Origin of the sequence: Muricauda sp. MAR_2010_75, from assembly GCF_000745185.1 — a bacterium.
GTDB lineage: Bacteria > Bacteroidota > Bacteroidia > Flavobacteriales > Flavobacteriaceae > Flagellimonas.
Genome location: NZ_JQNJ01000001.1, coordinates 3,692,058 through 3,749,728, shown reverse-complemented (window position 1 = coordinate 3,749,728; position 57,671 = coordinate 3,692,058). Strand labels below are relative to the sequence as shown.

Here is a 57,671-nt window from a genome sequence, read left to right as displayed (position 1 = left end):
TGAATCATCAACTGCAATTTTATAGTATTGGGTTACAGGAAGATTATCAAAAAACCGCCAAGTTTTGGTGTGATCATAAGATTCATACAAACCTCCATCAGTTCCAAAAAGCACATAGTCTGGGTCAGATTTTTTAAAGGCCATAGCATGACTGTCCACATGCTTTTTATCTTCATTCATTTGGATAAATGTTTTTCCATGGTCATTGGAAATCAATACAATATAACTCATCAAATAAAGTCTTCCTTCATGATGTGGAGAGGCGTATAATTCTTGATAGTAATGGGGTCCTGTTCCTCCTGAAACTGCATCGGATTGCTTGGTCCAAGAAGCACCACCATTTTCGGTAATGTACAATCCTCCTTTTTTTCGGTCCAATTCAATGGCCGCATAAACGGTTTCGTGGTCAAAAGGTGAAATGGCCAAACCAATCTTTCCCAAATTTGAAGTTGGAATGCCGTTTGTCAATTCGGTCCAAGTATCCCCTCCATCGGTACTTTTATGGATTCCAGACCCAGGTCCGCCTCCCATATAAGCAGCAACCGTTCTATGACGATCCCAAGTTGCAGCGTAAAGGACATCTGGATCAGTGGGATCCATTACAATATCGGTAACTCCTGTCCATTCGCTGTTACCGAGTGTTCTGTTCCAGGTTTTTCCGCCATCTGTGGTTTTATAAAAGCCTCGCTCTCCTCCTTTGGCCCAAAGTGGCCCTTGCGCGGCCACCCACACAATATTTGAATTCTCTGGATGGACAATAATCTTGGAAATATGCTCTGAGGTCTTTAGCCCAGTGTTTTCCCAAGTTTCGCCTTCATCATGGCTAACATAGACACCATCACCAAAACCAACATGCCTGCCTCCCACATTTTCACCTGTTCCTACCCAAATGGTACTGGGGTTGTTGGAATCAATGGTTACACATCCAATGGAATAGCTGGATTGTTCATCAAAAATAGGGGTCCAAGTGACTCCTGCGTTTGTAGTTTTCCAAACACCACCGGAACCTACGGCAACATACGAGATGTTTTCATTGGTTGGATGAATGGCAATATCGGCTATACGTCCCGAGGTCAATGCAGGCCCAACACTTCTGAATTCCAAACCAGCATAAGGGGATGGGTCAGGTTTTTGAGCGAATAATGAAAGAGAAAAAATAAGGGATAGAAGAAATGCAGAACAGAATTTGTAGTAGTGTCCCATATGTAACAGTTTAAGTTGAATTAGCATTGTAATATAACCAAAACTGCAAGCTTATTCGCAAAAGAAATGTGAAAAGATGCCAATACCTTTAAATTGGAATTCAGTTCCTGTCTTTTAGTCGATAAACAAATTTAAGCCCGCTCCAATCGCTGTCAATGGCAGCTACTTTGGTGTCCACCAATCCAATGGAAAGTAAATGTTCGCGCACGGGCTCCCGCTTTAAATCGGTTTGGATTTTGGACGTGCCCTTGGGCCAGCTTACCCAAAGGGCGCCGTTCACTTTTAGTGCTTCTTTACATGGGGCAGCAACCTTGACCAACTCCTCCAAAGTGGTACAGAAAATGTGGATGAAGTCCAGCTTGTCCTCCCCCAACCCTTTCTGAACATCCAAATTGTTTGGTAAATCTGTAAACAAATCCCAATAGTGTTTGGGTGCATTGTATACTAAAATGGAAAAACCATCTTTAATTCCCAGTTTTTTGGCCAAAGGTGTTCCTGAGTATCCTGATGAAGCTTTCAACATATTCCGATGAGTTGATTGAACTAAAAATAAATAATGTTATTGGATAAAATGCAACCAAAAAGTTGCTCGTTAAAAATATTTGCTTAATTTAGCAACCAAATAGTTGCGTAATTAATCAATAAATTAGACAATATGAAAGATGTAATCACAAAAGAACATGTATTTGAGCATCCAATCGGTAAGGTATGGGATGCAATTTCCAAGGCCGAAGAAATTTCTACTTGGTTCATTAAAGCTGACTTTAAGGCTGAAAAAGGCTACAGGTATACCTTTTCTGCAACTGAAGAGCAAGGCTGTACTCAGATAACAGGTGAGGTTAAGAGTGCAGACCCCTATACCTTGATTTATACTTGGATTGTTCAGAACACAGATACGGAAACCACCGTAAAATGGGATTTAAAAGAAGTTCCAGAAGGTACCAAACTGTACTTGGAACATTCAGGTATATCCAAATATCCTGGAGATTCGGCCGTATCATTTTTCACTAGTTTTGACAAAGGATGGGATAATTGTATTAAGGAGCTCCATTCATATATATCAAAAAAAGTTCATGCAGGATAATATTACCAAAATTTTAAAAGCAATCGCAGATCCCAAAAGGCGTGAAATTTTTCACGCCTTGATTATTGCTTCCTCTGCTCTGTCCATTACGCAGATTTCGGGTCAATTTGAGATTAGCCGGCAAGGGGTTACCAAACACATTAAAACTTTGGAACAGGCCGGTTTGGTGGAAATTTCATCAAAGGGAAGGGAAAGGTTCTGCATTGCAGACGCCAAGCCTTTAAAAAAAATAAAAGAATGGGTGAAATTTTATGAGCAGTTTTGGGATACCGCCTTAGATAATTTAGGCTCTTACTTGGATGAAAACGAACCTTAAACCTACTATTGTTTAAGTTCTAATTTTTCTAAAGCTTTTTTGAGACTGATTGCCACACCATTGGTCCATCCAAAACCATCCTGGGTAGGGTACTCCCCTCCCCCGGAAAGTAAGGAAAGGTCTTCCACATTATATTTTTCCATCATTTTTCCGGTGTTGGCATATACCCGCTCATTGAGTGTCAACCAGCGATGTGCTATTTCTTTGGCCTCTTGGTGATACCCGTAGTTTAATAACCCCTTAAACGCCAACCATTGCAATGGAGCCCATCCATTTGGTGCGTCCCATTGTTGTCCGGTGTGTTCCAAGGTGGTCATGAGCCCTCCTTCTTTTAAAAAGTTTTCCATGAGTACGTTTTTAACTTTCTCTGCTTGGTTTCGGTCCGCAATGCGAAAAAATAATGGGGTCACCCCAGCAAGCGTCATAGCGGGGGTAATGGAGTCTTTCTCAAAATTGTAGTCGTGGTAAAATCCTGATTCTTCATCCCAGAAGTACTGTTGAATGGCAATTTTCCTCAATTGAGACCTTTTGTCAAACTCACCCATGGCATCTCGATCTCCCCTTAGCTGGCATGCTCTGTACAAAGTACGCTCCATAAAATACAGAAGACAGTTAAGGTCTACGGGTAAGATGGAAGTGGTTTCGGTGGAGACCAATCCACCTTCTGCACCATACCATCTGGAGCTAAAATCCCACCCTGATTCCGCTGCCGACCTTAAATTTTTGTATAGTCGCTGTTTTAAGGAATCGGATTCCAGTGAGCTAGCCAGTTTAAAATCCTCCTTGTAAGCTTCGGGCCTGGGAGTATTTCCTTTGTCCCAATACCTATTTAGATATATGTTACCGTTCATGTCCACCACATGCTGAAAAGGTTTTCCTGGTAACGCTATGTCTTCTCCTTGCATCCAGAACTCGTACTCCCTGGACAATTCAGGTAGGTAATACAGAAGGAAGTTTTGATTCTTTCGGGCCAGTGCATCCACCATTAAAGCGTAATATGGGGGTTGTGATCGTGTTCTGTAATAATTTCGAGTACCGTTTGGTATAAAACCAATGGAATCAATCAAAAAGCTAAAATTATCCACCATACTTTTAGCAAGGGTATCATGCCCATCAGCCAAAAGTCCCTCTAAGGTAAAATAACTGTCCCAGTAATAGATTTCTTGGAATCTTCCTCCAGGAACCACATATTTGTGTGGTAATGCAATCCGGGATGAATTTGGAATTACACTATCCGGAGAGCGGGTAAGCCTATCCCACATCAAGGAAATGTGTTCGTACATGCTTTTGGTGGTGTCGGTTTCAAAAACCAAGGATTGCATGGACTTATCCTCAAAATTACGCTGCACAAAAGTCTTCAAATTAAACCCTTGCATTTCCTTCTGCTTCAGATATTCCTGTTCCAGTTTAGCAACCTCCTCCTTTGGGACCAAATCCACAAAAGTCTTGGAATCTTCAAAAATAGAGGACAACTGCACATCCTTGAACAGCTGGGTTTCATAAAAATTGACCTTTTGATCCGATTGACCCTCTTCTTTACAACCAATTACCCATAGCACAAGTAAGATGCCTAAAAACCACTTCTTCATTTCCTTGAATTTGAGCTTAAATATATGATAATAAGGCCAAAGGTTTATCGTTTTAAATCGTATACGATTTGTACATTTACATTATGAGCCAGATTACCATCCTGAGGGATAAAGTCAAAAACCATTTGTTGGGGCAGATAGAAAAAGGAGAGCTTGCCATTGGAAAAACAATTAACCTTGCGGCCCTATCGCGAACCATAGGTATCAGCGTTACCCCTATTCGTGAAGCTTTAAGCCAGTTAGAGCAGGCACGGGTCATAAACGCAGTTCCCAACCGTGGTTTTGTGGTAACGCATTTGACAAAAAAAGAGGCTTACAACCTTTATGAAACAGTGGCACAGTTGGAGGTTATGGCCTTGGAAGGCTCCCTATTTGGCGAGAAGGAGATTGAGGTGTTGAAATTACAGAAAAGGCGCCTACAAAATGAAAATAGCTTGAATGCCCGTTTTGAATTTCATCGTCTACTTGTTCAAAATTGCAATAATACCATTCTATTACAAACCTTGGAAAACCTAAAGGTTCGATTACGTTTTTATGAACAGAGTCTTGCAAGAGACGCTACTTTTTTTGATACGGCCAACCGTCAAAATGAGTCAATTATACAAGCCATAGAACAAGACAACATCCCCACAGCAGCTTTAATCTTGAAAATGAACTGGATGACAGTTTTGGAGTATGTTCAACGAGAAATAGAGAAAAACAAAGGGCAATCCATTGAAAATCAAAATAAATCAAACTAAAATTCGTTTCAATTTAAAAGATTTTCCCATGCAGTTTTTAAACAAAGAAATTGAAGCTAAGATTAAACGGAAAAAATCAGCCTCACTGATAAAAAAACAAATATCCTGCGGTATCTTTCAGGATTTGGAGCTTATGGAAATGGATTCCAAAAAGCCCCAATCCCAAAGTAAGCACTTGGATTAATCTTCAAATAGGGATTTATCCAACCCTGGAATTAGATTGAGCGCGTTTTTGTAATACACCTTCTTTAAAACTTCATCAGGGAGGTCCAACCCGTACATGGCCCAAAACGCATGGTATTTTTTGTAGTACGGAAAGTACTCGTCGGCAGTTTCCAATACCCTAAAATATGTGGGAAACTCTTCCGGTTTCCAGCTATCCTTTCCAAAGACAATACGATCTTGGTACTTAATGAAAAACTCCCGAGCGCGTCTCGGTTGACGTCCCAATTCCGCAATAACAGCCCCTATGCCAACACTCATATTGGGGATTTCATCCATCAACTCCCCTAGCCTGTCCAAATTATTGGCGTACCATCCCATATGCGCATTGATGAACTTGGTTTTAGGGTGTTTTTTGAACATGCGGTGTTGTTCGTCAATGATTTGCTGCCAAGGTTCTGGGTCTGTCGCGGTGCGTTTTCTTCTTGGATGTGTTTTAAGTTCCAGCCATCGTTCATTGTCACCGTCCATGGGATCCCAAAACGACTTTGGGTCGGCAGAATGAATAAGAACTGGAATGCCAAGTTCAGCACATTTGGCCCAAACGGGATCAAGCCTTGGGTCATCGACAGGAATTCGGTTTCCATTAACATCCGTGTTTCGTAACCCTAGACTTTTAAAAACTTTTAACCCTTTAGCACCATTTTTAACGTCTTCTTCCAATTGTTTTGCTGCCTGCTCGCCCCAATTGGGGTTTCCCACCCCGCTGTAATCCACATTGGCAAAAATGGCAAACCGATTGGGATAGTGCTCATTAACATTATTTAATTTGGCCACAAGATCATCCCCAGAACCACCACTTAAATTCACCATAATACCCTCGTTGATGTTATCCATGTCTGCAATCAACTCCGATAAATCTTGACCCGCCATGCGATACTGATGGCTATGCACATCAATAAAAGTGAATTTAGCCTTTTTCACAGGGTGTTCGGGAACCACTAAAGTAGATGTGGGATTGTATTCTTCAAAGCTCATCTCCTGTGAGTAGGTAAGTGAAAAGCTAAAAAACACTAGTAAAGTAATAGTATAGGTTTTCATATATAACTTATTTATTATCAATATATTGGTTGTATTCATTTTTTGTATCGATATCAATCTGTTTTCCATCTGGAAAAATAGGGATGGTATCTGATTTGTATTTTTCAATAATATGTCTGGCTCCAACATCCTGATTTAATTTTGAGAGTTCTAAAAATAAGGATGGATGGAACATTGCGGGCACTCCCAATTTTTTTCCATAGGAAGTGGCCACTATTTTGTATTTGTCCTTTTCAAATTCTGTTTTTATCTTTCTCAAATAGGAAAAATCTAGAAATGGCTGATCGACCAACATGATAAGAAGGCCAGATAAATTGCTATTTGATTTGAAAAGATGTTTTGTTCCCACTGAAATGGAGGTGCCCATTCCTTGTTCCCAACTTGGATTGTAAATGGTCTTCACATTATTTGGAATAATTTCCTTGATTTCATCAGCATGCGCCCCCAAAACCACAAATACTGATTTAGTGAGTAGCTTGGCTTGCTCAATGGCATGTCCTAAAAGCGTGGAGTCTTTCCATGGTAATAGCTGCTTGGGCCCGCCCTCCATTCTTGTGGAAGCACCGGCGGCCAATATGAGAACAGCAATGGACGTCATGGGCTAGCTATGTATTTTCCCCATTTTATCCTTTAATGATTGTGGCTCTTTGTTGTTGACCACGGAAAGAATTTCAGACAAAATGGAAATCGCAATTTCTTGTGGTGTTTCGGCACCTATATCAATACCCGCTGGACCATGGATTTGCTCCAAAAAGTCCTCGGAAATATCAGGAAAGCGCTCTAAAAGTTCATCAAAGAGCTTTTCCCGTCGCTGGAAAGGCCCCAACAACCCAATATAGGCACCCTTTTCCTCCCGTAGCGTCATTACAAATTGAAGGTCTTTCACAAAACTGTGGGTCATGATGACCACAGCTGTTTGTTCATCCAGGGGGTGTTGAAACATTTCAGGCTCCACCTGAATGAGTTTGTGAATGCCTGGAAAATCTTTTTTGGTCTTTTCTTCCCTGGGATTGGCCACCACGCTTACCTCCCACCCGGTCAATGCAGCATATTTGCACAATTGGACGGCATCATGCTCGGCTCCAATGATGACCAATTGAAAACAGGGATGCATTTCCTGTTCAAAAACGGAAAATTCTTGATTGGATTCACTGGTTTGGGAAACAGCATAACTGTTTTCGCCAAATTGAAATACCGAATGGTACCCCGTATTGTCACTTTGCTCTTTTTGAAAATAGGACCGGATAAGAAATGGCTTTCTGCTTTCAATGGTTTTCCAAAATTCAGTCAAAAAGGAATGTTCTGGATTAAACGGTTCCAATAAAATGTAAAGAACACCTTCGCACCCCAAGCGATAGCGACCATCATACACCATTACACGGGACACCCCTGTTGTGAAAACGGATTGTGCTTGGCGAAGCACCTCTTTTTCCACACAACCGCCACTTACGGCACCAATCATGTCGCCATTTTCAAAAATCAGCATACGTACACCGGGTCTGCGATAGGAAGATCCATCCAAGGCCACTACTGTGGCCAATATTGCCTTTTCTTGACGGGCTTCGTAATGCTGGACTATGGTCTTTAACTCATGTGTCATACTTACATCCTATTTCTGGTTGGGATAAAGGGAACAATTTTGCCTCTTGCTATTTCTTCCTTCGGAAGTACCTTTATGAAACCATCGGCTTTGGCCAACGCCAATAAATCCCCAGAACCAGTTGAGGAGATGGTATTGGCAACCAATTTCCCTTCCATCATTTTTACTTTAACCCCAACAAACAGTGTTAAATCAGTACTATTCCTATAGGGTTCATCTAAAAATACATCAAATTGCATTGTGTCCGTTCCCAAAGTTTTGTTAAGCCAGGGTTTAAAATACAGGTGATAGTTGACAAAAGTGGAAACTGGATTTCCTGGGAAGGAAAAAACAGTAGTTTCGTATTGTTTTTGCTTTCCGAACCAAAACGGTTTTCCGGGGCGCTGCAATACCCTGTGAAAAACCTTTTCAACCCCCAAACTATCAAAAGCCTCTGGAAGGAAGTCGTACTTTCCTTTGGAAACCCCTCCACTGAGCAAAAGTACATCGTAATCTTTCAGAAGGTTTTTCAGTGTTTGTTTAATGGCTGATGGTTCGTCCAATACATGATGGATATCCCCTTTAATTTTTTCATTTTCCAAAAGGGAAATCAAGGAGTACGAATTGGATTTCCGTATTTGAAACGGCAGTGGGGTTTTATCCACATTCACCAATTCATTTCCTGTGGAAATTACCGCAACTTTGGGAAGTTTTTTAACGGAAACTTTGGCTTTCCCCACCGTTGCCAGCACGCCAATCTCTGCTGCGGTGATTTTAATGCCAGACTGAAGTAAAACTTCACCTTTATGCACATCACTGGATTGATAATGAATGTTTTGCCCTTGTTTTACGAATTCATCAATGGTAAAAGTCTCCCCATTCTTTGTGGTATGCTCATACATGACCACCGTATCGGCGTTTTTGGGGACCATGGCCCCCGTCATCACCTCAATACAGGAATTCTCATCAGTTAAAACCAATTGGGGGCTGCCAGCTTGGGCTATGCCTGAAATGGTAAAACTTTGATTTTGGGAATTAAGGGCACCAAACCGAATGGCAATGCCATCTTTAGTGGATCTATCAAAAGGAGGGAAATCGCGGTCCGCTTCTATGGTTTCCGCTAATATTCTTCCATGGGAATCAACCAGTTCCACCATTTCATCCCCATAGTTTTGGGAATGTTCCAGAACGTTCTGTAAGGCTTCATCAAATGTAATCATGAAAAAAGTGCAATTTCCAGTCCGTTTTTCAACAATACTCGAATGCCCACAAACAATACCAAAATACCAGTCAACATTCGGATACGTTTGGCGGACAATTTACCAATACTGAGCCGAACACCTAATTGCCCACCGAGCAGCACGGCAAAAAGGAGTCCCAATATTTCGGGCCAAAATATTTCAAACGAATTGCTGGTCAACAATCCACCAATTCCCGAAACGGAGTTGACCAAAATAAAGAAGCTGGCCAAAGATGCTATTACGATGGGTTTGTCCCATTTCATGTGATTGAGCACGGGTGCCAAAAAAATACCGCCACCAATGCCTACCAGACCGGATAAAAAACCAATTCCGGCTCCTAACAGATAGGACATATACGGGGGATACTTTTTTACGGTAAAGTTTGAATTTAGCGCCATAGTCTGATAAATGAGCGCAATGGCCGAAACAATCAGAGCCAATGCCAAAAGGATAAAGAAAACCTGTTCCTTGAGCCGGAACGAGGCACCCAAAAATGCCAATGGAATACTGGTTATGACAAACGGCAGAAATTTCTTAAGCGATAAATGTCCGTTCTTATAATAAAGATAGCAGCTTCCAGTAACCACCGTTAAGTTGCAGAGCAAAGCCGTTGTTCGGATGGCAAAAAAGCTGGTTAGAACCAAGGTTAAAATGGCCAGATAACTGGACCCGCCGCCAAAACCTACTGCGGAATAGAGTGTAGCCACAACAAAGAATGCCAATGTCAATAAGACAAAATCGGTGGAACCTAGGGACATACGCTGGCAATTTTGTTCATCCCTCCTAGAATATTGAAGAATTGTTTGTTTGGATATTGCTTTTGAAATTGTTTTACGGCTATTTCACTCCTCTTTCCAGATTGACAGATGACATAAACTTTGTCAACGGAAGTAATATGCGTGGTTGCCAGATCCAAACTATCCAAAGGAATATTGATGGCTTCTTTTAAATTACGTTCTGTGAATTCTTCTTCGGTTCGGACATCAATTAGGGTGATGTTGGCTATGGACTCCAATAAGGATTGAAAATCTTCGGCGGTGATGGCAGGCACTACATCACAATCCAAAGGTTCATAAAAATCTTGTAGTTTTTTCAACTCCAAATTCTTAGGATTCAGTTTGAACCCGATTTTGGTGGATTGTTGGCTCAGACCATCAAATAACAAAAGCTTTCCAGAGAGCACCTCCCCTATTCCTGTCAACACTTTTATGGCTTCCAAGGCTTGAAAAGTTCCTATAATTCCTGGTATAACCCCCAATACCCCATTCTCATTGCAATTGGGCACCTCTTCGGCACTAGGCATATTGGGATAGAGGCAACGATAGGTTGGTCCGTTTTGGTAATTGAAAACACTCACATGTCCTTCAAAACTGTGCAAGGCTCCATACACAAAGGGCTTCTTTAGTAAAACACAGGTATCGTTAATCAAATAGCGTGTTGGGAAGTTATCGGTGGCATCAACCACTACATCATAGTCCTTGATTATTTCCAACGCATTGTCCTTGGTCAAAAAAGAGTCATGAAGGTTAAAATGGGTCTGTGAATTCTGCGCACTCAATTTTTCATGCACCACCTCCAACTTCAATCGGCCTATATCATGCTCTGTATACAGGACCTGCCGTTGCAGATTGTGTAGTTCAACCACATCTTGATCTAGCAATCCCAATGTCCCTACGCCCATGGCATTCAGATATTGGAGCGCAGGAAGCCCAAGTCCACCCAAACCCACGACCAAGACCTTGCCTTGGGACAGTTTTTTTTGTCCTTCGGGTCCAAAATCCTTTAGCTGGGTCTGTCTGGCGTACCTGTTCATCGGTCAAACTATTTTGGATTTGGCATACTTGTAATCCTCAATATAATTCGCATTATAAAGTGCTTCGTCACGTTCTGGAAAGACCAATTTTGTATCAGAATTGATCAAAAACTTGCGGGGGCATGAACTTTCTGCAGTTTGCATATGCTGAATTGCTTCCTGTAACCCACTGGGTTCCCAAATCGTGATTAATGGCTCGGGAAGTTTACTTTCTTTGGTGGCGAATGATGTTGCGCCTTGTTTTGGATTCCTGTTTTCCACCAAGTGTTTTAAAGTTTCCAAGTCAATTAGGGGTAAATCGCAGGCCAAAACCAACCAAGCTACGTCGGGATATGCCTTATGCGCACTTAATATACCATTGAACGGTCCACGGTATTCGTTTTGGTCAATGATAGTCTTGAACCCGGCAGGAATTGTATTGGTTTGCTCATCCCGAATACTGAGAAATACATCATCACAAAGTTCTCCCAACAATTGATAAAGGTATTCTTGTTGTGGAACATCATGGTAGGTAAGCAGCCCTTTGTCCGAACCCATTCGGGTACTTTTTCCACCTGCGAGGACCAATCCGTAAAGTTGTGGTGTGCTGGCCATAGTATTTCGTTTTATCCAAAAATTAACCTCCTATTGAGGTCATGGAACTATCAAATACGGTTTGGGCGTGTTTTTCCTGCGCCTCAAAACCAGTTTTTGCTCGGTTGCCAATGGCGCTGAGAATGGTTTCCTTTACTTTTTTTGTGTCCGATTCACCACGGACCAAATCCCGTAAATTGGCTACTGGTTTTCCATACAAACAGGTAATAACATCCCCTGTTGCGGTTATCCGAAGACGATTGCAGCTACCGCAGAAAGTTCGGCTAAAGGAGGGAATGATTCCAAAAGTCCCTGTATGCCCTTCAATCTTATAGTTGATGGAAGTTGATTCCTTCGGAGATTCCAGTTTTTTGTAATTGGGATAAGTTTCAGCGATATGCTCCAAAATGGCCTTGTAGTTCCATTTGATGGTGTTGAAATTTTTGGATCCGCCATTGAACGGCATTTCTTCCAAAAATCGAACGGAAACCTTATGGTGTTTCATCACATCCAAAATGGGAATGATGTCCTGTTCGTTCTGTCCATCCAACACAATAAAATTAATGCGCACGTTGAATCCCTCCGAAATCAAACGGATGAGATTGTTGTGAACCGTATCAAACTGTTTTCTGCGGGTGATGCGTTCAAAGGTCTCCCGGTTGATGGAATCCAAGCTCACATTAATATTGGTAATTCCCAATTCCTTGAGTTCATCAATGTAAGGACCAATCAATGTGGCATTTGTGGTTACGGAAATATCGTTAAGTCCTTCCAGTTTTGAAAGATGGCGCATCAACGACATCAAATTTTTCCGGACAAAAGGCTCGCCACCAGTTATTCGTATTTTATCAATCCCTTGGGAAACCAAAATTTCACTGACTTTCTTCAATTCCGACATGGATAACAACCTATCATTTTTCACAAAATTGATGCCCTCCGAAGGCATACAATAATTGCAACGCAGATTGCACCTATCGGTGACCGCCAGTCGTAAATAATTGATTTTTCTTCTGTGATTGTCTATCAGCATAAATCCGTTACTTCTTTTACAGTGGTAAGTTACCGATTTTGCATGGATTATCCCCCACTTACCGGAGGGATAAGTGCAATTTCGTCATAGGAATTGATGACTTGGTCATCCTCAGCATAGCTATTGTTGACGGCCACGGCTAAAGAGGACAGTTTGTTCAGTTCTGGATAGGTATTGCCCAGAAACGCTTTCAATTCCTTTACTGTTTTTGGTATTTTTTTTCCTGTTACGCTAGCTGTAGGAACGGACAAGGTGGGAGCTCCAACGATGTCCTTTGTAATTCCAAACAAGAGTATTGTCATATAATCAACCTATTATTTCTTTTTCGGGTACTTTTAAAAGTTCTGGTGTTTTGGTAAATGGTTGCTTATAAAGTCTATTGCCTGTGGCGGCTTTCAATGCGTTGGATACTGCACCTCCGGCTGGCGGCAATGTGGGCTCGCCCAATCCAGTTGGTGAAAGTCCATTGTCTATGAAATAGGTTTCCACGATGGGGGCTTCCTTCATTCGGATGAGTCGATAACCATCAAAATTAGTGGCGGTAGGTTTTCCATCTTTGAAGGTCAGTTCACTGTACATGGAATGTCCTACCCCATCCAACACACCACCTTCGACCAAATTTTTGGCCGCAAGCGGATTTACAACAATACCGCAATCCACTACACAGGTGATTTTTTTGATGACAGGTTCTCCATTTTCAATTTCCACATCAGCTACTTCAGCAACGTGGCTATTGTGACAGTAATAATTCACGAATCCTTGGTAGACGTTATCCGGTTTTTTGCCCCAACCCGATTTTTCAACCGCAGTCCGAATGACTTCTTTCATCCGCTCTGGGGAATATTGAATACTTTCATCCTCTTCGGGCTTAACATTGTCCAAAAGGTCCAAGCGTAATTGAATCTTATCAACTTCCATGAGTTCCGCCAATTCATCAAAGAAACTTTGTTCGGCAGAAGCCAAGAAATTGGTATAAGGTGCACGCCACGCCCCAGTGGTAATATTACTTTGGTACGAAGCGGTGTCAACTTGATAATTTGGAATGGCTCCTGCAGGGAAGAAATTGGGAACCAATCCGTACATATTGGAATTGACCGCCGCTTCCTTTAAATGATAGGCCGTAACCTTTCCGTCTTTCACTCCAGCTTTGATGCGGTATTTAATGGACATTCTATAGATGCCATCTTCCATATCGTCTTCGCGGGAATAGACCAGTTTTACCGGTTTCTTGGCTTTATCGGAAATTTCGGCAGCTTCAATGGCAAAGTCACCATAGAGTCTTCTTCCAAAACCACCTCCTATTCGGGTCATTTCCAAAAGAATTTCTTCCGGTGCCCTACCTAAGAGAGCGGATACAAAACCAGCGGTTCGCTCCGGAGTTTGAATGGGTCCCACCAAATGCACCTTTTCAGCAGTGATATCTGCAAAAAAGTTCATGGGCTCCATACAGCTATGCGGCAAAAAGGGCGATTCATAGGTGCGTTCCAAAACTTGGTCCGCTTCGGCAAAGGCTTTGGAGACGTTTCCGTCTGACCTTCGAGTGTCGAACTTATTACCATCCAAGAGGCCGGTCAAAATTTTATCGTGTTCTTCTGTACTTTCAGGTTTTGTGACTTCTTCCCACTCCGCTTTTATGGCATTTTTGGCTTTCATGGCCTCCCAGGTTGAATTGGCAAGGACCACCACTTTGTCGCTATCACTGATAATGTTCAGAACACTGGGTTCTTTTTCAGCCAGCTCCCGTACTTTTTCGCCAATAGTAAAAATATCGACTACGCCGGACATCGCTCTAGCCTCAGAATCATCATAAGAAACCAGTTTTTGTCCGAAAGTTGGACGCAAAACCGAAGCATACACCATGCCTTCTGCTTTATAGTCCATTCCATATAATGGTTTTCCGGTGATGATTTCATCGATATCCACATTGGGTGTGGGTTTACCCATGATTTTGTACTCACTGGGTTTTTTGAGCGGCACATTTTCAGGAACTTCCAATTGGGCCGCTTCTTTCACTACATCCCCATAACCCAGGGTTTCCCCAGCGGCATTGGTGATGATACCTTCGCTCACGGTACATTCGGATGGGTCCACACCCCAACGCGCAGCCGCGGCACTGACCAACATTTGCTTGGCCGCTGCTCCTGTTTGACGAAGGGCATCCCATCCAAATCGGATGGATTGGCTACCTCCGGCCACCTGCCGGGTGTAATTATTGGTGTCCAAAATACCTTGCTCTACGTAAACGTCCTTCCAGGCCACGTCCAGCTCTTCGGCTATGATCATGGGCATGGAGGTTTTTACGTTCTGGCCCACTTCTGGGTTGGGTGAAAAAATGGTGACCGCGCCGTTATCGGCTATTTTGATGAAGGCATTAAAGTCGTTATAATCTAAACTCGCCAAATCAATGGCGGGTTCTTGGATGACTTTGGGTTTGCACGCCTGGAAAAGGTTAAAGCCAATCAGCAAACCGCCTCCAGCGAGGGAAGAGTTCCGCAGAAATGACCTTCTACTAAGTGAATTATGTATAGGATTTGTTGACATTTTGTTGTTTTTTGGATGAAAAGGGAATTATTCCATGTTGTCCGCAGCAATTTGTACTGCTTTTCGGATTCTGGTATAGGTCGCACATCGGCAAATATTACCATGCATGGCGTTTTCTATATCCTCTTCTGAGGGATTCGGATTGCTCGCCAAAAAGGCGGAGGCGGTCATGATCTGACCTGCCTGACAGTAGCCGCATTGGGGCACATCAACTTCTTTCCAAGCTTCTTGAACAGGGTGTGTGCCATCTTCAGAAAGGCCTTCAATGGTGGTGATTGATTTTCCTTCCACTTGGGAAAGGGTTAAAGAACAGCTTCTCATGGCCGTGCCATCAACATGGATGGTACAGGCCCCACATTGTCCTATTCCACATCCATATTTGGTGCCCACAAGATCTAAATGATCCCGAAGCACCCATAAAACAGGGGTATCCTCAGCAACGTCAACCATTTTTGACGCGCCATTGACAGTGATTTGATACGTTGGCATAGTTTTTTGAATTGATTGTTTGTTGTTACTATTGTTGTTGAAGTTACCAAAAAATGAATGGAATGCTTCTTTTTTAACAGCACCCTCTTTTTTTTAACTTTTCTTTAAATCTATTGCGCTTTCCTAAGATAATTTTCGAGCAAATTGAGCGTTCTGCATGTTGAACCTTAACTTATATGAAAATGAAAAACGCTTTTCGCTATTGCTTTCTGTTATCCTTAACTCTTTTGATTTTCTCTTGTGGAAACGCCGATGATGATGTCAGCTTTGACATTAATGACGGGGAATTGGGCCAAGGACAGAACCCTGATGATTGCCTCGGTTTTGACGATAACGAGTTGTTGCTTTCCATACAGGACCAGTTTACCGCTGCACCCGCTAAAGTCTCCATCCTTTTTAAAGTGTCCGACCTTCAGGGTAATCCTGTTTCCGGTTTGAGTGCAGATCAATTCACCATATATGAACAAGGCCGAAATGACGATTGTTTCAATGTCATCTCTTCCTCCGAGTCGCAAGCGCGGATTTCACCCAACACCCAGGTTTTTAACAACAATGCTTTGTTGGTCCTCGATTTAAGTAACAGTGTGCTTCAAAGTAGTTTGGCGGAATTGAAATCAGCTTCCATCAGTTTTGTGAACAATGTGATACCCTCCCCAGAAACAGAATCCTTTAAAATGTCCATTTATTGGTTTGATGGTGAAGATGAATTGCATCTTTTGAACGAACCCTCATCTTCTGCGGCAGAATTGACCGCAGCCATAGATGGCATTACGGCAGATATCAGCGATGACCCATCAACAGATTTATATGGAGCGGTAATAAAATCTACGGATATTGCTGAGGACTTATTAAGAAATAGCCAACAAGAATCCATTATTGGTGCGGCATCCATTGTATTGTTTACCGATGGTACCGACCAAGCTTCCCGTTATAGTGAAGAGAATGCGCTGAGGGCTGTTGAAAATGCAAGTCGAAACATTTCCTACTTCACTATTGGATTAGGTGCTGAGATAGATGCAGATATTTTAATGGAAATTGGGAAAACCGCAAGTGTTTTTGCTGGAAACAAAGAAGAGTTGGAAACGACCTTCAACCAAATTTCGCAACGGGTTTCTGAACAAGCCAACAGTTTTTATCTTTTCGAATACTGCACCCCAAAACGGGATGGCAGTGGCGAAAACAATCTTGTAATTCAATTGACCAACGGAAGCCTGCAAGGTGCAGTGCAGACCAAGTTCAACGCCAAAGGGTTCACCGGTGGTTGTGAGTAGCACATTTTTTATAGGTTGATAAAGAGTGCATTTACAAGAATATGTATCTTGGATGCCAACTAAATAGCAAACTATGATTATCAAAGCAAAACTGCTACATCTTTTTCTTTTTGCATGTATTTTGGGAATGACTGTTAAGTCATACTCTCAACACATTAGTCCTTTGGAAGGACGATGGGATTTGGAAATGGAATTCAATGGCCAAACCGTTCCGTCGTGGCTGGAAATACGGCATTCTGGAAACGCTACTTTGATAGGTCGATTTGTATTCGCCTTTGGCAGTGCTCGCCCCATTGCTGAAGTAGAAACCTTTGGCGATAACAAATTTACCTTCAGCATTCCCAACCAATGGGAGCCTAAAGGAAGTGATATGATATTCCATGGTGAACTGGCCGATGGCAAACTCAGTGGAACCATGATTTATACCGATGGTTCCATTGCTGAATGGAGCGGAGTAAAAGCACCTGACTTGGCTTACACTGAAAATCCGAAATGGGATAAACCAATTGACATTTTCAACGGAAAAGATTTATCAGGATGGCATATAGATGGCGAAAAGAACCAATGGGTAGTAAAAGATGGTATATTGACAAGCCCAGAATCCGGTTCCAACTTAATTACCGATGAAAAATTCCAAGATTTTAAGTTGCATGTGGAATTCCGATATCCAAAAGGTAGCAATAGTGGAATTTACCTTCGTGGAAGATATGAGGTACAAATTGTAGACAGTGAAGGCTTGGAGCCTCTGGATATTTACTTGGGCGGTATCTACGGATTCTTGGAACCCAATGAAAATGCCTCCAAACCTGCGGGTGAATGGCAAACCTATGACATCACCTTAATTGGGCGACGGGTGACTGTGGTACTTAATGGCAAAACAGTCATCAACGATGCCACCATTCCCGGAATAACAGGTGGTGCTTTGGATAGCAAAGAGGGCGAACCAGGGCCTTTCATGGTTCAAGGAGATCATGGCCCTATAGAGTACAAAAGTTTTGTGGTGACCCCCTTGAAAAAATAAGACTTACCTGTCGTGGTGACTTTGCATTATTAACTATGTAGCCCTAAACTATAAAGGGAGACAGTCTAAAAGATAGATTTCCGTCAACCTGAACTTGTTTCAGGTTCTCATGCGGTTTTGTATCAACATGATGAGATTCTGAAATGAATTCAGAATGACACAGTTACTAGATTTCAGACTGTCGTTTTTATTAATTTTTCAAAGGGGTAATCTTAATATTCCGCCATTTTACCCGAATACCACCACCATCATGAATTTGAAGTGCTATGGCTCCTTTGCCTTCGCCAATTTTTTCATCCTCCAAATGGACCATTTCGGTACCGTTGAGCCAAGAGGTGATATTGGGACCTTCAGCCCGAATCTTTAAAGTGTTCCACTCCCCCATTTTAAGGGCCTTGTCTTTTTCAGGGTCCGGTTTTATCAACCAGCCACGTCCATAGGATTCATAAATACCTCCAGTATCTTTTCCTGGAGGGGCTACTTCCACTTGCCAACCACTTACTTTGGTGCCTTCAAAAGTGGAGCGGATAAAAACACCGCTATTCCCATCCGCTTCTTGCTTGAATTCCAAGGTCAATTCAAAATCATCATAAAAGTCTTCGGTGGATAAATACCCATATTGGGCTTTGGGACCACTTTCACAGATAAGCTCGCCATTTTCTACGAACCATTTTTCTTCGCCGTGGTTGACCCATCCGTTCAAATTTTCACCGTTGAACAAATCAATGGTTGTTTCCTGTGCCGATATCCATTGCACGGCCACTAGAAGTAGTGTTGTTAAAATCAGTTTTTTCATAATTGTATAAATCTGGGCAAAAAAATACGGGAAATCTTGGGGATAGCGTCCAAAACGTAGGGTTTTTAGACCGATAGTTGTTTATAGTATACAGACGACAACTAAAAACATCCTAATGACCGAAAGAAAAGTTGAACTTAAAATGAAATGTGATGGATGTAGTAAAAGAAATTATCGACAACAGTGCCATAGGTCCATTTTCCAATGGATTTAAAAGTGTGGTACTTTCCCTATTTGCTTCAATTGTCTGCGTCTTGCTGACCATGCTGACCGTTCTGATTCTTCACGGTTCCAGCATTACGTTTCATTACGGCTACTAGCGATAAATCAGGGCGTTTCCGAATTTTTGTTCGTCAAGCGGTTTGGACAAGTCCAGCAAAAACCCATTGATGACCGCGTGGGTTATTTTTCCTTCTTTTTCCAGAAAAAATGTGGGATTCACCCCGGGTTGCAGGTTGAAGGTGTTGAGTTTAAAAGTCAAACTGGTTTTATGAACGGGTTGATTTACGGAAAATCCATTATCTGGAAGCATGGTTTTCACATAAGCAACACCTTGTTGCAAAAGGTCTTTCGGATTCTGATTATTACCCAAATTGGCCACTTTTGGTGGTACAATGGTATATCCTGAGGCATCAAACGTTTCATACCCATAAAATGTGGAAAGGTCGCCCTGGTCATCAACCACACTTTTGTAATAAAAATCATTGTGCCCTTTTAGGTCAATTTCATTTCTGAAAATACCCAAATCCAAGATGTAATCCTTCCCCAAAAGTTCATAGGTGACGTTTTTAATCTTCAAATCGAACAACTTGCGGTCGTTATGGGGTATTTTCTCGTAATCTTCCACAGGAATATTCTTGTAACTGCCATTGGCAATGGTGTACAAGGCTGAAAGAATGGAAACATAATTGAGTTTCCGAATTTCTTGCTTCTCGGGATCATTGGTGTACCCGCCCGATTCAATCAAAATAAGGCTGGTACCCCATTTGGCAATGTTATCGCCAAAAGCACGCGGTTCAAAATCGTCACTATATCTGCCGACTTGCCCTGGCGCATAGTTTTGGATGATTTTGTTCATGTACACAATCACCTTCATGGCATTGGCCCGTACCTCATTAATGTCTTTTTCATAGTTAAAGGCTGTGGCCAAATAGGAAATCGTGGCCGGTTTGTCCGTTAGTTCAGCATTATAATAGGTGCTTTGGTCATGAAGGTTGAAACCAAAATCAGCATCCAAACTATCCCGAATTCGTTTTAAGGCACGCCCTTCGGGCGATTGTAACCGCAATGCATCTCGGTTGATATCGATACCCAGTGCGTTTCTGCGTTGGAACACCTCTGCCCCATCTGGATTGACCATCGGCAAAAAGTGCAATTTTAATTTGGAAAGGATTTCTTGTTTTTCTTCCTCAAAATCCGGTGCATCCAAAAAATGGAGAATGTCAAAAATGGCTTGGGTGGCCGTAGGTTCGTTCCCATGCATTTGCGACCATAAAAACACATTGATGTCCCCATTTCCAATACTGATGAGACTCAAATCCCGTCCTTCAATGGACTCCCCTACTTTCTGCACCTCAAACTTTGGATTGGCCTTAAATTGCTGAATTAAGGGCTGTATTTCATGATGTTTTATGCGGCGTTCTCCCAAAGATGGTTCCTTATACTTTTCATAGGTTTCGTACAGCCTGGAAGTAATGGGGTCTTGACCTTTTATGGAAAGTGTCAGCAATAGCATGAGGATAGGAAGCAGTCTTTTGAGCATAGTTCTATTTTGTTGGAACGGGTTTAAAGTTAAATTTTTTCGTTGCTTTTCGCACTTTTTTCATGAAATCCATGCCGGGGTCCGTCTTTGTGGTGCGGTAGCCATCATCTACCTCCAGCCATAACGGATGCCCTTCAAACTGGGTGTATTCTTGGTGGCCAATTACATATTCAATGTTATATTTTGAAGCGAGATACTTTACCAAAAAAATGTTTGACTTCAGTTGCTTTCGGGTCAAGGAAAAACCTTCTGTACCACCCACATTTTCAATACCAATAGCACAGTGGTTTAATCCAATGGTGTGTCGAGCCATTACGGTTTCTGGCATCAACCGATAAATAGTACCGTCACGGTCTACCAAAAAATGGGAGGAAACGTTCAATCCACTTACATTTTCCAAATCCGGGCGCCAGTTGGGCAGGGTTGACCTATTAAAGGCGGCAAAAGACTTTTTCAATGTTGGAATCGCCGTCCAGTGCAACACAATCATTTTGGGAACAATGGTGGTGGTGTCCTGCTCCAACCCGTAGCGTTGTGCCAAATATTCCTTGGTCAATTCAATCCGTTGCTCATCAAAAATTATAGGAATGTCCACAATCTCTTTTTGAACACTGCAAGAAATGAACACAACGCCAAAAAGCACTCCAAGCCCTATTTTTTTGCAGAAGAATTGAAATGGAACCATGCTCAAATGTAGCCTAAAATTGAAGATTGGAGCGCGAATTGTTTTTATTTATATCTTTAAAGGTATGGAAAAGCTTGGACAGGAAACTCAAAATCCATTCAATATGCATTATAGAAAATTGATGAATTTTGGGATCCTATTTTTCGTTTTACAAATGGTGGGTATTGGACTTTGGTTTTTTCTAAAGCAGCCAGAAAAAATAGCCTTGTTTAACACGCTGAGCATTGCAATTTTCTTATTTGTATTAAATATTCTGATTGGATTTCTCTTTTTTGTATTGAAGAAAGTGAGCATCTCAAAATTGTTTTTTGGAAATTCAGTGCTCTGCCCATTGATTTTTGTGGCATGGTGGATTATCTGGTTTATGTACTACGCCAAATAATTTTTTTAAACTCTCTCTACTCAAACCAACAATAATCGACCATGAAATATTTCTTTTTCCTTGCTGCAGTTACATTCATTTTGATGGCTTCTTGCAGCAAAAATCCATATGCATCCCGAAAAGAATCTGAAAATTTGGTCCTGTCCATTTCGGATAATGATGTGCTTTCCTATCGATATAAAACCATGCCACCACCTGAAGGGGTTGATTCCGCTTTTCACCGTAGCGGGTTTATCCATCCGCTCAAGACTCTGGGCGGTCATACCATAACGACCATACACCCAGAAGACCATTACCATCATTTTGGCGTGTGGAACCCGTGGACACGCGTGGTTTATGAGGGCGATACCATCGATTTTTGGAATATTGGCGAAAAACAGGGCACGGTACGGTTCAAGGAGTTTAAAAAAATTGGGGACAATACCTTCAGTGCACATCATGAGCATGTGGTGTTAAAACATCTTCCCGAAAAAGTTGCACTCAACGAAATCCAAACTGTGAAGATAACCGAGTTGAATGATAAAGCGTATGTCTTGGATGTTACTATTGAATATCAAACTACCGGAAGTGATTTTGAACTTATGGAATACCGCTATGGCGGTTTTTCCATCAGGACTACTAAGGAATGGACGGATGCCAACAGTGAAATCCTGACTTCTGAAGGCATAACCCGTGAAAATGTGGACGGTTCACTGGCCAAATGGTGTTTGGTGCAAGGGGAATTGGGAGATGGGTACGGTGGGTTTTTGCTGATGTCAAATCCCAACAATTACAATCATCCTGAACCGCTACGGATTTGGCCCAAAGAAATGCATGACGGTTACATTTTTGTAAATGTGTGTCCCATCAAGACCAAAGACTGGGTGCTGAAAGCGGGAAACACCTACAAGTTACAATACCGGATTGTGGTTTTTGATGGTGAGATGGATGAAACCCAAGCAAAAAGTTTATGGAACTCGTATAATCAACAATAAAATGAAAACTAGAATCAGCTTTGCCCTTGGTGTATTGACCTGCTTTTTCATGAACGCCCAAGAGGTGTATGAGCTTGGGCCAAATTCACTGGTACAGAAAGACGTTCCTAAAGGAACGATGGTTAAAAAAGTGTGGGAGAGTACAATTTTCCCAAACACCATTCGGGATTATTATGTTTATGTGCCCGCTCAGTACGATGGTACTTCCGAAGCTGCCCTGATGGTTTTTCAGGATGGACATGCCTACGTGGATTTGGAAGGTGATTACAGGGTCCCCACGGTTTTTGATAACCTGATTGCCCAGCAAAAAATGCCGATCACCATTGGACTGTTCATTAATCCTGGCCACGATAAGGATGCACCGGAGGCGGAGAGCCCATGGCGCGTGACCAACAGAAGCGTTGAATATGATGAAGTTTCTGGAACCTATGGTGATTTTCTACTTCAAGAATTGATTCCAGAACTTAAAAAAAACTATCGAATTTCAGAAGACCCTAAAATGAACGCTGTTTGTGGCCTTTCTTCGGGCGGAATCTGTGCATTTTCTGTGGCTTGGTTCCACACCAATCGTTTTCAAAAAGTCATGAGTCATATTGGAAGTTTTACCGATATCCGGGGAGGGCATAATTATCCCCCAATGATTCGAAAGAATGAACCCAAAGACATTAAAGTGTTTATGCAAGATGGTTCCAACGATCTGGACAATCAATTTGGAAATTGGTGGTTGGCCAACCTTCAGATGGATTCCGCCTTAAAGTTTAAAGGGTATGACTACAAGTTTGTGCCTGGGACCGGTGGTCATGATGGCGGTCATGCAGGATCTATATTGCCGGAGTCCCTAGAATGGCTATGGAGTGATGTGGCCCCCAACCAGGAGTGAAATCAAAAATTATTCAATGGGGACGGCATAGCAAATCATAAGCTTTTTTCGCCCCCATTCCCTAGCTTTTTTTACATCCTTACCCATATAGATGTCTATACGGTTGCGCCAGCGGTGATGCATTTTGTCCTTTACATAAAAGGTGTCAGGAAAGGTGTCGATTTTCACCATGGTGTTGTGTTTCAATCCCATTTTAATGAGATCTCGGGATACGGCAATACACTTCATACCTGGTTGTAACGTATCTCCCCAAGCCGCCACAGAAGGGTTGATGCTATCTGTCTGCCAAAAAACCGAATTATAGGCCGATGCGGTCACCTCATGCCCTATCCATTCATGAGTGGGTTTTTGAACAGGTTTTTGTTGGGTACACGAAACCACTACGATGATAGAAAAGAGTAATTTCTTCAATAGGCGTTATGAATGGTTGATTCCTAAAGATACATATTTCTTAGGTTTACTCAGGCAGCGGTACATAGGTGTCATCATTTTCCATCATGGGGAAGGTTTTGTTGCGCCATGCCTCTTTGGCTGCTTCAATTTTGTCCTTGTTGGAAGACACAAAATTCCAATAAATATGTCGTTCCTCTGGAAAAGGTTCGCCACCAAACAGCAAAAGATGGGTATTCGGTTGCAAAATGATGTTACAAGTGTCTTCCACTTTGGAGACCAAAATATTTCCTTTGTCGACCACTTCTCCGCAAGCCTCAATACTACCTTCCACAATACAAATACCGATTTCGCCTTTCAGTTTTCCGTTCACGTTCAATGAATATGTTTCTTCGTTTTTCACTTCCACCATAAATAATTCGGAATGTACGGGTACCGGAGATTCCTTTCCATAACCTTTGCCTGCTACTAAAGTGAATTCAGCGGTATCCTCCTTCCATTTCGGTAAGTCGGCTCCATCAATATGATGAAACTGGGGTTCCATTTCTTCCAATTCCTTCGGTAAAGCCACCCAAATTTGATAGCCATGGGCCGTGAATAGTGTTCCATCACGCATATCCCCTGGGGTCCGTTCGGTATGGGTAACCCCTTTTCCAGCCGTCATCCAGTTTACAGAACCGGGTTTGATGCGCTGTTGGGTCCCCAAACTGTCCTCATGCATAATTTCACCATCCAACATAAAGGTCAAGGTGGAAAGTCCCAAATGGGGGTGCTGGTTCACGTCCATATATCTAGCTGGGCCGAGTTCCGTGGGGCCCATATGGTCAATAAAAATGAATGGGCCTATCATTCGTTTCTTTCGAAAAGGGATAAGTCGGCCTACTAAAAAATCCCCAATATCCCTGCTGCGTTCTTCTATGATCAATCCAATGTTGGACATAGTTTTATGTTTATATTTAGATGCAGAAAGTTACGACAAATCCAAAACCATGAAACTACTTAAGCGCATTTTACTGCTCCTATTGCTTGTAATTGGAGTGGTGGTTTACCTGAATTATCCCAAATTGAATATCATCTCTGGCTATGCGGCCAAAAATGTGGCCTCTGGAGTCTACGTCGCAGGCCGTTCTGAAGCTTCCATGAATCTGAATGACAACAATGTCCCTTTGGTGGAATTGGCAACAACCGAAGTGAACAAAGCGGAGGAATCAGCTTCTTCCACAGTGTATGGCCTCATGGAACGAACCGCGGTATATCGTGATGGGTTGGGAACTGTTCTCATTAATGATGATTACGATCCGAGCAGGCTTACCATTCGACCCCAAAGAACCAAACCCATGGATACGATTCCATATCCATACGGGCAAGCAGCACCAGTAGATTCCATTTTCGCTGAGGTTGATATGGACCAAATCAATCAAGCCTTGGCAGTGGCCTTTGCCAATCCTGAGGTACAGAAAACACGAACTTTCTTGATTCTATATAAAGGTCATTTACTCGCAGAGAAATATATTGATGGATTTGATAAAGACACGCCCATTTTGGGGTGGTCCATGACCAAAAGTGTATTGGCCACCTGTTTCGGAATTTTGGAACATCAAGGAAAATTGGAAATGGACTGGCCCGCGCCAATTGCCGATTGGAAGGATGATGAACGGAAGGACATCACCCTGAACCATTTGCTGCGTATGCAAAGCGGACTGGAATGGGATGAAGACTATAGCGGCATATCGGATGTGACCAAGATGCTGTTCTTGGATAGCGATATGACCCAAATGCAGAAAGAAAAGGAAGCCATAGCCAAGCCTACCGAAATTTGGAATTACTCCTCAGGAACCACCAATTTGCTTTCCGGGATTCTTCGGCAGCAATTTCGAAGCCATCAAGAGTATTTAGACTTTCCCTATTCCGCTTTGATTGATAAAATAGGCATGTATTCCATGGTCTTGGAGGCTGATATTGCCGGAAACTATGTGGGTTCTTCATACTCTTGGGCGAGCACACGGGATTGGGCACGCTTTGGCCAATTGTATTTGGATAGAGGCGCTTGGAACGGGGAGCAAATCTTTGATTCGGAATGGGTGGATTACATCACTACCCCTACCCAACATTCCAATGGCACTTATGGTGCACACTTTTGGCTGAATGCAGAAGGAAAATATCCCGATGTGCCCAAAGACCTGTTTTCCTGCAACGGATATCAGGGGCAATATGTGTTTGTGATTCCTTCCAAGGATTTGGTTGTGGTACGGACGGGTCTCGCAGAGGAGCCGGAATTTGATGTGAATCGGGTATTGAAAGCTGTAGTAGATGCCATTGGTGAATAATCACTCTAAAACAGCATGCCCAAAATTGACTGAAAAGTCAACACACCAAACCATTAAATACTTGTATTCGGTAAAATCCAGGGTCTCACCATTGGGGATAGTATAGTTGAAGTTGCCTTCGAGACCTTTTAATTCTCCCAGAGAAATATAATTGGTGGCTTCCAAATCTGTAGAGAGATACATTTCAAGTAAGGGGCCATCATCAGATTTAAAATCGGTGATGAACAAAGAAGTGTGTTCTTCGTTTACCGTTACTTTTCCCATGGTAGGATGGGCAGCATTTACAAATTCACCCATTAGAGTGGATTGTGTTTCCATTTCTCCTTCCATTGGGGTTCCATCCATTTCAGGTACCATATCCTCTGAACCGGAAGATGAGGAGCATGAAACAAGAAGTACACTAAAAATTAGTGCTATAAAATTGATTTTCATGGTGTTGGTATTTCTGGTTGAGTCGCAAAAAAACCGGATGACTTACAAAAACGCTTCCCAACGCCACAACTATGAGTGGTTTCACAACAATAATTTCATTTGTGGGGAGTCTGGTGGTAAATTTACAATGTAATTAAAATAGAAAGTAATTTTTTCATTTTCATATAGTGTTCTCGTAAAAGAGTCTTGACCCAAGTGGCAAGGCTCTTTTTGGTTTACAGCCTTTTGTAATTCTTAGTTGGACACTAATTGCACGAATTACACCAATTGTTTTTCATTGTTAATTGAAATCTGTCAATTGAATTACGGAATCCATTTGTTTTTTCCGAAGTTAGGTTTTCGTTTCTCCAAAAAGGCATTTCTTCCTTCTTTGGCTTCCTCGGTCATATAGGCCAAACGTGTGGCTTCCCCAGCAAAAACCTGCTGCCCTACCATGCCATCATCGGTAAGGTTCATGGCAAACTTGAGCATTTTAATGGACGTTGGCGACTTGGCCAACACTTCTTGCGCCCATAGATAGGCGGTGTCTTCCAATTCGTTATGGGAAACAACGGCATTTACCATTCCCATTTCAAAAGCTTCTTGGGCGGAGTAATTTCGGCCTAAAAAGAAAATCTCACGCGCTTTTTTCTGTCCTACCATTTTTGCCAAATAGGCGGACCCATATCCACCATCAAAACTGGTCACATCCGCATCGGTTTGTTTAAAAATGGCGTGTTCCTTACTGGCCAAAGTCATATCGCAGACTACATGCAAACTATGCCCTCCCCCAACGGCCCAACCAGGCACCACGGCAATGACCACTTTGGGCATAAAGCGGATAAGGCGTTGCACTTCGAGAATGTTGAGGCGGTGGTAACCATCATCGCCCACATAACCTTTGTGCCCCCTAGCCTTTTGGTCACCACCACTGCAAAAGGCCCATTTTCCATCTTTGCTGGACGGTCCCTCGCCAGAAAGCAACACCACGCCGATGGAGGTATCCTCTTGCGCATCGTAAAAAGCCTTGTAGAGTTCACTGGTGGTTTTGGGTCGAAAGGCGTTGCGCACATCTGGTCGGTTAAAAGCAATGCGGGCCACGCCGTTACATTTTTTATAGGTAATATCCTCAAATTCCATGGCAGTCTGCCAGTTGGGTGATTTCATGTTATGATTATTTGATGTAATCACAAAATAACGGAAAATCCCAATCATTGCCATTTATTAAAACGAATCATATCTTTAAGCCTTGCCGTTATATCAGAATGACCAGAAACATAAAAATATCACGACTTACAAATAGAACCGTAACAAGCCAGGAAGGCGACTTTTATTCAGTTCTTTGGATAAAGGATGCTGTGCAAAGCATTACAATAGACAACACTTTGTACGAAAACATTGTGAGTGCGGTTTATTTCCTGAAACCGAATTTTAAATGGAAAATAATACGCAAGGACACTTCAATTTCTTCAGGGTACGTACTATACCTTCCTAAAAACATTTTGGAAGATCCCTTGTTTAAAAATCTACACATCAATGAAGTAAGGGTTTTTAATACGGAGCAAATACCCAAAGTGAACTTGGCGCCCGGAATTGAAATACGCATACAGGCAATTCTTGAAATGCTTGACGAATTGATCAGCACCAATCTCAAACATAAAGAGAGCGCCATACTTTCATTAATCAGCACTTTCTTTGTCTATATTGACGGAAAGTGCAATATAAAATCATCAATTGATCAAAATAATGCAAAATCTGTTCTTGTATATAAATTCAAAAAAGCAATAAACGAACACTTTTCTGAGTTCCATGAAGTGGGCGAATATGCCCGGAAACTCAATATTTCTGATAAATACTTACACGAATGTGTGAAAGAGGTATTGGGTACAAGTGCGAAACACCTTATTGATGAGCAATTGACAATGTGCGCCAGGAGGGAATTAAAGTTCACCGACAAAACAGTAAAAGAAATAGCCTATGGTATGGGCTTCAGTTCCCCCGAATATTTTAGCTACTACTTTAAAAAACAAACAGGAAAGACCCCATCACAGGTAAGAAAAGAATGATTCTCCCTAAATTCTACTGAAATACCGTGTTTTTCTAAGTGTTCTGACCTATTGCCCCAATAACTTTACGTGCTCACAAAACACACAGTAGTATGAATAGAAAAAAGTTTATTAAAACAGCGGGCATTGGATTTGGAGTTTCCATTATGCCAGGTATGGTCTTTGGAAATACCCAAATTGAAGACAAGAACAACAATCTTGACCAATACTCAAAGATTATTAAAGACAACGAAGGGGAAGTGTTAAATGTCATTGGCGACATTCAAACGCACAAATTAACAGGAAGTGATACCAACGACCAGATAACGGAATGGGTAGATAATGTAGAACCCGGTGTTGGTATTCCGCCTCACATACATACAAATGAAGACGAGATTTTTAGGGTGATCAAAGGTCAAGTAGAGATAATGGTCAATGGAAAAACGGTAGTTTTAGAGGCAGGGGATACTGCATTTGCACCGAAAAACCTACCTCATTCTTGGAAAGTAGTTGGGACAGAAAAAGCAAAAATGATTACAAGTGCTTTCCCCTCCGGAATAGAAAAAATGTTTGAGGAATTAGCTGAATTACCTCCCGGTCCGCCTAATTTTGAAAAAGTCTCCAAGATTTGTGGGAATCACGGTATCTCATTTGTGAAATAAATGCTGCCACCCATATGGGGTACATGTAAGTAATGTGGGCAGTGTTACGAAGCTGAAAAACTGGGGGTTCAATTACCCCTAAGCTATGCATTTACGTTTCATGGAAAATAAGTTAAAACACAAAGCTTAGCTTTGGCTCCCGTTTTGTCAATTCGGAAATTAGCGTTCCCAAATAAAGCTGTATGAACTTAATTTGGCAAATGGGATTAAAATAGCTTACATTGAGTTTATTTTTCAACCATGAGATATGTATTCCTATGTGTTCTTGCACTAACGTTGAGTTGTAAGGAAGGGCGAGATACCGAAACAGTTCAGCAAAGACCAACTGAAGATGCAACACTTGATCCGGTAAAGGAACACTTCTTAAAAATGGAGCAAAATGCACTCAAGGAAACCTATAAAGGCATCTTTAGTGAGCATCAGGGGTATAGCGACCTTTTTCCCATTAAGGCCACGAACGTGTCCACCCAGCCCATTGTTGATGCAGCAAAAGGTTTTTTGGAAAAATTAACCGCAGCGCAATTAAAATCAACAACCTTTTCCATTGATAATGAAGAGTGGCGTAAATGGTCCAATGTTGACAATGGTATTTATGATCGACAGGGCATCAGTTTAAAGGCAATGAATGCCGAGCAGAAGGAGGCGGCTTTTCATTTAATGCAAACTTCCCTGAGTGCAAAGGGACTCCAACTCAGTAGAGATATCATGAAAACGGACCAGACTTTAAGGGAGCTTAACAATGATTTGGCTGATTACGATGAGGAACTCTATTTTTTTACCATTATGGGGCAACCGTCCCAAACCGAACCTTGGGGCTGGCAATTGGATGGTCATCATTTGGTCATCAATTATTTTGTGCTGGGGGATCAAATAGTGATGTCACCTGTTTTTATGGGAGCTGAGCCAGTACTAACAACTTCAGGGAAATATGAGGGTAACACATTGTTTCAAGATGAGCAGAATTTGGGTTTATCATTTATGCTGTCTCTAGCTGATGATGAACAACAAATGGCCGAGATATCAAACATCAAAAAAGGAAACAACATTGCGGCAGAAGCAAACAAGGACAATCTTACCCTAAATTACGAAGGGCTAAATGTTGGCCGATTGTCAGAATCAAAAAAAGAAAAATTACTTGAACTGATCTTTCAATACATCTCCAACATAAGGGAGGGCCATCAGCAGATTAAAATGGAGGAAATACTGGAATACTGGGATGAAACTTGGTTTGCATGGGTTGGAGAAACAAATGAGGATGCGGTATTTTATTATCGAATTCACAGCCCAGTGGTTTTGATTGAATTTGATCACCAGATAGCCGTTGGTGTGCCCAATTCCGATCATAAGAATCCCACAAGAAACCATATCCATACCATAGTTAGGACCCCAAATGGAAATGATTATGGGAAGGATTTGTTGAAACAGCATATAGAGAAACATCATCAGAAATAGGATGGGGTCGTTGTCCTTTCAGGATATGGGTTTTTCCTGATAATAAGATCAAAAAAACTTCAGTATCTTCCCTGAGGACAAACCTGGAAAACGTTATGAAAACTTCGTTAACTCTTTTGGTGCTTTGTATTTCTACTCTAATTTTTGCCCAAAGCAAGGGCATCACAGGTGTGGTTTTTGAGGACGCCAATGGCAATGGCATCAAAGAATCCAAAGAAAAAGGAATTGCGGGTGTTGTGGTTTCTGATCAATTGCATGTGGCGGTAACGGATACAAATGGGGCCTATTCATTAAAATCAACATCTGGTTTTCCATATGTTCTTGTTTCACAGCCCACTGGATTTTCAGGGAAGTTTTATTATCCCAAGGCTGAAAAAGTCAATTTTCCACTATCAAAAACCAAAGATCAGAACAATTTCAGATTCATTCATGCTTCCGATACCCATGTGGACTCCCTTAACCTTCCACGAATGGCTCGATTCAGAGAAATGGTGGATTCCATTGGCGTGGATTTTGTGATTGTGACCGGGGATTTGATTCGTGATGCATTGCGAGTGAATGAAGAAACAGCCAGCAATTACTACAAAATGTACCTTCAGGAGATCAAGAAATTAAAGGTTCCGGTGTACAGTTCGGTAGGGAATCATGAACTTTTTGGGATTGAACGGGATAAATCTTTGGTAAGCTCGGAACATCCATTGTACGGTAAAGGGATGTATCGACACTTTTTGGGTCCAGATTATTATTCCTTTAATTACGGGGGTATCCATTTTGTGGCAGTAGATGGGGTTGATTATCAAAACCTCTATTATTTTGGAGGTGTGGATTCCATTCAGTTGCAATGGCTGGAAAATGATTTAAAGCACCTTCCTGACGAGACTCCCGTTGTGACGTTCAATCACATTCCCTTTGTTTCTCCGGGATTTTCATTTCAAGAGTATGACAACCACATTTTCTATGGGCCTCAATTGTTGGAACAAGATGGAAAATTGGAACATCGCCATATCGTGTACAACTTTGAAGACGTAAAAAAGCGTATCGGTAACCACCCCTATCCCTTAGCCCTGTCTGGGCATTACCATTCCGCACAAGAAGGGCAAATTATGGGTGACGAAACTAGATTTGTGCAAACATCCGCCATTACACGCCCAGATGAATTTGAATACAATGGATTTAAAATGAAATCTGGTTTTACGGTTTATGAGGTAAAGGAAGGGCAGATAGTTTCCAGCATATTCACACCATTGGATTTTAAATCACCCTAGGCCTGTCTTTTAGTAAATTCAATGAAATGTAAATATCTCTTTGAACAGCAAATAAGTGATTATTGCACCTGCAATCGACACAAAGTTTCCCACAACAAAATAGTCGTTGCTAATTTTTTTCTCCTTATCACTGTCCAACCGGGTACCTAGTTTTATTGCACCGAATAAAATCAATGTCGCTCCTTGAAAATTTGTCAATAATAAGAACACAAGAAACATTCTTTCTAAAAAACCTTTAAGCCATGAAGTGAATTTTTCTTCAAAATTTTTACTTGGGTTTTTTGGGTTCAACCATTTTGAAACAGCATAAAAGATGATAATTAGAAAAGCTTCAACAATTACCCAGTAAAGGATTTTATATTTAATGTCATTCATTATCTATGATATTGAAAATTAGTTGTTTTATAATGTTGTATTCATTTATGCGCAGTGATTTCCCTTTTTTCCATGCCCCTGATCTTGTTTTATAAAGCCCCATCCTTTTTAAATCTTTATAATCATTGTTATTTAAGAAGGCCGATACAATTTCAAATTCAGACAATTTCCATTCTGATTTTATTGACTGGTACAATTTCATACATAAACTTAGTTGATTATCTGTTTTCTGGTTTAAACTGATAAAATAGTTGTCCCCGGAAAGTTTTACATTTTTTAAGGCCTCTCGAGCTTTGGTAAGTCCAGAGCCATACATTTCATATGCGATTTTTTTGTTGATTTCTGTTTCTATTTCCCCATAAACCATAGAATACCGGAGCTCAAAAGAATATTTAGTGGCTATAATACTTTCATCTAAAAAAAATAAAAGCTTGAAAAGAGTTTCGCTACTATCAACAACACCTTGAAATTCATCGCCAAGCGTAATAGTTAATGGTGAAATGATGTGGTTTTTAAACTCTTGGTTAGCTAAATTGGTAAGCACTTTAAATTGCCTCATAAAGTCATCTTTTTTGTTAATTTGACGACTTGAGATAATATCTGCCATTATTATGTGATAATTTGTTGACATACTGTTTCTGTTTTTCGGAAACAAATCTATTTATTTCCTTTTTATGGAAACAATATACTAAATTTCCATTTATTGGAAATAAAAACAGGTGTTGGTTTTAAAATTCAGTTTGAGGCTTTTGGCAAAAGATGTGTAAATTTTCTTTCTACCGCTATTGATTTACGCAATCGATTGCGTATATTCGAACAGCAAACTAAACCTGTTGTCTAAATAGGTTCATATCAGTCACATAAAAATGAGAAAATTATTCTTGGGGTTTCTGCTATTGCCCCTTTTGTCCATTGCACAGCTGCAGGTCAGCAGCACTAGGGAAAACAAGCAGCAATTTCCTTTGGTAAGTGAAAATTCAACGGCAACTATTTTGTATGATGCTTCAGATGAAGTATTGATTCATAGAGCGGCATCATTTCTTGCCAGCGATATTGAAAAAGTAACCGGAAAAAAACCTGAATCTACAACTTCAGGTACATCTCTTAATGAAAACGTGGTCATTATAGGAACTATTGGTCAAAGTGAGTTTATTGACGGGCTAATTGCATCTAAAAAGATTGGAGTGAATTCTATCCAAGGGCAATGGGAACGATTTATAATGCAGATTGTTAAGAATCCCTACCCTGGGGTATCCCAGGCCTTGGTCATTGCCGGAAGCGATAAACGTGGAACAGCTTACGGTGTATTTTCACTTTCCCAAGAAATTGGGGTCTCTCCGTGGCATTATTGGGCCGATGTCCCAGCCAAACAACGGGAGGCCATTTATGTGCATAAAGGAGAATATGTTTCCAAGGCACCATCAGTGAAATATCGTGGTATTTTCCTGAATGATGAGGCCCCTGCATTACGGGGCTGGGCGGAAGAAACTTTTGGAGGTTTCAACCATCAATTTTATGAAAAGGTGTTTGAACTTTTATTGCGGAACAAGGCCAATTATTTGTGGCCAGCCATGTGGCAACCGACTGCCTTCGCTGACGATGACCCTGAGAATGTACGCTTGGCAGACGAATACGGCATTGTAATGTCCACAAGTCACCATGAACCTATGATGCGTGCCCATGATGAATGGAGTCGCTATGGAGAAGGTGCATGGAACTACGAGACCAACAAAGAAAATTTACAGGAATTTTGGCGTGAGGGTATTGAGCGAATGGGCGATTATGAAAGTGTGGTTACCCTGGGTATGCGGGGTGATGGCGATGAGGCCATGTCCGAAGAAACGGCTGTGGACTTGCTCAAAACCATTATTGCCGACCAGCGTGACATCATCGCAGCGGTAACCGGAAAACCCGCCGAAGAAACCCCACAGGTCTGGGCCATTTACAAAGAGGTTCAGGATTATTATGACAAAGGCTTACGGGTAGATGATGATATTTTAGTGCTGTATTGCGATGACAATTGGGGCAACGTCCGCATTCTTCCGAAGAAAGAGGATTTGGACCACAAAGGTGGGTATGGAATGTATTATCATTTTGATTTCGTTGGAGGTCCTGTATCCTACCGATGGCTCAATGTAACCCAGTTGGAACGGGTTTGGGAGCAGATGAACTTGTCCTACGAATGGGGTGTTAAAGATCTATGGATCGTAAATGTGGGGGATTTAAAGCCCATGGAGCTTCCCATCAGTTTTTTCTTGGATTTTGCCTGGAATACCGATGCCATTCGGGCTAAAGACCTTCCCAACTATTACGTAAACTGGGCCAAAGCGCAATTTGGTGATGAACATTCCGAAGAAATTGCTGAAATTTTATCCCTCTACACCAAATACAATGCCCGCCGAACCCCTGAGATGCTAAAACCTGACACGTACAGTCTTTCCAATTATCGCGAAGCGGAAACCATTGTCAAGGATTATAAAACTCTGGTAGAGAAAAGTCAGACCATTTATAATAAGCTACCTGAGCGATATAAATCAGCATTTTACCAATTGGTGCTCTCTCCTGTGGAATTGTGCAGCAACTTGAACGAAATGTATATAGCTGCCGGAAAGAATGCTTTGTATGCACAACAAGGAAGGGCATCCACAAACCAATATGCCGAAAAAGTAAAAGAACTGTTTTTCAAAGATGAAGAACTAACCAAAGAATTTCATGAGGAGCTCGAAAATGGAAAATGGAACCACATGATGGCCCAGACCCATATTGGATATACCAGTTGGAATAACCCGCAATACAATACAATGCCTGCGGTGTCCTACCTTCAGAATAATCCCAATGCTGCGCTGGGGTATGTGGTGGAACACGCACCTCGAACGCGTTGGAACACCGCTGGATTGTTTGGTCAAACCTTTTCTACTTTCGACTCGATAAATGACCAAAGCTACTATTTGGAAATCTTCAATCAAGGAGAAAAAGAATTGAGCTATACCCTTACCCCAAAAGATGATTGGGTGGAACTATCTTCCGCTTCGGGTGAGGTTAAGTTTGAGGAAAAGGTGTTTGTCAGCATAGATTGGGAAAAAGCACCCCAAGGAAATGCATCCAGCGAGATTATCATCTCTGGAGCAGGAAGGGAATATATGGTTAATGTACCTATCCGAAATGATATACCGCAAGCCGTTGGCTTTGTGGAAAATAATGGAGTCATTTCCATTAACGCCGCACATTTCTTCGAAAAGAAAGACACTAAAGACATTCATTGGGCGGTTGTGCCCAATTTGGGCAGGACTGATTCATCAATCATGGTGGAGCCAGCCAATGCTGAACCACAATCCCCTAAAAGTGCACCTTCCGTGACCTATGCTTTTACCGTTTTTAATGAAACAGAAATCGCGGTGGAGACCTACCTCTCCCCTACGCTGAACTATAAGAAAAATGAAGGACTCAAATATGCCATCGCCATTGATGATGAAGCACCACAGATAGTGAACATGCACGAGGGCGAGACCCAACCCGATTGGGAATACCCGGACTGGTGGAACAATTCCGTTACAGATCATATCAAGAAAAAGCGCACGGAACATACGTCTTTAAAACCGGGAAAGCATACCCTAAAAATCTGGATGGTGGACCCAGGGGTTGTTTTTCAAAAGTTTGTGATTGATCTTGGTGGATTACGGCCCAGCTATTTGGGGCCACCTGAAAGTTTTAAGGTAGATTAACTTACTGCAATACGAACGATTATCCCATTCTGTTAATAATTAACTTATACTTTTGAACGAAATCTTTTGTTAAAGAAACAAAAATGATTGAGTTTTATCGTAGGGGTCATCGGATATTTTGATTTGTCCCTCTAAGCAAAACCAAAACATTTTTTACAACCTCAAAAATGAGAAAACAACTACTATTTCTTTTGGTTGCAATGGTTATGATCAACGGCTATTCGCAAATTTCTTTTGAAAAAGGCTATTTTATTACCAATGGAAATCAAAAAACAGAATGTTTCATCAAAAATGATGATTGGAAAAATAATCCCAGCAATTTTCGATATAAAATGACGGAGGATGGTGAAATTCAAACCCAAGATATAGCTGCGGTAAAAGAATTTGGGGTTTACAATAATTCAAAATTTATAAGGGCTACCGTCAAAATAGATAGATCAAGCAATGCGGTAAGTGATTTAAGTGATCAAAAAAGCCCAATATTGAATGAGGAGCAGCTTTTTTTAAAGGTCTTGATTGAAGGAAATGCAAGTCTTTACTATTATGAAGATGGAAATCTAAAACGGTATTTCTACAGTCAAGGTAATTCTGAAATTGTTCAACTTATTCATAAAAGATACAAGACTTCAGGGGGTGATATAGCGACCAATAATCAATTCAAACAACAACTGCTTTCAGATTTGGTGTGTTCTACTATCACCAGGAATTCTATTGATGGGGTAGCGTACAAAAAAAAGAGTTTGATCAGATTTTTTATGGACTATAACAGTTGTGTCAATTCAGATATTGTGAATTATGAGCCAATCCAAAAGGAAGATTTGTTCAATTTAACCCTGCGACCTCGACTTGTAAATGCTTCATTGGATATTCAAAATTCAGTATCGGATTCCAGGGACACCAGTTTTGGAAATGAATTAGGTTTTGGTTTTGGCATTGAGGCTGAGTTTATCTTACCCTTCAACAAGAACAAGTGGGGCATTATAGTTGAACCAACGTATCAGAATTTTAAATCGCAAGAAACAATTGAAGTTGATTTTGCAGTCAACGGTCAACTTAATGTAGAGGCCGATTACAAATCCATAGAATTGCCTATAGGTGTTCGGTATTATTTCTTCCTTGACGATAATTCCAAGATTTTCATTAATGCTGCCTATGTACTTGACTTCAATTCCAGCTCTTCCATAGAATTTATTAGGACTGATGGTTCCACATTTGACTCTTTGGAAATTGAGACCAGAAATAACGCGGCCTTTGGTTTGGGTTATATATATAGGGATAGGTACAGTCTTGAATTTAGATATATGACAAGTCGTGATGTTTTAAATGGTTATCCATCATGGAGTTCTGATTACCAGGCGTTTTCTGTTATAGCTGGATTTACCTTGTTTTAGTACAGAACCGGTCTCATTTTCTTGAAATTAAGGCTTCCGAAAGTAAACTAACTTGGCGTCATGATGCTTTGACAAAATTTCATAACTTGGTTATCTTACACTAAATAACCCAGCTATGAAGCCAATCCTACTACTTTTTCTTCTCGTTTTCCTGATTGCGGTATCCAGTTGCAAGCAATCTCAAAACTTTGATGTCCTAATAAAAAATGGCACAATCATGGACGGCTCAGGGGAAGCTTCTTATGTTGGGGACATTGGAATCAATGCCGATACCATTGCCGTCATTGGTAATTTTGAAAATGCAACCGGCACAAAAGAAATCGATGCGTCGGGTTTGGTGGTTGCCCCAGGGTTTATCAATATGCTGAGCTGGGCTGTGGAATCCCTTATTGAGGATGGTCGATCTATGAGTGATATTAAACAAGGGGTCACTCTAGAGGTATTTGGTGAAGGTTGGTCTATGGGACCTTTGAACGATTCCATGAAAAAGGAAGAAAAGGAAAGTCAGGGAGATATTAAGTTTAATATTGAATGGACCACTTTGAACGAGTATCTGGAATACTTGACCGGCAAGGGGGTATCTCCAAATGTGGCTTCTTTTGTAGGGGCTACCACCCTTCGGGTGCACACCGTGGGTTATGAGAACCGTGCTCCTACCCCCCAAGAAATGGATTCCATGAAGCTCATGGTAAAACAAGCCATGGAGGAAGGGGCGCTTGGTGTGGGCTCATCCTTGATATACGCTCCTGCCTTTTATTCCAACACCGAAGAACTAATAGAACTCTGCAAAGTGGCCGCTGAATATGATGGTATGTATATTAGTCACATCCGAAGTGAAGGCTCCCAACTTTTGGAAAGTTTGGATGAGTTGATCCAGATTGCAGATGAAGCCGGCATACGGGCTGAAATTTATCACCTAAAACAAAGTGGAAAAGAGAATTGGCGCAAATTTGATGTGGTTGTGAAAAAAGTGGACTCTGCTAGAGCCGCAGGTTTGAAAATTACAGCAAATATGTACAACTATGTTGCTGGGGCAACCGGTTTGGACGCCTCCATGCCGCCCTGGGTCCAGGAAGGTGGTTATGAGAAATGGGCGGAGCGATTGCAAGACCCGGCCATCCGCAAGAAAGTGATGGAAGAAATGCGTACGCCCACAGACGAATGGGAAAGCTTGATGCAAGCCGCAGGTGACCCCAGTAAAATTTTATTGGCAGGGTTTAAAAACGACACCTTAAAATATCTCACAGGAAAAACACTTGCCCAAGTGGCTGAAATGCGAGGTCTTTCGCCCGAGGAAACTGCTATGGACTTGGTGATTCAGGATGGCAGTCGAGTAGGAACCATTTACTTTTTAATGTCTGAGGAAAATGTCAAAAAACAAATTGCACTCCCGTGGATGAGTTTTGGTTCCGATGGGGGCTCTTTGGCGACAGAGGGTGTTTTTCTCAAGTCCAGTACACACCCCAGGGCATACGGAAACGTGGCTCGGTTACTCGGAAAATATGTTAGGGACGAAAAGGTCATTCCCATGGAAGAGGCGATTCATAAACTCACTACCCTTCCCGCTACCAATCTAAAAATCAAAAAACGGGGCGCTCTCACCGAAGGGTACTATGCAGATGTGGTGCTTTTCGACCCTAATACCATTCGAGATAAGGCCACTTTTGAGGAACCTCACCAATATGCGACGGGCGTGAAGCACGTATTCGTTAATGGCACACAAGTATTGGAAGATGGTGAACATACAGGTGAGTTACCGGGACAAGTAGTTCACGGACCTGGATATGTTTCTAAAGACTAACATCTATTTAAACAAACAAGAATCATGAGAACAATTTATGTAGTACTGGCTTTTTTTTGGGTTTTTATTTCATGCAGCACTGCACAAGAATTTGATAAAACTAAACTGGACCAGTACTTCGATGTTCTAGAAGCAAACGATAAGTTTATGGGCAGCGTGGCCATTTCCAAGGGCGGTGAATTGATGTATACAAGGTCCTTGGGGTATTGTGACCTATCAACTGAAACTGTGGCCGAAGCGTCTTCTATTTTCCGCATCGGGTCCATTTCCAAAACGTTTTCTACCGTTTTGACTTTTAAGGCAGTTTCTGAAGGTAAATTGAACCTTGACCAAACCATTGACCGATACTTTCCTAAGATCACCAATTCAGATAGCATTAGCATAAAGCACTTGCTTGGACATCGTAGCGGTATTCATAATTTCACGAATGATGAAGCATACATGACGTATAATACCAGTCCTCAAACTGAAGAACAAATGGTGGATATCATCGTAAAAGCAGGAAATGACTTTGAACCCGGAAGCAAAGCGGAATATAGCAACTCTAATTTTGTGCTGTTGACCTATATTTTGGAGAAGAGTTTTGGAAAAAGTTATGGTCAACTCCTTGAGGAATACATTGCACAACCGTTGGGATTATCCAATACCTATGTCGGCGGCGTAATCGATATTGCCAGAAATGAATGTAGTTCTTACAAGCATAATGGGACATGGAAAAAGGAAACGGATACGGATATGTCTATTCCTGTTGGCGCTGGCGCGGTAGTTTCCACTCCAACGGATATCGTAAAATTTAGTGATGCCCTGTTTGGTGGAAAACTCATTACTCAAGAACAATTGGAAATGATGGAAACGATTCAAGATGGGTATGGTTTGGGTCTGTTCCGATTTCCATTCCATGAGCGTATCAGTTATGGGCATACGGGAGGTATTGATGGTTTTTCGTCTCTGTTTGGGTATTTACCAGACGGCAAGGTTTCGTTCGCAATGACTTCCAATGGCTTCAATATGAATACCAACGATATCGCCATTGCCCTATTGAGCGCGGTATACAATAAACCTTTTGAAATGCCCGTCTTTAATTCCTATTCTGTGGACCCAGCAACATTGGAGCAGTATGTTGGTTCATATACCTCATCCAGTTTTCCACTGAAGATCAATATCACCAAGGAAGATAATCAACTTATGGGACAGGCCACGGGACAACCTTCATTTCCTTTGGAAGCAACTGCGGAGCATCAATTCGAGTTTAGTCCAGCAGGTATTGTGATGAAGTTTAATCCCGAGGAAAACAAAATGGCTTTTGAGCAGCGTGGAGCAAACTTTACTTTCACCAGAGAATAAGCTGAAATTCAACTCATGAAAACATATCTTTTATCTATTTGTTTTTTGTTCCCGATGGTCTTTTGCGCGCAATCAGATGCAAAGCAATTTGTGCTTTTTGATGTGGAGTTCACCTATACCAAAGCGGATGCGGACAATTCCACCCCAAGTAAATCGCACTACTATGTCACTGGAGATAAATTAAACCCAGATATTCCCAAAGACTGGACCAGTCCAGTGGATTATCGAAATGGTACAGTTCACATTCGACTTGAAGTTGTGGAAAAGCCGCCAGGCAGAGAACCCACCAAATGGACCTTGTGTTATATCCCCAATAGAGGACAAGGTAATGGCTATGGCTGTACCTCTACTGATCTGTTTTTAGATGAAGGCATCTATGAAAAGGATGTTTCCATGACCGAGTTTTGGGAAAACGGGTCCATTGTTTGGTCGGAAGGTATTAAACAAATGGATTTGGTCATCAAAGATGATAGCGGTGGAGAAGGGCATGCCCACAAGCGAGCCGACCATGAGAAATTTTTCCCCACCAAAGTCCGGATTACTATGATACAAGTGGCCAAAGGAGCCGAGTACAATCCATCTTTGCTACCAAGTTCACCTATGGATAAGTGATAAAATATTATTGCTTATATTTTAAATGAGACGTCCGAATCTAAAGGGTAAAAAATTTACCTTTATCGCGTTTTTACGAAAAACCTTGATTGAAAAATTTAACATGAAAAAGAACAAGTATACCATTGCGGTGGTACAACTCAATCTTAACGATACTCCAGAAAATAATTTGAAAAAATGCATGGAATGGGTGCGCGAAGCTGCCAAAAAAGGTGCCGAGGTCATCTCATTGCCAGAGCTATATAGCAGTCATTACTTCTGTCAGAGCGAGGATACGGACAATTTTGCGTTGGCAGAACCACTTTACAGCACCTCTTTCAAGGCCTTTAGTGCATTGGCCAAGGAATTGGGAGTGGTAATCATTGTGCCTTTCTTTGAAAAACGTATGGCCGGGGTGTATCACAACAGTGCCTATATTATTGATGCCGATGGTTCCGAAGCGGGCCTTTATCGCAAAATGCACATCCCAGATGACCCCCATTATTATGAAAAGTTCTATTTCACGCCGGGAGACCTAGGATTTAAGACCATTACGACCCAAAAAGGAAACATTGGAACCCTTATCTGTTGGGACCAGTGGTATCCTGAGGCAGCACGATTGACGGCTTTACAAGGTGCCGAGGTGCTCTTCTACCCTACCGCCATTGGCTGGCATCCCAAAGAAAAAGAAGAATTTGGGGCCAATCAACAAGGAGCTTGGATGAATGTAATGAAAGGACATGCCGTGGCCAATGGAGTCTACGTGGCCGCCGCCAACCGAATCGGTCTTGAAAAATATTTACCCAATACAGATGGTATCCAGTTTTGGGGGGCGTCCTTTATTTGTGGCCCGCAAGGGGAAATTTTGGCACAAGCCTCTCAAGATAAAGAAGAAATTTTAATGGCTGAGGTGGATTTGGAACTTCAAGAAAATGTGCGTCAAAATTGGCCGTTCTTGCGGGATCGCAGGATCGATATGTACGGCGGAATCACCAAACGAGCCATTGACTAGCATGGGAGCTTCATGGCGATTTCCCGCGGAATGGGAAAAACAGCAGGGCATATTACTGTGCTTTCCACATAATGGAAACGATTGGCCGGGCAAATATTCTGCCATTCAGTGGGCGTTTGTGGAGTATATTAAGAAGATAGCCTCTCACGAAGAGGTTATTCTCGTGGTAGCATCGGAAAAATTAAAGGAAAAGGTTTTGAACATGTTGGAAACGGCCCATATCAACCTGGAACAAGTTTCCTTCATTATCCATAAGACCAATCGCAGTTGGATGCGGGATTCAGGCCCCATCATTGTTACAAACGGTGAAGAACGAAAAGCACTCAACTTCAATTTTAATGGATGGGCCAAGTACAAAAATTTCCTGCTAGACCAATATGTTCCCCAAAAAGTAGCCAATTTTCTTAAAATTCAGATAGAACAAGTAAAATACAAAGGCAAACCCGTGATTTTGGAAGGCGGCGCCATCGATGTAAACGGAAAAGGAACCCTCATCACTTCCGAAGAATGCCTACTCGACCCAAAAATTCAGGTGCGAAACCCAGATTTCACCAAAGAAGATTACGAAGCTATTTTTAGACAATACCTTGGCATTACCAACACGATTTGGTTGGGTGATGGTGTGCAAGGTGACGACACCCATGGTCATGTTGATGATTTAGCCCGTTTCGTGAATGACCATACCATTGTCACTGTGGTGGAATCCGACAAAAAGGAACCAAACTATAAAGCGTTGCAGGAAAACCTTCGTAGACTGCAAAACGCTGTTTTGGAAAATGGCAAAAAGGCAAACATTGTAACCTTGCCCATGCCCCACCGTATTGATTTTGATGGAATTGCGCTTCCTGCAAGTTATGCCAATTTTTTGATTACCAATAAAACTGTGTTGGTACCCACATTCAATGATTCAAGGGATAGGGAAGCTTTGAACACTCTGGCGCAACTTTTTCCAGAGCGAGAAGTGATCGGTATCAGCTGTATCGATTTTATTTGGGGGTTTGGAACCCTTCATTGTCTCAGTCAACAAATACCACAGTAGACATTTTTATTGGGAGCGTGCTTTGGTTTTCATTCGAATTTCCCCGAAATTAGAAGCTATCCTTATGGAAACCCTTAAACAACTAACTCAAACCTCATTTTCCAATGAAACTACGTATCAAAAGTCATCTGTTTTTATCCCTTCTTTTTGTCATTTCATTTTCTCGCGCTCAGGATGAGAAACAAGCCATCATAAATGACATGGAGTCCAAATATGGGCATTACGCCAAAATTGCCATGGAATTATGGGAAAATCCTGAGTTGGGCTATTTGGAAGAGAACAGCTCTGCCCTTTTTCAGGAGGAACTGAAAAAAGCAGGCTTTGCCATTGAAAAAGGGGTTGCCGGGATACCCACGGCCTTTACGGCCACCTATGGCTCAGGGAGTCCTGTGATAGGAATTTTGGGCGAGTTTGATGCCCTTCCAGGGATGTCCCAATCCGCTGAACCGTTCAAAAAGGCTCGCGTGGTAGGTGCACCAGGGCAAGCTTGTGGACACCATTTGTTTGGTGCGGGTTCGCTGGCGGCGGCCATCAGTATAAAGGATTGGTTAAAGAGTTCAGGGAAATCAGGTACGATTCGGTTTTATGGGACTCCTGCTGAAGAAGGGGGTTCCGGAAAAGTATATATGGTACGTGCTGGACTTTTTGATGATGTGGATGCAGTGGTCTCTTGGCATCCGGGAGATGAAAACACCTCCAATCCGGGAACTAATTTAGCTACCATTTCAGGAAAATTCAGATTCACAGGAAAATCCTCACATGCAGCCGCAGCTCCAGAATTGGGTCGTTCTGCATTGGACGGTGTCGAAGGTATGAACGATTTGGTGAACATGCTTCGGGAACATACCACAGAATCAACCCGAATCCATTATGTGATTACCAAAGGCGGGGATGCTCCCAACATTGTACCTGCGGAAGCTGAAGTGTATTATGTTATCCGCCATTCCAACCGGGATGAGGTCAAGGCAGTCTGGGACCGCGTAGTAAAAGCTGCTGAAGGTGCTGCAATCGGCACGGAAACGGAAATGACGTACGAAATTATTGGTGGAACGTATGACAGATTGCCCAATGAAGTATTGGCTTCTTTAATGCATAAGAATATGACCTTGGTAGGCGGATTGGAATACACACCTGAAGAGGTCAACTTTGCCAAAGAAATCCAGAAAACCTTGGGCGCACCCAAACCCATTGAAAGTGCCGGGGAAATTCAACCTATGGTGTTTACCTACGGTAAAGCATCGGCAGATACGGGCGATGTGAGCTGGAATGTGCCCATGGCCGCGGTCCGGGCCGCCACTTGGGTGCCGGGTACCCCACCTCACAGTTGGCAAGCAGTAGCGGCGGGGGGAACCAGCATCGGATTCAAAGGGATGATGGTAGCGGCCAAAACGATGGCCTTGTCCGCCATTGACCTCTATAATTCACCAGAAGTATTGGAAAAAGCGAAAGCAGAATTCGAGGAACGAAGGGGGGCGGATTTTACATACGAAGCGTTGTTGGGGGACAGAAAACCAGCTTTGGATTATCGGAAGTAGCAATTTTTACTTTGAAAAAGAGCTATAAATGACCTAACGGAATATATTGTGAAGGGCTCACCAAAATTTTATTGATGATTAAAAATGAATTGAATGAAAATCAGCGAAATTGATACTATAGAATTACAATATCTTCAGTTTGAGGATTATTTGGAGATAAAGGATGTCATGGTCTCGGCTTACTCTACCATGCCGGAAGCTTTTTGGAAAGAGCACCATATTCAGACATTGCTCGATAAATTTCAAGAAGGCCAGGTGGTCATCAAAGTCAATGGTCAAATCGCGGGATGTGCCCTATCCATTATTATCGACTACAACAAATTTGATGATAGTCACACGTATCGGCAAATCACTGCGGACTACACTTTTGATTCCCATGACCCTGAAGGCGATATGTTATATGGCATAGATATTTTCATCAAGCCTGAATTTAGAGGGCTACGACTGGGGAGAAGGTTGTACGATTACAGAAAGGAACTTTGCGAAAAAATGAACCTCAAAGGAATAGCTTTTGGGGGAAGGATTCCCAATTACCATAGATATTCGCAAGAAATGAGTCCCAAGGAATACATTGAAAAAGTACGGAGAAAAGAAATTGAGGACCCCGTACTGAACTTTCAAATATCAAATGATTTTCATCCGGCCAGAATATTAAAAGGATATTTGGAAGGTGATGAAGCCTCCAGGGAATTTGCGGTGCTCTTGGAATGGGACAATATTTATTATGAAAAGCCGATAAAAAAGGCAGCTACCAAGAAAAAGGTGGTACGGTTGGGGCTCATTCAATGGCAAATGCGTCCGTATGAAAATATTGACTCCTTACTTCAGCAAGCCGAATATTTTATTGATGCTGTTTCAGGATATCGCTCAGATTTTGCACTATTTCCAGAATTTTTCAATGCGCCACTAATGGCTAAAAACAACCATTTGGGCGAAGCGGAGGCTATTCGGGAATTGGCAAAGCATACCGAAGAAATCGTACAAAAATTTTCCAATTTTTCCATCTCGTACAATATCAACATTATTGCAGGGAGTATGCCCGAAATAAAGGACGGAAAGCTGTACAATGTTGGCTATTTATGCAAAAGAAATGGAACCGTGGAGCGGTATGAAAAATTGCACGTTACCCCCGATGAGGCCAAAGTATGGGGGTTACAGGGCGGCAAGGAACTCAAGGTTTTTGATACGGATTGTGGTAAAATAGGGGTCCTTATATGCTATGATTCAGAGTTTCCTGAATTAAGTCGACTTCTTGCCGATGAGGGAATGGACATCCTCTTCGTTCCTTTTTTGACTGATACCCAAAATGGGTATTCCCGAGTTCGGAATTGTGCACAGGCCAGAGCCATAGAAAATGAATGCTATGTGGCCATTGCAGGAAGCGTTGGTAACCTGCCCAATGTTCATAATATGGACATCCAGTTTGCCCAGTCCATGGTCTTTACCCCCTGCGATTTTTCATTTCCTACCAATGGGATCAAAGCTGAAGCAACACCCAATACTGAAATGATACTTATTGCGGACTTGGATATTGACCTATTACGGGAACTGCATCAATTTGGTGCCGTAAGAAATTTAAAGGACAGGAGAAAGGATATTTTTGAGTTGAGAAAACGGTAGGTTCAACTGTTTTTTGCCTCGATCCACTTCGCCATGTATTTGGTGCTGGCTTGGGTATGGTGTTGTAGCATTCGTCCTATGAAGTTTTTGGACCGATGAGAATCCTGGTTTTGTGCTGTTGCTTCAATTTTTTGTTTCAGTGATTGCTTTTGGAATTCTTTTTCATACAAATTGTTGATGAGCACTGCCCCATTTTTTTGTGCTTCGTTCCATTTTTTGCGATTTTGATACAATTCAACAGCAGCATTTGCAAAAGAGCTCCATTCATCAGAAATGGTACCATTCCAAGGTAAATCTCCTAACATTCCTTCAGCGCCAATGGTTGTGGTGACACTTGGTGTTCCATAGCACATGGCATCCAATAATTTTCCCTTGATTCCAGCTCCAAACTGTAAGGGAGCCAGAAGCAAGCGAGCATTTTTGAGAACGTTTTCAATGTTTTTTTTCCAGCCAACAACATGAAAGCCCTCTTTTGACTGGTGCATTTCTTTAACCTGTTGGGGTAAATAGGCACCATACACATAAAGATTAGCCTCAGAGAGTTGTTTGTGAATGCGTGGCCATATCTCATTTTTTAATATTTGAATGGAATCTACATTTGGGGCATGCTTGCCATTTCCAATACAGATAAAATCTTTTCGTTCTTCAAACTTGGGCCATTTTGAAACTAAAGATTCATTCAATTTATCCAACATCAGAGGCAAATGGAAAAGCAATGATTCAGGAATATTCAATTCATTCCGAAGAATCTCCATTTCATAAGTGGAAACCAGTAACGTAATATCGGAACGATAAACACTGGCCACTTCCCGCAAGGTCATGGGGTGGTTTTTCCAATCATCAATAGTGAAGGATAGATTCTTTTTATGAACCTCTTCCCTAGCCTTTCGCAAGGCATGGAGGTCCTCGGTATTCAATATCCGAAGGGCTTGTGGAGCAAATTCGGCCACCCGCCAACCAAATTGTTCCTCAATCATAAAACGGTCAAAGACCACAACATCGGGTTTCAGCATTTTGATGAAATCGTCAAAACTGGAATCGTTCAATGCAATAGACACTGAATCGATACCGAATGCATCTAAATCCAAACTGTATTCCGTTTTCACCGCGGTGGAACCAAAAGTAATCTGATACCCGAAACTTTGAAAGGCTTCCAGTAATTGGACCATACGGTGTCCTGCTGCCGTAGTGTTGGGCTCAGGCCAAACATATCCGATAAAGAAGGCCTTTTTCATGGCTAAAGCATTGCGGCAAACTTCTTGGAAATACTGGAGCGGAGTTTTCGCTCATAGTCCTCCTCCAACCACTCCTTGTAGTTTTTGGTGTTGTTCATGATGCAATAGGAATATTGGCGCACCCGGTACGCAATTTCATCCTTGAGTTCTTTGGCCAGAATCCGGGCATCAAACACATCTTCACTGTTTTCCACACAAATTTTGGCATGCTGTTCAATGCTTCGCTCCAGAACCTCTTTGGATTTTTTCCCTTCGGCAAACACTTTTTTGTACTCTGCTTTAATATCGAAGGTGATGTCATCGGATTTGCTGAACTTGGCCTTGAGTTCATCGGGCATTTCATAGACAAAGTCGCGCTCAATTTCCTCATCATTTTTAATATTCTCCAAATAAAAATCAGGAAAATGAAAGATTTCTTGCCAATCTACGGGAACATCCCACGGCCCAAAACGGGCAATATTGTTCCCCATATCAATAACATTGAACTCGTCCTTATCTGGCAATACCCGGGAACCGCGCCCGATCATCTGAAAATATAGGGTGAGTGATCTCGTAGCTCGGTTCAGGATAATGGATTGCACGGTAGGCTCATCAAAACCTGTAGTCAAGATACTGACGGAGGTGAGGATGGCATCCGGGGTTTCCGCAAACCAGTCCAAAATTTCGCGCCTTTCCGTGGCCGTGTTTTTATTGTCCAAATGGCGAATGTTGTAGCCTGCCTTTTTAAAGGTTTCGTAGACGTACAGCGACGTGTTGATACCATTGTTGAAAATCAAGGTTTTGGTTCCCTTTGCAATTTCCTCATAGGCCGTTAATAGTTTGCCCAGCATACTGTGGTTTCCGTAGAATTCATCTGATGATTTTACGGTATAGTCCCCATGGATGCCCAGTTTAAGGGTTTTAAGGCTCACATCGTAATTGTAGAGATTGGCCTTGGCCAAAAACCCTTTTTCAATCAACGATTTAATGGATTCCCCAATGATCAAATGCTTGTAATTGTCCTTCATGGGGAGTTTAATGTTGGAACTCAACGGCGTTGCCGTCACCCCAAGAATGGTGGCCTTATCAAAATATTTAAAGAGTTTCCGGAAGGAATTATAGTGGGCTTCATCAATAATGACCAGACCAATATTGTTAATGGTCACTTTTTCTTCCTGAAGGCGATTATTGAGGGTTTCGACCATGGCCACAAAGCACATATAATCATCCTGATCGTACAGTTCTTTGACCTCGCTGTTGATGACTTTGTTGGCCACACCAAACCCGTGGAGCATTTGAGAGGTCTGCTTGCTCAGCTCAATCCGGTGCGTGAGCACCATCACCTTTTTGCCCGTGTTTTGGATGTACTTTCGGGTTATTTCAGAAAAAACAACAGTTTTTCCCCCACCTGTGGGAAGTTGGTACAGCAAATTGGTGCCCTCGGGCATTTCATCTAAGTGCTTGAAGATTTTGCGTAAATCTTCTTGCTGGTAATCGTATAATGTTTTTTTGTTTACTCCTTTTTTTACTTCCAAGGGAAAAATGGCTTTTGTATTCTGAATTAACAAACCCTACAAAATTAGGAGTTTTTTGGAGTACGTTGGAACACTAGGATCGCATTTCTATTAAGATACTATCAACAATGGATAAAATGAGCACTTTTTAAAATTTTTGCTGTTTTGCTCATAACATTTTGATAACAATAACATTTGAGACTTGGAAAATAGGCTTTTATAATGTATAATGTAAGCTTATAACACGTACAAACCATAATTAAGAATGAGGCAGTTAAAAATCATCAAACAGGTCACCAACCGAGAATCCAAATCCCTTGACAAATACCTACAGGATATCAGTAAAATTGATTTGATTACTGCTCAAGAGGAAGTGGAGTTGGCCCAACGCATTAGAGCGGGGGATCAGTTGGCACTGGAAAAATTGACCAATGCCAACTTACGATTCGTGGTTTCCGTTGCAAAACAATATCAAAACCAAGGGCTGAAACTCCCAGATTTGATCAATGAGGGCAATGTAGGCCTTGTTAAGGCCGCCAAACGATTTGATGAGACAAGAGGGTTTAAATTCATATCCTATGCCGTGTGGTGGATTCGCCAATCCATTCTTCAGGCATTGGCGGAACAATCCCGTGTGGTAAGACTCCCTTTGAACAAAATAGGTTCCATTAATAAAATAAAAAAGACATTTTCCTATTTGGAGCAGGCCCATGAACGTCCACCTTCCGCAGAAGAAATTGCTAAAGAATTGGATATGACCGTTTCTGAGGTAAAACAATCCCTAAAGAATACTGGTCGACACGTTTCCATGGACGCACCGTTGAAGGAAGGCGAAACCTCAAATCTGTATGATGTGCTCAACGCAGGGGATTCGCCAAAACCGGACAAAGGATTAATGCACCAATCCTTGAATACGGAAATCAATCGTGCATTGGATACGCTCTCCCCCCGAGAGGCGGACGTAGTCCGACTGTACTACGGCATTGGGGACCAACCTTCCATGACCCTGGAAGAAATAGGCAGCACCTTTGATTTGACCCGGGAGCGTGTGCGTCAAATACGCGAAAAGGCCATCCGTAAACTACGGCATACCTCAAAAAGTAAGATTTTAAAATCCTATTTGGGATAAATTCGAAGAAAGAGAAAATAAAAAAGGGGATGTTTTTGACATCCCCTTTTTCATGATATTCACTTAAACTATCAAGGTCTGCTCAACTGAGTAATATCAAAATCAGTCAGCATTTCGTTCAAATTTTGAATGAAATTCAAGTAAGCGGAATTTTCTTGATTATGATTTTTCATGGTAAAGCGTTTGGGGTGTTATCTATAAATAATCCAGTTCGGCCAATTGGTTTATGCTCAAAATCTCATTGAGTTCTTGCAGAAAGGCCAAGTATTCTTCTCCGTAGGTATCGTATAACATGGTAATCTTACGTTTAAATGTTTGGGTCTTTGTTATAACGTGAATCTATTGTAAAGATTATGGTGAAACAATAAATTGTGGTGAAATCCTATTTTTTGGTTGTAAAAACTAGGGCAACTCATTCTTCCATTTCCATGATATCCAAGGCCACTTCAAAATCTAGGTCAGAATCTACCTTGTGAGGTCTTATATTGAATTCATCGTAGATGAAACACAGGCTCATGGGCAATCTCCTTCGCTCCCTTTCTGAAGCAAGCACCCCCAATTTTTCCTGTAGTGCTGATTTGATCTCAAAAGCCTTGTCGCTGATCTTGACTTCATCACAGTTTTCCAACTCTTCTAAAAAAGGAATCTCTTTTTTGTCGCCAACCTCCAACATTTCATCCAACAACATGAGCTTGCATTTCAAATCAGTGGTGTGCTGAAATAATGGGTAAAAAATACTTTGCAGATATTTTGGGAGTTCGTTGTCTACCATGGCAGCTAATTTTATTACATAGCTCGTAACATTTCCATTTCAAAATCCACCTGTTCCTGTACTCTTGGGAATTCCTCCACGAATTGATCATATAAAAACAAGTGGTGTTTCTGATCATTGTCTGTACGACATAATGTGATCATCTCCTGTGTTATCTCCAAAAGACCTTCGGTCTTTAGCATTCGCAGGCAGGATTGCACTTTTTGACAGGATAAATCCAGTTCTTTAAAATTTTCGTTTTGAAGGTGTACCTTGGCACTGCCTACAAATTCCAATACATTTTGTTTAAAAAGCTTCACCAATTCCTCCAGAAGTTCCATCTGCCCCATGCAGTCTTCCAACACAGGTTTTAGATTGATGTTGTTGGAGGAGAAGCTGGATTCCAGATTTCTTTCAAATGACTTGCCTTTGGCAGGCTTCTTTTTGGTTTTCTTATCCAAACTTTGGGCTATTTCGCGCAAGGCGGATACAATTTCTTTCTGATCTTTGGACAAACGTGTCTTTTCCAAGGAATCTATCAGGGTGAGTAAATTATGGTCTTTTACTTCAAAGGGCTTTCTTTCTGAACTTTGAATGCCAATCCGCTCATAGATAACTTCCAATTGCTTCATTTCAGAAACCCCAAAAACCTTGTTTTCCAATCCGTGCTTAAACACTTCAAAGGATTTTTTTAGTTCTCCGGCTTCAACAGTGCCCAATTCCTCATAGGAAAAACTGCTGAGTCCTATTTCCAACTTTTCCAAATACGTGAGTAGTTCCCGTGTTTTCAATTTCTTTCTTCCATTGGTTATTCTCTACTAAAAATCAGGAATAGCCCAAGGGATACCAATTTATTGTTTTGTAGGCTGTGGATTTTGTTGTCAAATTGCTTTATTTGTAGGTGTAAAAAACCGACCATGAAATATTTCTACCTTTTGTGCTGCATCTCCGTATTTGTAGGCTGTGCAGAAAAACAACCGAATAAAGCAGAAACTTTGGAAGAAAAAGCCCAACGTATCCATGATACAGTCATCACCATAGACACACATGATGACATTAATGTGAACAACTTTACGGATAGCATCAACTACACCCAAAACCTCAATACACAGGTGAATCTGCCCAAAATGAAAGAAGGAGGATTGGACGTGGCATGGTTTATCGTTTACACCGGTCAGGATACATTAAGCGTAGAAGGGTATGCCGCTGCATCCGAAAATGCCATATCCAAGTTTGAGGCCATCCATAAGCTCTGCGAGGAGATTGCGCCAGATGAGATTGAATTGGCATTGACTTCGGAAGATGTACGTCGTATAGCGGCATCTGGGAAAAAAGTGGCCATGATCGGGGTGGAAAACGCCTACCCTATTGGTGAGGATCTATCTAAAATTGAAGAATACCAAAGGCGTGGAGCGCGTTATATGTCGTTGGCCCATAATGGTCACAGTCAGTTTTCGGATTCCAATACGGGCGAAAAGGACAGTATTTGGCTGCACAATGGTTTAAGTGAATTGGGAAAACAAGCCATTGCCGAAATGAACCGGGTAGGTATCATGATCGATATTTCTCACCCTTCCAAAGAAGCCATGCTGCAGATGGTTGAACTTTCCAAAGTTCCCATTATTGCTTCGCATTCCTCAGCCCGAGCTCTTTGCGACCATAGCAGAAATTTGGATGATGAGCAACTGCTGTTGTTGAAAGAGAATGGTGGTGTGGTACAGACCGTGGCCTTCAGTTCGTACTTGAACACCGAAAAAGATGAGGCCCGTTCTGCTTACATGAAAGGCATTTATGAAGAAGCTGCAGATTCACTAGGTCTGAATTGGTACGAACGCTCCCAATTTGGATCATTGACCAAAGAACAACAAGACGAGTTCATGGAAAATTACCCTAAAGTGACCCAGTTGGGTGATGAAATCGCAGCTACGAAATCGGACGCACCCCCAGCCGTAAATGTATCCGATTTAGTGGACCACATCGACTACATGGTGAAACTCATTGGCATAGACCATGTAGGCATCAGCTCCGATTTTGATGGAGGTGGCGGTATTGAAGGTTGGTCCGACGCCTCGGAAACCTTCAACGTGACCTTGGAACTGGTAAAACGAGGCTATACCGAAGAAGAAATCGCAAAATTGTGGGGTGGAAACCTGTTACGGGTTTTGGATGAGGTTCAGGCGTATGCCAACGCTATCAACTAGGATTTTGCCTCTTCCTCCTTTTCCTTTTTGGCCAATCGGTCCTTAACGAACTCTATTTTGGTTTTCCCATGGGGTTTGGGATTGCCCTTATCGTCCAAGTTTACCATGATGATGTTGTCCACGGTGACAATGCTCTCGTGGGTCATCTTGTTCCGCACCTCACAGTTCAGGGAAATTGAAGTAGTCCCGAATTTAATGACGTCAATTCCAATTTCGATGACATCACCTTCGCTGGCGGTGCTCATAAAATTGATTTCGGACATATATTTGGTGACCACTTTCTTATTCTCCAGTTGTATGATGCTGTATAGTGCTGCTTCTTCGTCTATCCAAGCAAGGACCTTGCCTCCGAACAGCGTTCCATTGGCGTTCAAATCTCCCGGCTTTACCCATTTTCTTGTATGAAATCGCATAATTGAAACTTTACTAATTCAGATGCAAAGTTAGTTGAATGGTGTTAAGTTGAAGTTAATTACCGCTTTGTTTTCGGTTATTTATCAATTTGAGATTTTCTACTCTTTAGAAGTGTTTAGACGACAATTTTTGACCTTGGGATTTTTCAATCCATCAATTAATTGAACAAATCTTTCTGGGGGCTTAAAGTCGACCTGGGAATGGTCAAATTCGTTCCCAATTTAGGGTTTAACATTTCAATGAAATGGGCCGAAAGCAAAGGAGATTCCAACTCAAGGTTCTGGTGTACAAAGAAATGGATATTTTTTAAGCCCATATTTTTCCAAGCATCCAAACGTTCCACCCAATCCTCCAAACGGGAATAATCGGACTCATGGTTAGCTCCAACATAGCGAATAAATGCCTCATTGTTGGTCAATCGCATGTGCATGAGGTCTCGCCTACCTGCTGTATCTACCAAAACATTGGCTATTCCGTTTTCTTCCAACAAATGATAGAGTTCTTGGGAAACCGTTTCATCGGTGAACCAATCCGTATGCCTGAATTCTAGGGCCAGCGGAAACTCTTTGGGCCAATACTCCACAAAGCGTTCGACCCTATCCCAGTTTTTGGGGTCAAAGTTGTTGTGCATCTGTAAAAAGATGGTGCCCAGTTTTTCTTTCAATAGTGAGGTGACCTCCAAATAGCGGTCCGCTACTTCGTAGACCTTATCATTAAGGCGGCGTAAATGACTGACATCTCTTGTCATTTTGGGAAAGAATTTAAACCCTTCCGGGGTTTTGTTGTACCATTTTTCATAGGTGTCTGGCGGAAAGATGCGGTAAAAAGTAGCGTTCAACTCAATACAATTGAATTGGGTGGAATAGTACGTCAACTCATCTTTGGTGCCGCGCGGATAAAAGTTCTTTAAATCTTGCCGGTTCCATTTGGCGCAGCCCACAAATATCTTGGTCTCCCCGTCCTGTTTGTTTTTGGACAAAACCACTGCCGTATCTGGGTGGTCTGGTGGTATTGTAAAGTCAATAAGTTCGGGATGCTCTACTTTGCCGAATTTCATAATATGGATTTAGTTGCTTAAAAGTATAAAAATGGGATTATTGTCCCTATTTCTATAGCTCCTATCTTAAAATCACTTAAAAATTTCTACATTGAATGGTGCAATAAAACGAATATATGCAGTATGAAACGAATTCTTCAAATCGTAAATACAATAGCCTTTGTCTCAACGGTTTTTGTCAATTACCTATCAAATACAGGAAAAATGAATAATACATCCATTGGCGAGGTTTCCAATGATTTGGATTCACTTTTTACACCTGCCAGTTATGCTTTTTCAATTTGGGGCCTGATTTATTTGCTACTACTGGGTTTTGTTGTCTATCAAGGCAGAAGTCTTTTTACCCAGGTTCGGGATGATGGTTTTATAGGTAAGGTTGGGTGGAATTTTGCCCTTTCTTGTGCAGCAAATATCGCTTGGGTGGTGAGTTGGTTGTATGGTTATACGGGTTTATCCTGCATTTTCATTTTTATACTGCTACTTTCCCTTTTAAAAATTGTAATGGATAATGCTATGGAATTATGGGATGCCCCAATCAGTGTCATCGCATTTTTATGGTGGCCTTTTGTGTTTTACTCCGGTTGGGTAACCGTCGCTAGTATAGCAAACGTTTCAGTGTATCTGGTCAAGCTGGGCTGGGATGGTTTTGGAATTTCAGAAGAGATTTGGACCATGATCATGATTGTCATTGCTCTGGTCATAAATCTGCTCGTTACCTGGAAAAGAAATATGCGCGAATTCGCCTTGGTGGGGGCTTGGGCCTTGGTGGCGATTGCCTTTGCCAATTATGAACAACATCAAAGCATTGTTTTTACTGCCGGAGCAGCCGCATTGATTCTAGTGGTGAGTTCTGGTATTCATGGCTTTTTGAATAGAGACACCAATCCTTTGGTTAAATTTATGGAGTTCAGAAGAGGAAAGAAGATTGACGAAATTAATCATCGGGCTGATTAAATAAAAAGGGGTATGAAATTTATTTTATTAACGCAACCAAACAAAACCCCCAGTTTTTTTCAGGATTATCTGCAATCGATTCTTGATGCATTTGATTATCTTACCAGCACTTCCCCCTAAACAAAGCAAATTCCGTTTGTATGGGTATATTTCTTATCGTGGTAGGGGTCATCTTTTTGGTATTGGTTTATAAAAATGTAAAAGCTGGATTAAACTCTGATTGGTTAATATGGACCTTGGCTACCATTGGTATGCTGGTTGGCGTACTCTATCTCTCCAATTACATTGATTGTAAAATGAACAACAGTGGTTACTGCGGCATGGTGCCTACTTTAATTTGGATGTATGCAGCTCCTGTTGCACTTTGCCTGATGCAGTTACTCTATTTAAAAAGAAGCCGGTTTTAAATTCGGGTTGGTTTTGTCTAGTTCCATGGTTTTGGTGAATTCGTGGAATTCACTGAAGAAAATAAAAGCGTATCTTTAGCGTATGACCAGAAAGAGCCATAACATCTTCAGACTATTCCTTTATATCCAAACCGCGGTATTTGTGGTCATCATGATTGCATGGTGGATTGTGGGGAAATATTAATTAAAGCTCCCTGATTTTTATATCCCTAAACCAAACCTCAAAATACCAATCCTGTAAGGCTATTTTGCCTTGGGTGGCTTTGCCAAATTCAGGGTAATTGGTAAAGTTGGTTTCCTTTATTTTTTCTTTCCATTCAGGCGTTGTAAAGTCCTGGGTACTGGTGAGAACACCGTTTAGGTAAAATTCCACTTTTCCATCCACTTGTTTAATTCGGGTTTGGTTCCACTCGCCGTGATGGGTGATGGCTTCATTGAGTTGTGGGGAAAACCCATACAAACAGCCAGATTTTTTCACGGGTATATCTTGATCCATGTGGTTAGGGTCCAGAATTTGGTACTCAGGTCCAGTTTGGTATGCCGTGGCCACCTCAGGTTTTTCCTGTACATTGATGAAGATACCACTGTTCCCACGATTCCCAATTTTCCATTCCAACACCAGCTCATAGTTTTCATAGACATTTTCGGTAAGCAAATCTTCATTATTTTGGGTTTCAATCTGTGGATTGCGGTGCAAGGCCCCGTCTTTAACCTCCCAGACGGATGGAGCTCCAGAATTGTACACATGCCAACCGTTTAAGGTTTTGCCATCAAATAACAATTCCCACCCCTGCTCTTTTTCAATATCATATAAAGTATTGTGACTCTCATTTTCCGCCGCAATTTGCTTGGTGTGCCATGGGTTGGTTTTTTCTTCTTTATTCTGATTTTTACAGGAAAAGATAAACAGGGCGAGGCATAATAGGCCAACGAATTTTATGTGCATGATGTTTGTTGAATTAAATGGCCTTAAAAATACTCAAATAAAACATTTTGCAACCTCTGGTTCTATCGTCCAGACCTGAAGACTTGTTTATAACATCGTTAAAAACTATTGACGCCAACAAAATTGCGCGGTTTTTGATTATGTAATTTTAGTAAAACTTACAGCCATGGATTCACGATCCAAAAGTCTTTTGGAGATTCGTCCGGACATTCCACAGTCACATTTTAATAGTCAAATGGGTTCTGAAGAGCGTTTTCAGAACAAAACCCTGCGTCCGGTAATTAAATTGCAGAACTTTCTGCTGGTAGAGGCCTTTAAAAATTACATCGCTAAACACAAAGGTGTTTTTTACGACCTTTCCCTAGAAAAACGTTTGGCATACATTGAGCGGGCCATACAAAAGGATATCAAATTCAGAAATTCCTTGAAGGGCATGGTCATTGGTCAGTTTACCGTTGAGGAATATCAAAATTACATTCTAAACTCCTCTGCCTTGAACAAACGAATGATGAATATGGTCGTTGAACGTTTAAAGGACCAAGTGCAACTGCTAGATAAAGAAGAAGTTCTTTTATAAAATGGATTCCCCGTTGAGATTGGTGGTCAAGATATCGCTCATAAGGTCAAAATAAGGCCGAATGGCACGATAGGATTTGTCCACTTCTTGAAGGAAGGTATCCGAAAGTACTTCTTTGTCCGAAAAGTTTCGGATAAAAATAAATTGCTTCTTCCGAATTAAATCTATGTCAGTGTGTTCCTTGTCAAATCCCTTGGGCGCTGTTTTCACTGCATCACCGGCCAAATCGCCCCAAATTGCTTTAAAAGATTTCCCATTAATTACTTCACGAAATTCCGAAGCATCCATTTCGA

General features: G+C 41.7%; 59 protein-coding genes (2 of these 59 cut by a window edge). 28 read left to right on the top strand and 31 right to left on the bottom strand.

All coding sequences use genetic code 11. The annotated features are described in order from the left end of the window. Both FG28_RS16880 and FG28_RS16875 read right to left on the bottom strand, forming a co-directional pair. Positions 1–1,203, bottom strand: the start of a protein-coding gene (locus FG28_RS16880; RefSeq protein ID WP_036386796.1) for a glycosyl hydrolase. It extends 2,049 nt beyond the left edge of the window; 1,203 of the gene's 3,252 nt are visible here — the first part of the coding sequence; the start codon lies at positions 1,201–1,203; its stop codon lies off the left edge, out of view. A 100-nt stretch (positions 1,204–1,303) separates the two neighbouring features. After that, on the bottom strand, positions 1,304–1,726 hold the full coding sequence (locus FG28_RS16875; protein WP_036384854.1) for a hypothetical protein: 423 nt from the start codon (positions 1,724–1,726) through the stop codon (positions 1,304–1,306). Positions 1,727–1,858: 132 nt separating this feature from the next. Between FG28_RS16875 and FG28_RS20265 the strand changes: the two genes are divergently transcribed. Together FG28_RS20265 and FG28_RS16865 are read left to right on the top strand one after the other, a co-directional pair. Beyond that, positions 1,859–2,287: an SRPBCC domain-containing protein gene (locus FG28_RS20265; protein WP_051947439.1), complete on the top strand. Its 429-nt coding sequence runs from the start codon at positions 1,859–1,861 to the stop codon at positions 2,285–2,287. Next, positions 2,277–2,603, top strand: a complete 327-nt coding sequence (locus tag FG28_RS16865) for a helix-turn-helix transcriptional regulator (protein WP_036384853.1) — start codon at positions 2,277–2,279, stop codon at positions 2,601–2,603. The genes FG28_RS20265 and FG28_RS16865 overlap by 11 nt, the downstream gene beginning before the upstream one ends. Before the next feature lie 5 nt (positions 2,604–2,608). Here FG28_RS16865 and treF read toward each other — a convergent pair whose 3' ends face one another. Next, positions 2,609–4,192, bottom strand: coding sequence for an alpha,alpha-trehalase TreF (gene treF, locus FG28_RS16860; RefSeq protein WP_036384852.1), 1,584 nt, complete (start codon positions 4,190–4,192; stop codon positions 2,609–2,611). A gap of 83 nt (positions 4,193–4,275) precedes the next feature. Here treF and FG28_RS16855 point away from each other — a divergent pair, with 83 nt between their 5' ends. Both FG28_RS16855 and FG28_RS20870 read left to right on the top strand, forming a co-directional pair. Beyond that, positions 4,276–4,932, top strand: coding sequence for a GntR family transcriptional regulator (locus FG28_RS16855; protein ID WP_051947437.1), 657 nt, complete (start codon positions 4,276–4,278; stop codon positions 4,930–4,932). Positions 4,933–4,960: 28 nt separating this feature from the next. Continuing rightward, positions 4,961–5,116, top strand: a complete 156-nt coding sequence (locus tag FG28_RS20870; protein ID WP_197062621.1) for a hypothetical protein — start codon at positions 4,961–4,963, stop codon at positions 5,114–5,116. Here the strand turns inward: FG28_RS20870 and FG28_RS16850 are convergent. Genes FG28_RS16850 through FG28_RS16800 form a run of 11 tightly spaced genes read right to left on the bottom strand, consistent with a single transcriptional unit; the run spans position 5,113 to position 15,473 of the window. Continuing rightward, the gene (locus FG28_RS16850; RefSeq protein ID WP_036386787.1) at positions 5,113–6,195 is read right to left on the bottom strand and encodes an amidohydrolase family protein; all 1,083 of its coding nucleotides are present in this window, start codon (positions 6,193–6,195) and stop codon (positions 5,113–5,115) included. The genes FG28_RS20870 and FG28_RS16850 overlap by 4 nt on opposite strands. A 7-nt stretch (positions 6,196–6,202) precedes the next feature. Beyond that, entirely contained in the window at positions 6,203–6,793 is a 591-nt protein-coding gene (locus tag FG28_RS16845) for an NTP transferase domain-containing protein (protein ID WP_036384851.1), read from the bottom strand. A 3-nt stretch (positions 6,794–6,796) separates the two neighbouring features. Continuing rightward, on the bottom strand, positions 6,797–7,795 hold the full coding sequence (locus FG28_RS16840) for an XdhC family protein (protein ID WP_036384850.1): 999 nt from the start codon (positions 7,793–7,795) through the stop codon (positions 6,797–6,799). 2 nt (positions 7,796–7,797) lie between these two features. Next, entirely contained in the window at positions 7,798–8,994 is a 1,197-nt protein-coding gene (locus tag FG28_RS16835) for a molybdopterin molybdotransferase MoeA (protein ID WP_036384848.1), read from the bottom strand. Next, entirely contained in the window at positions 8,991–9,773 is a 783-nt protein-coding gene (locus FG28_RS16830) for a sulfite exporter TauE/SafE family protein (protein ID WP_036384846.1), read from the bottom strand. The genes FG28_RS16835 and FG28_RS16830 overlap by 4 nt, the downstream gene beginning before the upstream one ends. Further along, positions 9,764–10,828 carry a HesA/MoeB/ThiF family protein gene (locus tag FG28_RS16825; protein WP_036384844.1) on the bottom strand — a complete coding sequence of 355 codons (1,065 nt, stop codon included), beginning with the start codon at positions 10,826–10,828 and terminating at the stop codon, positions 9,764–9,766. Before FG28_RS16825 ends, FG28_RS16830 begins: the two co-directional genes overlap by 10 nt. Positions 10,829–10,831: 3 nt before the next feature. After that, positions 10,832–11,422, bottom strand: coding sequence for an NTP transferase domain-containing protein (locus tag FG28_RS16820; protein ID WP_036384842.1), 591 nt, complete (start codon positions 11,420–11,422; stop codon positions 10,832–10,834). Positions 11,423–11,444: 22 nt separating this feature from the next. After that, a complete protein-coding gene (gene moaA / locus FG28_RS16815; RefSeq protein WP_081894442.1) occupies positions 11,445–12,431 on the bottom strand; it encodes a GTP 3',8-cyclase MoaA in 987 nt (328 codons plus the stop codon). Between the two features lie 47 nt (positions 12,432–12,478). Next, a complete protein-coding gene (locus FG28_RS16810; RefSeq protein ID WP_036384838.1) occupies positions 12,479–12,733 on the bottom strand; it encodes a MoaD/ThiS family protein in 255 nt (84 codons plus the stop codon). Between the two features lie 4 nt (positions 12,734–12,737). After that, positions 12,738–14,972, bottom strand: coding sequence for a xanthine dehydrogenase family protein molybdopterin-binding subunit (locus tag FG28_RS16805; protein WP_036384837.1), 2,235 nt, complete (start codon positions 14,970–14,972; stop codon positions 12,738–12,740). Positions 14,973–14,999: 27 nt separating this feature from the next. After that, complete coding sequence (locus FG28_RS16800) at positions 15,000–15,473, bottom strand: (2Fe-2S)-binding protein (protein WP_394297394.1); 474 nt, start codon at positions 15,471–15,473, stop codon at positions 15,000–15,002. Positions 15,474–15,643: 170 nt separating this feature from the next. Between FG28_RS16800 and FG28_RS16795 the strand changes: the two genes are divergently transcribed. Beyond that, the gene (locus FG28_RS16795; RefSeq protein ID WP_036386786.1) at positions 15,644–16,732 is read left to right on the top strand and encodes a VWA domain-containing protein; all 1,089 of its coding nucleotides are present in this window, start codon (positions 15,644–15,646) and stop codon (positions 16,730–16,732) included. 73 nt (positions 16,733–16,805) lie between these two features. Continuing rightward, positions 16,806–17,753, top strand: coding sequence for a DUF1080 domain-containing protein (locus FG28_RS16790; RefSeq protein WP_036384832.1), 948 nt, complete (start codon positions 16,806–16,808; stop codon positions 17,751–17,753). Positions 17,754–17,943: 190 nt separating this feature from the next. Here FG28_RS16790 and FG28_RS16785 read toward each other — a convergent pair whose 3' ends face one another. Beyond that, entirely contained in the window at positions 17,944–18,549 is a 606-nt protein-coding gene (locus FG28_RS16785; protein ID WP_036384827.1) for a DUF1080 domain-containing protein, read from the bottom strand. Positions 18,550–18,701: 152 nt separating this feature from the next. Between FG28_RS16785 and FG28_RS20670 the strand changes: the two genes are divergently transcribed. Continuing rightward, positions 18,702–18,869 carry a hypothetical protein gene (locus FG28_RS20670; RefSeq protein ID WP_156102307.1) on the top strand — a complete coding sequence of 56 codons (168 nt, stop codon included), beginning with the start codon at positions 18,702–18,704 and terminating at the stop codon, positions 18,867–18,869. On the opposite strand, the gene FG28_RS16780 is transcribed toward FG28_RS20670, so the two are convergent. Beyond that, positions 18,866–20,311: a M14 family zinc carboxypeptidase gene (locus FG28_RS16780; protein WP_036384826.1), complete on the bottom strand. Its 1,446-nt coding sequence runs from the start codon at positions 20,309–20,311 to the stop codon at positions 18,866–18,868. The genes FG28_RS20670 and FG28_RS16780 overlap by 4 nt on opposite strands. Before the next feature lie 4 nt (positions 20,312–20,315). Further along, the gene (locus FG28_RS16775; RefSeq protein ID WP_036384825.1) at positions 20,316–20,996 is read right to left on the bottom strand and encodes a peptidoglycan recognition family protein; all 681 of its coding nucleotides are present in this window, start codon (positions 20,994–20,996) and stop codon (positions 20,316–20,318) included. 423 nt (positions 20,997–21,419) lie between these two features. Here FG28_RS16775 and FG28_RS16765 point away from each other — a divergent pair, with 423 nt between their 5' ends. Together FG28_RS16765 and FG28_RS16760 are read left to right on the top strand one after the other, a co-directional pair. Further along, complete coding sequence (locus FG28_RS16765; protein ID WP_051947436.1) at positions 21,420–22,352, top strand: PmoA family protein; 933 nt, start codon at positions 21,420–21,422, stop codon at positions 22,350–22,352. 1 nt (position 22,353) lies between these two features. Beyond that, positions 22,354–23,232 (top strand): esterase family protein, encoded by an 879-nt coding sequence (locus FG28_RS16760; protein WP_197062620.1) that lies wholly within the window; start codon positions 22,354–22,356, stop codon positions 23,230–23,232. A 9-nt stretch (positions 23,233–23,241) separates the two neighbouring features. Here FG28_RS16760 and FG28_RS16755 read toward each other — a convergent pair whose 3' ends face one another. Then, entirely contained in the window at positions 23,242–23,643 is a 402-nt protein-coding gene (locus FG28_RS16755) for a 3D domain-containing protein (protein WP_036384822.1), read from the bottom strand. A gap of 46 nt (positions 23,644–23,689) precedes the next feature. Next, the gene (locus FG28_RS16750) at positions 23,690–24,562 is read right to left on the bottom strand and encodes a pirin family protein (protein WP_036384818.1); all 873 of its coding nucleotides are present in this window, start codon (positions 24,560–24,562) and stop codon (positions 23,690–23,692) included. Positions 24,563–24,611: 49 nt separating this feature from the next. On the opposite strand from FG28_RS16750, the gene FG28_RS16745 reads away from it, so the two are divergent. Then, the gene (locus FG28_RS16745; protein WP_036384816.1) at positions 24,612–25,949 is read left to right on the top strand and encodes a serine hydrolase; all 1,338 of its coding nucleotides are present in this window, start codon (positions 24,612–24,614) and stop codon (positions 25,947–25,949) included. Here FG28_RS16745 and FG28_RS20495 read toward each other — a convergent pair whose 3' ends face one another. Continuing rightward, positions 25,950–26,381 (bottom strand): DM13 domain-containing protein, encoded by a 432-nt coding sequence (locus tag FG28_RS20495; protein WP_036384814.1) that lies wholly within the window; start codon positions 26,379–26,381, stop codon positions 25,950–25,952. A gap of 303 nt (positions 26,382–26,684) precedes the next feature. Then, on the bottom strand, positions 26,685–27,527 hold the full coding sequence (locus FG28_RS16735; RefSeq protein ID WP_036384812.1) for a 1,4-dihydroxy-2-naphthoyl-CoA synthase: 843 nt from the start codon (positions 27,525–27,527) through the stop codon (positions 26,685–26,687). A 98-nt stretch (positions 27,528–27,625) separates the two neighbouring features. Here FG28_RS16735 and FG28_RS16730 point away from each other — a divergent pair, with 98 nt between their 5' ends. From FG28_RS16730 to FG28_RS16715, 4 genes are all read left to right on the top strand, one after another. Continuing rightward, positions 27,626–28,426, top strand: a complete 801-nt coding sequence (locus FG28_RS16730; RefSeq protein ID WP_036384805.1) for a helix-turn-helix domain-containing protein — start codon at positions 27,626–27,628, stop codon at positions 28,424–28,426. Positions 28,427–28,518: 92 nt separating this feature from the next. Further along, entirely contained in the window at positions 28,519–29,067 is a 549-nt protein-coding gene (locus FG28_RS16725) for a cupin domain-containing protein (protein WP_036384804.1), read from the top strand. 240 nt (positions 29,068–29,307) lie between these two features. Next, on the top strand, positions 29,308–30,519 hold the full coding sequence (locus FG28_RS16720) for a DUF3500 domain-containing protein (protein WP_036384803.1): 1,212 nt from the start codon (positions 29,308–29,310) through the stop codon (positions 30,517–30,519). Between the two features lie 95 nt (positions 30,520–30,614). Continuing rightward, positions 30,615–31,784, top strand: a complete 1,170-nt coding sequence (locus tag FG28_RS16715) for a metallophosphoesterase (protein WP_036384802.1) — start codon at positions 30,615–30,617, stop codon at positions 31,782–31,784. Between the two features lie 18 nt (positions 31,785–31,802). Here FG28_RS16715 and FG28_RS20250 read toward each other — a convergent pair whose 3' ends face one another. Next, a complete protein-coding gene (locus FG28_RS20250) occupies positions 31,803–32,159 on the bottom strand; it encodes a hypothetical protein (RefSeq protein WP_051947431.1) in 357 nt (118 codons plus the stop codon). After that, positions 32,152–32,766 carry a SatD family protein gene (locus FG28_RS16705; RefSeq protein WP_197062619.1) on the bottom strand — a complete coding sequence of 205 codons (615 nt, stop codon included), beginning with the start codon at positions 32,764–32,766 and terminating at the stop codon, positions 32,152–32,154. Before FG28_RS16705 ends, FG28_RS20250 begins: the two co-directional genes overlap by 8 nt. Before the next feature lie 259 nt (positions 32,767–33,025). On the opposite strand from FG28_RS16705, the gene FG28_RS16700 reads away from it, so the two are divergent. From FG28_RS16700 to FG28_RS16660, 9 genes are all read left to right on the top strand, one after another. After that, positions 33,026–35,881 (top strand): glycosyl hydrolase 115 family protein, encoded by a 2,856-nt coding sequence (locus FG28_RS16700; protein WP_036384800.1) that lies wholly within the window; start codon positions 33,026–33,028, stop codon positions 35,879–35,881. A gap of 167 nt (positions 35,882–36,048) precedes the next feature. Then, the gene (locus FG28_RS16695; protein ID WP_036384799.1) at positions 36,049–37,272 is read left to right on the top strand and encodes a PorT family protein; all 1,224 of its coding nucleotides are present in this window, start codon (positions 36,049–36,051) and stop codon (positions 37,270–37,272) included. Positions 37,273–37,387: 115 nt separating this feature from the next. Next, on the top strand, positions 37,388–39,073 hold the full coding sequence (locus tag FG28_RS16690; RefSeq protein ID WP_036384798.1) for an amidohydrolase family protein: 1,686 nt from the start codon (positions 37,388–37,390) through the stop codon (positions 39,071–39,073). Positions 39,074–39,097: 24 nt separating this feature from the next. Further along, the gene (locus tag FG28_RS16685) at positions 39,098–40,417 is read left to right on the top strand and encodes a serine hydrolase (RefSeq protein WP_036384797.1); all 1,320 of its coding nucleotides are present in this window, start codon (positions 39,098–39,100) and stop codon (positions 40,415–40,417) included. A 15-nt stretch (positions 40,418–40,432) separates the two neighbouring features. Continuing rightward, positions 40,433–41,029: a hypothetical protein gene (locus tag FG28_RS16680; RefSeq protein WP_051947429.1), complete on the top strand. Its 597-nt coding sequence runs from the start codon at positions 40,433–40,435 to the stop codon at positions 41,027–41,029. Between the two features lie 103 nt (positions 41,030–41,132). After that, positions 41,133–42,020, top strand: a complete 888-nt coding sequence (locus tag FG28_RS16675) for a carbon-nitrogen hydrolase (protein ID WP_036386776.1) — start codon at positions 41,133–41,135, stop codon at positions 42,018–42,020. Between the two features lies 1 nt (position 42,021). Beyond that, complete coding sequence (locus FG28_RS16670; protein ID WP_036384796.1) at positions 42,022–43,059, top strand: agmatine/peptidylarginine deiminase; 1,038 nt, start codon at positions 42,022–42,024, stop codon at positions 43,057–43,059. Positions 43,060–43,163: 104 nt separating this feature from the next. After that, a complete protein-coding gene (locus tag FG28_RS16665) occupies positions 43,164–44,594 on the top strand; it encodes an amidohydrolase (RefSeq protein WP_036384795.1) in 1,431 nt (476 codons plus the stop codon). 93 nt (positions 44,595–44,687) lie between these two features. Then, the gene (locus tag FG28_RS16660) at positions 44,688–46,214 is read left to right on the top strand and encodes a carbon-nitrogen hydrolase family protein (protein ID WP_036384794.1); all 1,527 of its coding nucleotides are present in this window, start codon (positions 44,688–44,690) and stop codon (positions 46,212–46,214) included. Positions 46,215–46,216: 2 nt separating this feature from the next. On the opposite strand, the gene FG28_RS16655 is transcribed toward FG28_RS16660, so the two are convergent. After that, on the bottom strand, positions 46,217–47,449 hold the full coding sequence (locus FG28_RS16655; protein WP_036384791.1) for a glycosyltransferase: 1,233 nt from the start codon (positions 47,447–47,449) through the stop codon (positions 46,217–46,219). Positions 47,450–47,451: 2 nt separating this feature from the next. Beyond that, a complete protein-coding gene (locus tag FG28_RS16650) occupies positions 47,452–48,963 on the bottom strand; it encodes a DEAD/DEAH box helicase (RefSeq protein ID WP_036386774.1) in 1,512 nt (503 codons plus the stop codon). 244 nt (positions 48,964–49,207) lie between these two features. On the opposite strand from FG28_RS16650, the gene FG28_RS16645 reads away from it, so the two are divergent. After that, entirely contained in the window at positions 49,208–50,071 is an 864-nt protein-coding gene (locus FG28_RS16645; RefSeq protein WP_036384789.1) for an RNA polymerase sigma factor RpoD/SigA, read from the top strand. A 412-nt stretch (positions 50,072–50,483) separates the two neighbouring features. Here FG28_RS16645 and FG28_RS16640 read toward each other — a convergent pair whose 3' ends face one another. Both FG28_RS16640 and FG28_RS16635 read right to left on the bottom strand, forming a co-directional pair. After that, positions 50,484–50,843 (bottom strand): hypothetical protein, encoded by a 360-nt coding sequence (locus FG28_RS16640; protein ID WP_036384788.1) that lies wholly within the window; start codon positions 50,841–50,843, stop codon positions 50,484–50,486. 14 nt (positions 50,844–50,857) lie between these two features. Continuing rightward, positions 50,858–51,613, bottom strand: coding sequence for a hypothetical protein (locus FG28_RS16635; protein ID WP_036384784.1), 756 nt, complete (start codon positions 51,611–51,613; stop codon positions 50,858–50,860). 126 nt (positions 51,614–51,739) lie between these two features. Between FG28_RS16635 and FG28_RS16630 the strand changes: the two genes are divergently transcribed. Then, positions 51,740–53,023 (top strand): dipeptidase, encoded by a 1,284-nt coding sequence (locus FG28_RS16630; protein ID WP_036384782.1) that lies wholly within the window; start codon positions 51,740–51,742, stop codon positions 53,021–53,023. On the opposite strand, the gene FG28_RS16625 is transcribed toward FG28_RS16630, so the two are convergent. Next, positions 53,020–53,436 (bottom strand): acyl-CoA thioesterase, encoded by a 417-nt coding sequence (locus tag FG28_RS16625; protein WP_036384781.1) that lies wholly within the window; start codon positions 53,434–53,436, stop codon positions 53,020–53,022. The two genes, FG28_RS16630 and FG28_RS16625, sit on opposite strands and share 4 nt — an antisense overlap. Before the next feature lie 158 nt (positions 53,437–53,594). Continuing rightward, a complete protein-coding gene (locus FG28_RS16620; protein ID WP_036384780.1) occupies positions 53,595–54,494 on the bottom strand; it encodes a DUF72 domain-containing protein in 900 nt (299 codons plus the stop codon). A gap of 123 nt (positions 54,495–54,617) precedes the next feature. Between FG28_RS16620 and FG28_RS16615 the strand changes: the two genes are divergently transcribed. Together FG28_RS16615 and FG28_RS16610 are read left to right on the top strand one after the other, a co-directional pair. Then, entirely contained in the window at positions 54,618–55,448 is an 831-nt protein-coding gene (locus tag FG28_RS16615) for a hypothetical protein (RefSeq protein ID WP_036384779.1), read from the top strand. Between the two features lie 140 nt (positions 55,449–55,588). Next, positions 55,589–55,855 (top strand): hypothetical protein, encoded by a 267-nt coding sequence (locus FG28_RS16610; RefSeq protein ID WP_036384773.1) that lies wholly within the window; start codon positions 55,589–55,591, stop codon positions 55,853–55,855. Between the two features lie 184 nt (positions 55,856–56,039). Here the strand turns inward: FG28_RS16610 and FG28_RS16605 are convergent, their stop codons facing one another. Continuing rightward, complete coding sequence (locus tag FG28_RS16605; RefSeq protein WP_036384772.1) at positions 56,040–56,801, bottom strand: DUF1080 domain-containing protein; 762 nt, start codon at positions 56,799–56,801, stop codon at positions 56,040–56,042. A gap of 166 nt (positions 56,802–56,967) precedes the next feature. On the opposite strand from FG28_RS16605, the gene FG28_RS16600 reads away from it, so the two are divergent. Next, complete coding sequence (locus FG28_RS16600) at positions 56,968–57,378, top strand: hypothetical protein (RefSeq protein ID WP_036384771.1); 411 nt, start codon at positions 56,968–56,970, stop codon at positions 57,376–57,378. Here the strand turns inward: FG28_RS16600 and FG28_RS16595 are convergent. Beyond that, on the bottom strand, positions 57,373–57,671 hold the final stretch of the coding sequence (locus FG28_RS16595; RefSeq protein WP_036384769.1) for a DUF2461 domain-containing protein. Its footprint extends 379 nt past the window's final position; the window shows 299 of its 678 coding nt (coding positions 380–678); its start codon lies beyond the right edge, outside the window; it ends in the stop codon at positions 57,373–57,375. The two genes, FG28_RS16600 and FG28_RS16595, sit on opposite strands and share 6 nt — an antisense overlap.

Bases quoted from the DNA above. Each gene is read 5' to 3' on its own strand.
- FG28_RS16875 (WP_036384854.1), bottom strand. From the start codon at position 1,726: ATGTTGAAAGCTTCATCAGGATACTCAGGAACACCTTTGGCCAAAAAA.
- FG28_RS20265 (WP_051947439.1), top strand. From the start codon at position 1,859: ATGAAAGATGTAATCACAAAAGAACATGTATTTGAGCATCCAATCGGT.
- FG28_RS16865 (WP_036384853.1), top strand. From the start codon at position 2,277: ATGCAGGATAATATTACCAAAATTTTAAAAGCAATCGCAGATCCCAAA.
- treF (WP_036384852.1), bottom strand. From the start codon at position 4,192: ATGAAGAAGTGGTTTTTAGGCATCTTACTTGTGCTATGGGTAATTGGT.
- FG28_RS16855 (WP_051947437.1), top strand. From the start codon at position 4,276: ATGAGCCAGATTACCATCCTGAGGGATAAAGTCAAAAACCATTTGTTG.
- FG28_RS20870 (WP_197062621.1), top strand. From the start codon at position 4,961: ATGCAGTTTTTAAACAAAGAAATTGAAGCTAAGATTAAACGGAAAAAA.
- FG28_RS16850 (WP_036386787.1), bottom strand. From the start codon at position 6,195: ATGAAAACCTATACTATTACTTTACTAGTGTTTTTTAGCTTTTCACTT.
- FG28_RS16845 (WP_036384851.1), bottom strand. From the start codon at position 6,793: ATGACGTCCATTGCTGTTCTCATATTGGCCGCCGGTGCTTCCACAAGA.
- FG28_RS16840 (WP_036384850.1), bottom strand. From the start codon at position 7,795: ATGACACATGAGTTAAAGACCATAGTCCAGCATTACGAAGCCCGTCAA.
- FG28_RS16835 (WP_036384848.1), bottom strand. From the start codon at position 8,994: ATGATTACATTTGATGAAGCCTTACAGAACGTTCTGGAACATTCCCAA.
- FG28_RS16830 (WP_036384846.1), bottom strand. From the start codon at position 9,773: ATGTCCCTAGGTTCCACCGATTTTGTCTTATTGACATTGGCATTCTTT.
- FG28_RS16825 (WP_036384844.1), bottom strand. From the start codon at position 10,828: ATGAACAGGTACGCCAGACAGACCCAGCTAAAGGATTTTGGACCCGAA.
- FG28_RS16820 (WP_036384842.1), bottom strand. From the start codon at position 11,422: ATGGCCAGCACACCACAACTTTACGGATTGGTCCTCGCAGGTGGAAAA.
- moaA (WP_081894442.1), bottom strand. From the start codon at position 12,431: ATGCTGATAGACAATCACAGAAGAAAAATCAATTATTTACGACTGGCG.
- FG28_RS16810 (WP_036384838.1), bottom strand. From the start codon at position 12,733: ATGACAATACTCTTGTTTGGAATTACAAAGGACATCGTTGGAGCTCCC.
- FG28_RS16805 (WP_036384837.1), bottom strand. From the start codon at position 14,972: ATGTCAACAAATCCTATACATAATTCACTTAGTAGAAGGTCATTTCTG.
- FG28_RS16795 (WP_036386786.1), top strand. From the start codon at position 15,644: ATGAAAAACGCTTTTCGCTATTGCTTTCTGTTATCCTTAACTCTTTTG.
- FG28_RS16790 (WP_036384832.1), top strand. From the start codon at position 16,806: ATGATTATCAAAGCAAAACTGCTACATCTTTTTCTTTTTGCATGTATT.
- FG28_RS16785 (WP_036384827.1), bottom strand. From the start codon at position 18,549: ATGAAAAAACTGATTTTAACAACACTACTTCTAGTGGCCGTGCAATGG.
- FG28_RS20670 (WP_156102307.1), top strand. From the start codon at position 18,702: ATGGATGTAGTAAAAGAAATTATCGACAACAGTGCCATAGGTCCATTT.
- FG28_RS16780 (WP_036384826.1), bottom strand. From the start codon at position 20,311: ATGCTCAAAAGACTGCTTCCTATCCTCATGCTATTGCTGACACTTTCC.
- FG28_RS16775 (WP_036384825.1), bottom strand. From the start codon at position 20,996: ATGGTTCCATTTCAATTCTTCTGCAAAAAAATAGGGCTTGGAGTGCTT.
- FG28_RS16765 (WP_051947436.1), top strand. From the start codon at position 21,420: ATGAAATATTTCTTTTTCCTTGCTGCAGTTACATTCATTTTGATGGCT.
- FG28_RS16760 (WP_197062620.1), top strand. From the start codon at position 22,354: ATGAAAACTAGAATCAGCTTTGCCCTTGGTGTATTGACCTGCTTTTTC.
- FG28_RS16750 (WP_036384818.1), bottom strand. From the start codon at position 24,562: ATGTCCAACATTGGATTGATCATAGAAGAACGCAGCAGGGATATTGGG.
- FG28_RS16745 (WP_036384816.1), top strand. From the start codon at position 24,612: ATGAAACTACTTAAGCGCATTTTACTGCTCCTATTGCTTGTAATTGGA.
- FG28_RS20495 (WP_036384814.1), bottom strand. From the start codon at position 26,381: ATGAAAATCAATTTTATAGCACTAATTTTTAGTGTACTTCTTGTTTCA.
- FG28_RS16735 (WP_036384812.1), bottom strand. From the start codon at position 27,527: ATGAAATCACCCAACTGGCAGACTGCCATGGAATTTGAGGATATTACC.
- FG28_RS16730 (WP_036384805.1), top strand. From the start codon at position 27,626: ATGACCAGAAACATAAAAATATCACGACTTACAAATAGAACCGTAACA.
- FG28_RS16725 (WP_036384804.1), top strand. From the start codon at position 28,519: ATGAATAGAAAAAAGTTTATTAAAACAGCGGGCATTGGATTTGGAGTT.
- FG28_RS16720 (WP_036384803.1), top strand. From the start codon at position 29,308: ATGAGATATGTATTCCTATGTGTTCTTGCACTAACGTTGAGTTGTAAG.
- FG28_RS16715 (WP_036384802.1), top strand. From the start codon at position 30,615: ATGAAAACTTCGTTAACTCTTTTGGTGCTTTGTATTTCTACTCTAATT.
- FG28_RS20250 (WP_051947431.1), bottom strand. From the start codon at position 32,159: ATGAATGACATTAAATATAAAATCCTTTACTGGGTAATTGTTGAAGCT.
- FG28_RS16705 (WP_197062619.1), bottom strand. From the start codon at position 32,766: ATGGCAGATATTATCTCAAGTCGTCAAATTAACAAAAAAGATGACTTT.
- FG28_RS16700 (WP_036384800.1), top strand. From the start codon at position 33,026: ATGAGAAAATTATTCTTGGGGTTTCTGCTATTGCCCCTTTTGTCCATT.
- FG28_RS16695 (WP_036384799.1), top strand. From the start codon at position 36,049: ATGAGAAAACAACTACTATTTCTTTTGGTTGCAATGGTTATGATCAAC.
- FG28_RS16690 (WP_036384798.1), top strand. From the start codon at position 37,388: ATGAAGCCAATCCTACTACTTTTTCTTCTCGTTTTCCTGATTGCGGTA.
- FG28_RS16685 (WP_036384797.1), top strand. From the start codon at position 39,098: ATGAGAACAATTTATGTAGTACTGGCTTTTTTTTGGGTTTTTATTTCA.
- FG28_RS16680 (WP_051947429.1), top strand. From the start codon at position 40,433: ATGAAAACATATCTTTTATCTATTTGTTTTTTGTTCCCGATGGTCTTT.
- FG28_RS16675 (WP_036386776.1), top strand. From the start codon at position 41,133: ATGAAAAAGAACAAGTATACCATTGCGGTGGTACAACTCAATCTTAAC.
- FG28_RS16670 (WP_036384796.1), top strand. From the start codon at position 42,022: ATGGGAGCTTCATGGCGATTTCCCGCGGAATGGGAAAAACAGCAGGGC.
- FG28_RS16665 (WP_036384795.1), top strand. From the start codon at position 43,164: ATGAAACTACGTATCAAAAGTCATCTGTTTTTATCCCTTCTTTTTGTC.
- FG28_RS16660 (WP_036384794.1), top strand. From the start codon at position 44,688: ATGAAAATCAGCGAAATTGATACTATAGAATTACAATATCTTCAGTTT.
- FG28_RS16655 (WP_036384791.1), bottom strand. From the start codon at position 47,449: ATGAAAAAGGCCTTCTTTATCGGATATGTTTGGCCTGAGCCCAACACT.
- FG28_RS16645 (WP_036384789.1), top strand. From the start codon at position 49,208: ATGAGGCAGTTAAAAATCATCAAACAGGTCACCAACCGAGAATCCAAA.
- FG28_RS16640 (WP_036384788.1), bottom strand. From the start codon at position 50,843: ATGGTAGACAACGAACTCCCAAAATATCTGCAAAGTATTTTTTACCCA.
- FG28_RS16630 (WP_036384782.1), top strand. From the start codon at position 51,740: ATGAAATATTTCTACCTTTTGTGCTGCATCTCCGTATTTGTAGGCTGT.
- FG28_RS16625 (WP_036384781.1), bottom strand. From the start codon at position 53,436: ATGCGATTTCATACAAGAAAATGGGTAAAGCCGGGAGATTTGAACGCC.
- FG28_RS16620 (WP_036384780.1), bottom strand. From the start codon at position 54,494: ATGAAATTCGGCAAAGTAGAGCATCCCGAACTTATTGACTTTACAATA.
- FG28_RS16615 (WP_036384779.1), top strand. From the start codon at position 54,618: ATGAAACGAATTCTTCAAATCGTAAATACAATAGCCTTTGTCTCAACG.
- FG28_RS16610 (WP_036384773.1), top strand. From the start codon at position 55,589: ATGGGTATATTTCTTATCGTGGTAGGGGTCATCTTTTTGGTATTGGTT.
- FG28_RS16605 (WP_036384772.1), bottom strand. From the start codon at position 56,801: ATGCACATAAAATTCGTTGGCCTATTATGCCTCGCCCTGTTTATCTTT.
- FG28_RS16600 (WP_036384771.1), top strand. From the start codon at position 56,968: ATGGATTCACGATCCAAAAGTCTTTTGGAGATTCGTCCGGACATTCCA.